This is a genomic window from Bacillus cereus group sp. MYBK15-3, from assembly GCF_051916765.1.
Lineage (GTDB): Bacteria > Bacillota > Bacilli > Bacillales > Bacillaceae_G > Bacillus_A > Bacillus_A cereus.
The window spans coordinates 173,015-230,685 of sequence record NZ_JBQAHG010000005.1 but is presented as its reverse complement, the minus strand read 5'-3'; the positions used below and the strand labels follow the sequence as shown (position 1 = coordinate 230,685).

The following is a 57,671-nucleotide window of genomic DNA, read 5'->3' as shown; positions in this document are numbered from 1 at the left end:
TAACTGCTTATAGTCATCATTTACAGGTTGGAATCCTGCTGCATCATGACGTTGGTCTGTAATAGGATAGACGGTATGATCACGCAAATAAATTTGTTCTGTTTCAATGCCCTCTATCATCATATGTGTTAAAGCTTCTGTATTTCCGTTTTGTCTTGAACTACCATGTATAACAAACATGTAATCATCCCTTTTCTTTTGCATGTTTTAGGAGTGAAATGTGTTTTTGCAAATTCGTTTGGATGTTGGAAAGCAATGAGATTTGCTTTGTTACTTCATTGAGTTTATCTTCGTAAAGCGTAAGGATACTGCTGCACGGATTGTCGTACAGGTGCGGTTCAATTTCAAGGCAGCGCAGCATCCTTGCCGTCTCTTCTAAATTTAAGCCAATTTGTAAGTACATTTGAATAAGCTCCACTTTTTCGATGGCACTTTCATCAAAATCACGGTAGCCATTTGCAAGGCGCTTAGAAGGGAGTAATCCCTTTTCTTCGTAATGTCTTAGTGATCTTTCACTAACGCCAGTTTCTTTTGATAATTCTCCAATTCGCAATGTATTTCACTCCTTTTACATGTATTGTAAACCTTCACACTAATGTGAAGGTCAACTCTGTTTTTTTGCAAAAAAATCTACATGATTTAAGAACACTTGAATGGCTTTAGATGGAATGAAATATTTACCGCGCACGATGGAGAACGGACGGATTAGTTGTTCATTGGGAACTTCGACGTGGAATAGTTCTTTTGCCAGTAGCTCTTTCCGTACAGTCCAATCGGAAAGGATAGCGATGCCAAGCCCGGCAGCGACGGCTTCCTTTACGCTTTGTATACTACTGAATGTAAAAAATCGTTTCATTTTTAAATGGTGTTGATGAATAAAGCGGTCACTATAAGCGCGTGTACCAGAACCACTTTCTCTTAATACCCATACTTGATCTTGGAGTGTACTTTCATTTATTTCATTTGTGCGGAGCAATGGATGATTTGGCGGGACGACGAGCTTCATTTCATCTTGCATAAATGTTTCAACATCTACGTCGGCGTATACGACTTGTCCTTCCACTAGGCCGATATCAATTTGATTAGAGCGAAGGCTTTGCAAAACGTCTTCTGTATTTGAGATGAAAGTATGAACTTCGACGTGTGGATTTTCATTCGCATAGTTAGCCAGTATTTTTGGAAGTAAGTATTCGCCAATTGTAAAACTAGCACCAATGCGAAGTGTTCCTGTTACAACGTTATGTAGTTCATTAATTTCTTGTTTAGCATCTTCGTAAAGAGAGAGCATTTGCTTTGCATGTATATATAATATGTTTCCAGCTTCAGTAACTTGGACGTGCTTCGGGGAGCGTTGAATAAGTGTAGTGCCAAATTCGTTTTCTAAGTTGCGTATATGCATACTTACTCCAGGCTGTGAAAGGTTTAATAATTCTGCTGCATGGGAGAAGTGTTTCTGTTCAACGACAGTAACAAAAATTTTTAAAATGTCTACGTTCATATAATGGGCTCCTTTCTTTTTCTATTATCTTATCATAAGTATTTCTAATGATAGAGATTTGGTATTGGTATTAAACTTATTATAGAAACTCTCTTATAATGTAAGTAGAAAGAACATGCATGTTCCAATACGATTATTGGAGTGGTTCAAAATGGAACAAACACTTGTTATACAAAAGAAGAAGCGTTTTGGATTTTCGCAAGGAATTGGGATTACATTATTAATCGCAATTGCCGCGAAATATTTAGCAGAGCTTCCATTTTTAAATATTATGGGACAATTAGTAATTGCTATTCTAATTGGGATGGTTTGGCGTGCGGCAATTGGAGTCCCTCAAGATGCGATTGCAGGGACGAACTTTGCGAGTAAGAAGTTGCTGCGCTTTGGAATCATCTTACTTGGAATGCGATTAAATCTTGTTGATATTGCGAAGGCAGGGCCGAAAGTATTGGTCATCGCAGCGGTTGTTATTACATTTACGATTTTCGTTGTATATGGACTAACGAAAGTATTTAAGGTAGAAAAGAAACTTGGGATTTTAACAGCATGTGGTACAGCAATTTGCGGGGCGGCAGCGGTCGTGGCAATTGCGCCGCAAGTGAAAGCAAAAGATGATGAAACGGCAGTTGGGGCTGCAATTATTGCTATTTTAGGTACGATATTTACGCTTATTTATACGTTATTATATCCAGTGCTTGGCCTATCTCCATATGGTTACGGTGTATTCTCAGGGGCCACGCTGCATGAAATTGCTCATGTTATCGCAGCCGCGGCGCCAGGAGGAAGTACGGCTATAGACATCGCAGTTATCGTGAAGCTAACGCGCGTTGCAATGCTCGTACCAGTAGCAATTTTAATTGGATTATGGTTTGGAAAGAGTGAAGGAAGCAAGGAAAAAAGATCGTGGCGCGACCTTCCAATTCCATGGTTCATTTTCGGATTTTTAGCGATGAGTGCCGTGCATTCGCTCGGGATTATTCCAGAAGTTGTTGCGGGATACATTGTTGTCATTGCTTATATGCTAATCGCAATGGCGATGGCAGGACTTGGTTTAAATGTAGAGTTTAAAACGTTCCGTAAGTTAGGAAGCAAAGCGTTCGTGGCGGGGCTGATTGGCTCGGTTTGCTTATCGGTTCTTGGATACGTTCTTGTATATGCGCTAGGATTTATGTAGTAGAGGAGAAAGCTGTTCCCGAAGGTATTTGGGGACAGCTTTTTCTTATGATTATAGTAGCGCTACGGATGTCGATATATTTGAAAAATCGCCGATATAAATGGAGTTGCGCTGATATATTTGGGAAATCGCCGATATAATTTAAGTTGCGCTGATATATTAAAAAAATCGCTGATATAAATTGAATTACTCTTGTACTTCGTTAGAGTAGATGTTTAATGAAAAATTTTTCTAAAATTTGTAAGGATATCTTTACTTATAACTGGAAAATATTTATAATTTAAGTAAAGATATCTTTACTTTTGAAGGTGGAGCCTATGGGTGTGAAAAATAAAATAAAAGAGTTAAGAAAGCAAAATCATATAACGCAAGTTGAAATGGCAAAGGCGATGCAAGTGACGCGGCAGACGATAGTGGCGATTGAAAACCATCATTACAATCCGAGTCTAGAGTTATCTTTAAAAATCGCCAAGTATTTTGGAGTGAAGGTGGAGGAAATCTTTACGTTGGAGCAAGGGGAGAGAAAATGAACGATAAGTTTGAGAGATTTCAATTAGAGTAAACGTTTAAATATATAAGGATTGGTTTTGATTTATTAATTAGTATCGCATCAACGAGCGTATTAGCAACAAAGAATAATAGATAGAAAAAGGGGAACTGGGATGGGATTACCGGTATTATGTGTCGCTACGGCTATTTTTGCTTTGTTTTGGGGAATGCAGAACTTCTCTCGTAATCCAGTACCGAGTATTTGTATTATGCTTGGCACTGTAGGTTTATCATATTATTTATTAGTGTCAGCTCATTATCATAAAACAGCAACGAGTGTTGTCGTTGGAGCACTTATTTTATTTTGTGGGCGCGCTGTACAAAAAGGATTACTTCCGTAAAAGCTGTTTATACGAAGAGTATAAACAGCTTTTTGTATTTTTTTAACAAAAGTATTGAAAGTGACGTTACGTCATCTTTTATAATGAAGGGGAAGAGGTGATGGTAGTGATTTCAATACGACGATTGACGAAAGAAACAGGGGTAACAGTACGTACATTACGTTATTATGATCAAATAGATTTATTAAAGCCGAGCGGGAAAACAGAAGGCGGTCATCGTTTATATAGTGAAGCTGACGTAATACGTCTCCAACAAATTTTATTTTTAAAGGAAATGGGATTTTCATTAAAAGAGTCTGCGAATATGTTAGTAAAAGGTGAGCTTAACTTAAAGGATTCGCTTGAAAAACAACTTCGATTTGTACAGGAAGAACAAAAGAAATTCAATCGAATGGAGCGCGTTTTACAAGCAGTTGTTTATTCGGTAGATGTGGAGGGAGAGCTCGATTGGAAAGTTATGTTTGAACTGATCCAGCTTTCGAAACAGTCTTCTCGTATACGTGAAATATTTCAAAATGATGTATTTTCAAAGGAAGAACAAAAATTGCTTCATAATTTGCCAAATATGAGTGAAGAAGATCCGAATGTTTTAGAGTGGGTAGATTTATTAAAGCAATTTCGCACTTTTATGAAAGATTGTAAAGAAACTGCAAATGATGAGGTACAACGGGCAACGAAGAGATTAATGCAGAAGTGTTTAGAAATGGCCAATGGTGATGAAGCATTTTTAGATAAGTTATGGGAAGTTAGAAAATCGAAGGAAGATTCACAGAAAATGAGCATGTATCCAATTGAAGAAGAACTTTTAGTATATATGGATGAGGCTTTTCGTATTTATGATGAAAGGGAGAAGGATAAATGAGTATACTTGCAGAATATCGTTGGTATTTTTTAATTGGGGCAGAAATTGTATTTTGGTTATCAGCTATCGGTTTCTTTTTACTTCGCTACGGATTCCGTTTGAAAAGAGCAAGCTTTATTATGGGGATTGTACTACTCATAAATGAAGTGTTTATTTTAACTTTAGGGGTAGTGGACTATTATCAAACAGGAAAGTTCTCTAACTTTCAGATTATTACTGTAATCATTTTATTGTATGCAGTTTTCTACGGGAAAAAGGATTTAAAGAAGCTTGATATATTTGTACAAAAATCAGTTGCGAAATGGCGTAATGAACCGGCGCCTATTATTGAAGAACAGGTAGAATTAACAGGTATGGCCTATGCAAAGCAGGAAATAAAAAATTGGGTATTACATCTTGTTTTATTCGTTGGTGTGCACATATTCTTTTTCTTCGCGTATGGATTTATTCCATTTGAACAATGGGGTAATTGGTTAGAATCGGGAATCGTTTTAAATAAAGCTGCAAGTCGCGTGAGTCAAGTGTGGGCGATTATATTTTTAGTTGATACAGCGATTTCATTTTCATATGTGATTTTTCCGAAGAAGGAGAAAGGAAAAGAAAAGCTACTTTCATAATTGAAAATAGCTTTTCTGGTATACAAATAATTTTTATAGGAGAGGATGACAATAGGAAAAAGAACCAGTTTTATAAGTCTATTTCTCTTTAGTTTAGTAGCATGTTCACCATCTAGCACTACAATTGATAAGAAGAATGATGTCATTTTAAAGGGAGCAGGAATTCTCAATCTAGATAAATTTGAAAAGTTCGTTTTGAATGTCGAGCAAAGGGAAGTTGATAAAATAAGAATTGTACAGTATACCCTTGAAGGGGATCTGATTTTTCAAACGTTAGAGTATAGTGGGAACGATATATTTTATGTGTCAGATAATAGAAAAGACAAATTTGCTGGGAAGGATAAAGGGTTATATAAAGATAGTTGTAAAAGTATTATTAAAGAGCAGCGCGAATCAGAAAGTACTTATCGGCTAATAGATTGTATGAATGAAGCTGGGCGCAATGGATATGACTTAGTATATGTACCTAAAAAATAGAACTAGTAGAGGAAGGAGGTATTTACTCCTTCCTTTTTTTATGTGTATATTGTCGAAAACTTTACCGAATATCTGTTCGTTTTTTTAGGTTTTTTATAGGTATTCGTGGTAAAATAATAATACAGATTTTTATGAGGAGGTCGGATTTTCTTGGAACGTCAATTTGAAATTGTCTCAGCGTATTCCCCGCAAGGTGATCAGCCGGTAGCTATAGAGAAGCTTGTAGAGGGAATTAATAGTGGAAAGAAAAAGCAAGTGTTGCTTGGAGCGACAGGAACGGGTAAGACATTTACGATTTCAAATGTCATTAAAGAAGTGCAAAAGCCAACACTTGTTATGGCTCATAATAAAACGTTAGCAGGGCAGTTGTATAGTGAGTTGAAAGACTTTTTCCCGAATAATGCAGTTGAATATTTTGTTAGTTACTACGATTATTATCAGCCCGAAGCATATGTGCCACAAACAGATACGTTTATTGAAAAAGATGCGCAGATTAATGATGAAATTGATAAATTGCGTCACTCGGCAACGTCTGCATTATTTGAACGGGACGATGTAATTATCGTTGCGAGTGTTTCGTGTATATATGGCTTAGGTTCTCCAGAAGAATACCGCGAGCTAGTTGTTTCGCTTCGAGTTGGTATGGAAAAAGACCGTAATCAATTGCTTCGTGAACTTGTTGATGTACAGTATGGACGTAATGATATTGATTTCAAGCGTGGTACATTCCGTGTACGCGGAGATGTAGTTGAAATCTTCCCGGCATCACTTGATGAGCATTGTATTCGAATTGAATTTTTCGGTGATGAAATCGATCGTATTCGTGAAGTAAATGCATTAACAGGTGAAGTATTAGCAGAACGTGATCATGTAGCAATCTTCCCAGCATCTCACTTCGTTACACGTGAAGAGAAAATGAAGGTAGCTATTGAAAATATCGAAAAAGAATTAGAAGAGCGTTTAAAGGAGTTAAACGATAACGGTAAGTTGTTAGAAGCGCAGCGTATAGAGCAACGTACACGTTATGATTTAGAAATGATGCGCGAGATGGGCTTTTGTTCAGGTATTGAAAACTACTCCCGTCATTTAACACTTCGTCCAGCGGGGGCAACGCCGTATACGTTATTAGACTATTTCCCGAAAGATTTCTTAATCGTTATGGATGAGTCGCACGTATCAGTACCGCAAGTAAGAGCGATGTATAACGGTGACCAAGCACGTAAACAAGTGCTTGTGGATCATGGATTCCGTCTGCCGTCAGCTCTAGATAATAGACCGCTTATGTTTGATGAGTTTGAAGAGAAAACAAATCAAGTTATTTATGTTTCAGCAACGCCAGGACCGTACGAGTTAGAGCAGTCACCAGAAGTAATAGAACAAATTATTCGTCCAACAGGACTTTTAGATCCGCCAATTGATATACGACCAATTGAAGGGCAAATTGACGATTTATTAGGAGAGATTCAAGATCGCATTGCAAAAAATGAACGTGTATTAATTACGACTTTAACGAAGAAAATGTCAGAGGATTTAACGGATTACTTAAAAGATGTAGGAATTAAAGTTAACTATCTTCACTCTGAAATTAAAACGTTAGAACGTATTGAAATTATCCGTGATCTTCGCCTCGGTAAATTTGATGTACTTGTCGGCATTAACTTATTACGAGAAGGATTAGATATTCCGGAAGTATCACTTGTAGCTATTTTAGATGCTGATAAGGAAGGGTTCTTGCGTTCAGAACGTTCATTAATTCAAACAATCGGTCGTGCCGCGCGTAATGAAAACGGCCGCGTTATTATGTATGCAGATCGTATAACGAAATCTATGGGAATTGCGATTGAAGAAACGAAGCGTCGTCGTAGTATACAAGAAGCTTACAATGAAGAACATGGTATTACGCCGAAAACGATTCAAAAAGGCGTTCGTGATGTTATCCGTGCAACGACAGCTGCTGAAGAGACAGAAACATACGAAGCAACTCCTTCTAAGAAAATGACGAAAAAAGAGCGCGAAAAGACAATTGCGAAGATAGAAGCAGAGATGAAAGAAGCAGCAAAAGCGTTAGACTTCGAGCGTGCAGCTGAACTAAGAGATTTACTATTAGAATTAAAAGCGGAAGGGTGAAAAAAGTGAGTAAGAGCAAGGATTTTATCGTTGTAAAAGGTGCTAGAGCACATAACTTAAAAAATATTGATGTAACCATTCCGAGAAATCAGCTTGTCGTTGTAACGGGATTGTCTGGTTCTGGGAAATCATCATTAGCATTTGATACGATTTATGCAGAAGGGCAGCGCAGATACGTAGAATCGTTATCTGCGTATGCGCGCCAGTTTTTAGGACAAATGGATAAGCCGGATGTGGACACGATTGAAGGATTGTCACCAGCGATTTCAATCGATCAAAAAACGACGAGTCGTAATCCGCGTTCAACTGTCGGAACGGTAACGGAGATTTATGATTATTTACGTTTATTATTTGCGCGAATTGGTACGCCAATTTGTCCAAATCATGGGATTGAAATTACATCACAAACAGTAGAGCAGATGGTAGATCGTGTTCTTGAATATCCTGAACGTACGAAATTACAAGTGTTAGCTCCTATCGTGTCGGGGCGTAAAGGTGCACATGTGAAAGTACTTGAAGATATTAAGAAGCAAGGATATGTTCGTGTACGTGTTGATGGTGAAATGCTTGATGTATCTGAAGATATTACGTTAGATAAAAATAAGAAGCATTCCATTGAAGTTGTAATTGACCGTATTGTTGTAAAAGAAGGAATCGCAAGCCGTCTTGCTGATTCACTTGAAAGTGCATTAAAGCTTGGCGGAGGCCGAGTGTTAATTGATGTAATGGGAGAAGAGGAACTTCTATTTAGTGAACATCATGCTTGTCCGCATTGTGGTTTTTCAATCGGAGAATTAGAGCCGCGTATGTTCTCATTCAACAGTCCGTTCGGAGCATGTCCTTCTTGTGATGGACTTGGTTCAAAGCTAGAGGTAGATTTAGAGCTTGTTATCCCGAACTGGGATTTATCATTAAATGAACATGCAATTGCACCTTGGGAACCGACAAGTTCACAATATTACCCGCAGCTTTTACAATCTGTATGTAATCATTACGGCGTTGATATGGATATGCCTGTGAAACATATACCAAAAGATTTATTTGATAAAGTGTTGTACGGAAGCGGGGAAGAGAAGGTTTATTTCCGCTATGTAAATGAATTTGGTCAAGTAAAGGAAAATGAGATTTTATTTGAAGGTGTTATTCCAAACATTGAACGTCGTTATCGTGAAACGAGTTCCGATTACATTCGTGAGCAAATGGAAAAGTATATGGCAGAACAAGCTTGTCCGAAGTGTAAAGGTGGACGCTTAAAGCCTGAGAGCTTAGCTGTATTTGTTGGCAATAAAACGATTGCTGACGTAACGAAGTATTCAGTTCAAGAAGTACAAGAATTCTTCTCGAATGTAGAGCTAACGGAGAAGCAACAAAAAATAGCTCATTTAATTTTAAGAGAAATTCAGGAGCGCGTTGGGTTCTTAGTGAACGTTGGTTTAGATTATTTAACGTTAAGTCGTGCCGCAGGAACTTTATCAGGTGGTGAGGCGCAGCGTATTCGTTTAGCGACGCAAATTGGTTCTCGTCTAACTGGCGTACTTTATATTCTTGATGAACCTTCAATTGGTTTACACCAGCGTGATAACGATCGTCTTATTCGTACATTGCAAGAAATGCGCGATTTAGGTAATACGTTAATTGTTGTTGAACATGATGAAGATACGATGATGGCTGCTGACTATTTACTTGATATAGGGCCTGGTGCAGGTATTCACGGTGGACAAGTCGTATCAGCAGGTACACCGGCTGAAGTGATGCAAGATGATAATTCATTAACAGGGAAGTATTTAAGCGGTAAAGAGTTTATTCCTGTTCCACTTGAAAGACGTAAAGGTGACGGAAGGAAAGTGGAAATTGTCGGCGCAAAAGAGAATAACTTAAAGAATGCGAAGATGTCATTCCCGCTTGGTACGTTTGTAGCGGTAACAGGGGTATCTGGTTCTGGTAAAAGTACGATGATTAATGAAGTACTATATAAATCGCTAGCTCAAAAGTTATATAAAGCGAAAGCGAAGCCAGGTACGCATAAAGAAATTAAAGGTCTTGAGCACTTAGATAAAGTAATCGATATTGACCAATCACCAATCGGTCGTACACCACGTTCTAATCCAGCGACGTATACAGGTGTATTCGATGATATTCGTGATGTGTTTGCACAAACGAATGAAGCGAAAGTGCGCGGATATCAAAAAGGACGTTTCAGCTTTAATGTAAAAGGTGGACGTTGTGAAGCGTGCCGTGGTGATGGAATTATTAAAATCGAAATGCACTTCTTACCAGACGTATACGTTCCGTGTGAAGTTTGTCATGGTAAACGTTACAACCGTGAAACGTTAGAAGTGAAATATAAAGATAAGAATATTTCTGAAGTGTTAGGGATGACAATTGAAGATGGAGTAGAGTTCTTCGCTAATATCCCAAAAATTAAGCGTAAACTTCAAACGCTTGTAGACGTTGGGCTTGGTTATATGAAATTAGGTCAACCAGCAACAACATTATCTGGTGGGGAAGCACAGCGTGTGAAATTAGCCTCTGAATTACACCGTCGTTCTACAGGACGTACGTTATACATTTTAGATGAACCAACGACTGGTTTGCATGCGCATGATATTGCACGTCTTCTAGAAGTGCTGCAACGTCTTGTTGAGAGCGGTGAGACGGTACTTGTAATTGAACATAATTTAGATGTAATTAAAACGGCTGATTATATCGTTGACCTTGGACCAGAGGGTGGAGATAAAGGTGGACAAATCGTTGCTTCCGGAACGCCAGAGCAAGTAGTGAAAGAAGAGCGTTCATATACAGGTAAATATTTAAAAGAGATTTTAAATCGTGATAAAGCAAGAATGAAAGAGAAAATAAAAGAAGTAGAATTATCGCAATAAGTTTATTGATGAAAACCGGGTGGAAATGACGCTCGGTTTTTATTGTATAGGGGGAGAAGATGAAGTTTTTAGAGGTGTTAAGGAAGAAAAATATGAAAGTAAGAGAGTTTCGAAGTTGGGGTGTATATTTTCGAAAGCGCTGGGAGGATCACTTTGCAAATCATTTAAGTGATGAAGAAAAAGAAGACATTTTTCTTTATGGAGATAAGTATGGATGTGGGTATCTTTGGTACATATTTAGTTATGAGAAAAAGAAGTGTTTAGAGGGTAAAGAAGCAAAGAACGCGTTTCATAATGAAGTGAAAAAGGATTGCTACATTTTCTACCAACACTGTGATGAGGTACTGTTAATAAAGGATGCGAGTTTGTTACATATGGATGATATATTGTGTGAGAGGGACGATATGTATAAGGGTGATATCTATATTGTAGATAAGGAGTTCACTTGGACTTTTGTAAAAACTCATGAACATAGATGGTGCGGCCCTTATTTTACTAAGAAATGTTAGTAGGTATACAAGCATGAAAGATAGAATAAGTTGATATAAGTGTTCGTATCATACTTGCGTTTCTTATCTATTAGCGTATGATGAAATATATATGTTTAAAAGGATGTGTAACGAAATGAGATGGATTGTATCACTTCTTGTAAATAGCGTTGTGTTAATCGCTGTATCGGGACTTTTAAAAGGGATTGCACCAGATGCATTTTACGTAGCAAATATACAAACTGCAATTATTGCGAGTATTATATTGGCGGTTTTAAATGTGTTCGTAAAGCCATTTTTAATTTTAATTACGCTACCAATTACTGTTGTAACTTTCGGCTTCTTCTTAATTGTTATTAATGCGATTACGTTAAAAATAGCAGATTCATTATTAGGAGATGCTTTTAATATATCAGGATTTGGTGTAGCGATTGTTGCGGCAATTTGTATTTCAATTTTTAATATGATAATTGAAAAGGCAATTGTTGAGCCTCTATATGAAAAAAAGAGAAAGTGACAAAAAGAAAAACATTTCATTATTCGTATGAAATGTTTTTTTCTATTTATTAGAAACCGTATTTCTTGTTTTCAGAAAAAAATGGTACAATATCCGATAGAATGGAATTTTACATCAAACGAGACTGAACCCGCAGCGGAGTGGAGGTTTATACATATGCCGAAAGTAAGGACAAAAGATTTAATTGAACAATTTCAATTGGAGTTAATCAGTGGTGAAGAAGGTATTCATCGTCCAATTGATACAAGTGATTTATCACGACCTGGAATTGAAATGGCAGGATTTTTTACATACTATCCAGCAGATCGTGTGCAGCTTCTTGGTAAAACGGAGCTTACTTTCTTTGACACGTTAACGTCAGAGCAAAAACAAGAGAGAATGAAAGCGCTTTGTACTGAGGAGACGCCATGTATTATTGTAACTCGTAATCAAGATGTACCAGATGAGTTATTACAAGCATCACGTGAATCAGGTATGCCTTTATTACGTTCTTCTCAAACGACAACGAGATTATCAAGTCGTTTAACAAACTATTTAGAAGGTAAGTTAGCACCAACAACAGCTGTTCATGGTGTGTTAGTAGATATTTACGGCGTTGGTGTTTTAATTACAGGTCAAAGTGGTGTTGGTAAAAGTGAGACAGCTCTTGAGCTTGTAAAGCGTGGTCACCGTCTTGTTGCGGATGATAGTGTAGAAATTCGTCAAGAAGATGAAGATATGTTAGTCGGAAGTTCACCAGATTTAATCGAGCATTTATTAGAAATTCGCGGTCTAGGTATTATTAACGTTATGACGTTATTCGGTGCAGGGGCAGTACGAAATTATAAGCGTATTACACTTGTTATTAATCTTGAAATTTGGGATCAAAAGAAAAATTACGATCGCTTAGGTCTTGATGAAGAGAAGATGAAAATTATTGATACAGAACTTACGAAGATTACACTTCCAGTTCGTCCTGGTCGAAACTTGGCTGTTATTATTGAAGTAGCAGCGATGAACTTCCGTTTGAAACGTATGGGAGTCAATGCAGCACAGCAGTTCTCTGAACGATTAATGAGTGCAATTGAGTTAGGAAATCAGGAGTAAACTTTGGAGAGGGAGGTCATATACATATGCTGTTAGCTTCTGTACCACAGCTTGACCGTGTAGCTATCCAACTTGGGCCGTTTCCTGTGTATTGGTACGGGATTATTATCGGTACAGGTGTGCTATTAGGTCTTTGGCTGGCAACTCGCGAGGGAGAAAGGCTAGGTATTCCAAAAGATACATTTGTTGACCTTGTATTAATTGCAGTACCGATCGCTATTCTTTTTGCGAGAATGTACTATGTTATTTTTGAATGGGAATATTACGCACAAAATCCGAGTCAAATTATTAATATTCGTCAAGGCGGTTTGGCGATTCATGGTGGTTTAATCGGAGCTGTTATTACCGGAATTCTTTTTGCGAAGCGACGCGGGGTTTCCTTCTGGAAGTTGGCTGATATTGCTGCACCAAGTATTTTACTAGGACAAGCAATTGGCCGATGGGGAAACTTTATGAACCAAGAGGCGCATGGTGATGAAGTAACGAGACAGTTTTTAGAAGGTCTTCATTTACCGGATTTCATTATTAATCAAATGTATATTGAGGGTGTGTACTATCATCCGACGTTTTTATATGAATCATTATGGAATTTTGCAGGCGTAATTTTACTACTTGCATTAAGAAAAGTGAATTTACGTCGCGGGGAGTTATTCTTCACATATTTAATTTGGTATTCAGTAGGACGCTTCTTCGTAGAAGGCTTACGTACAGATAGTTTAATGCTAGGACCACTTCGTATTGCACAAGTAATGTCAATTGGACTTGTTGTTATTTCTATTATTTTCATTATTGTGAGACGAAAAATGGGGCAAGCTGATAAAAGATATTTAGAAAATTAGAGACAAGTAGCATCTTATTATAAGATGCTGCTTCTTTCATATTCAGGAAGGCGAAAGGACTAAGGCGATGAGAATAAATACCGTGTTATTTGATTTAGATGGAACTTTAATTAATACAAATGAACTTATTATTTCTTCGTTTTTACATACTTTAAATACATATTATCCAAATCAATATAAGCGTGAAGATGTGTTGCCATTTATCGGTCCATCTTTGCATGATACTTTCAGCAAGATTGATGAAAGTAAGGTTGAAGAGATGATTACTAGCTATCGGAAATTTAACCATGATCATCATGATGAATTAGTAGAAGAATATGAAACTGTATATGAAACAGTTCGAGAGTTGAAGAAGCAAGGTTATAAAGTTGGTATTGTTACAACGAAAGCGAGACAAACCGTTGAGATGGGATTACAGTTGTCAAAGCTTGATGAATTTTTTGATGTTGTCGTGACAATTGATGATGTAGAGCATGTGAAACCACATCCGGAGCCACTTCAAAAAGCGCTTGAATTATTAGATGCAAAACCAGAAGAGGCATTGATGGTTGGGGATAATCATCATGATATTGTCGGTGGTCAAAATGCGGGGACGAAAACAGCTGCGGTTTCATGGACGTTGAAAGGTAGAGCGTATTTAGAGGCTTACAAGCCGGACTTTATGCTAGATAAAATGAGTGATTTGCTACCGATTTTGTCTAACATGAACCGTTCATAAAGGTCCAAGTAAGTTAGTAGAGGAGCGAGCTAAGTGCGACGGACAACGCGCTATCCTGTTTCAGGAGAAAATTCGTTATGGAATGTGTATAAAACAGTGTCTTTTTGGAAGGTAATGAAAAACTTTATTATTATCCAAATTGCGCGTTACACGCCATTTTTATCCGTAAAAAATTGGTTGTACCGCACTTTTTTACGGATGAAAGTAGGAAAGAAAACATCATTTGCGCTTATGGTAATGCCGGATATTATGTTCCCAGAAAAGATAACTGTGGGAGAGAATTCGATTATTGGCTATAACACAACGCTTTTAGCACATGAATATTTAATTCGTGAATATCGACTTGGCGAAATCGTCATTGGAAATGAAGTAATGATTGGAGCGAATGTAACAATATTACCAGGTGTGAACATTGGAGACGGTGCGACTGTCTCAGCTGGCACACTTGTTCATAGAGATGTACCGAGCGGTGCTTTCGTAGGTGGAAATCCAATGCGTATTATTTATACGAAAGAGCAAATGACCGCAAGAGAAGGTTCATGGTGAAAATGTAACATTTCTCCTCTTTTTTTATGAATAAAAAGGAAATAATTGAGTATAATATACTGTTTTGTTTTTTACGGAATCGTTTATACTTATAGATAGAAGAATGTGTGAACGAAGAAAACAAAAAACTGGAGGATATATGGGGAAAAATCAAAGGATATATAAGGAGAACGGACAAGTTATCTCTTTTAATCAATTAGCGGACTTCTTTTATAAAAAAGGGATGAGAGCTTACAAAGGACAAAAATTGCAAGATGCAATTAAATATTTTCGAAGAGCGGCACAAAGTGAGAAGGAGCCGTTTATTTTATGTCAATTAGCATCAGTATTATCTGAGGCTGGTGAATATCAAGAATCGAATCAAATCTTCTTAAAGTTAGTTAGATCTAATCCAGAACTTGAACAGTGCTATTATTTTATTGCAAATAATTATGCATATATGGGGTTATTTCAACAGGCGAAGAAATATGCAGATCGTTATTTAGAAGTTGCAAAAGAGAAGGAATTCGTAGAAGATACATTAGAACTTCTTGAGATTATGGAAGAAGAAGCAATGGGTGCGGAAGAGATTGAAGATGAAGATGATTTAATTGTTATGCAGGAAGAAGCGAATCGCTATATTCGTAATGGACAATTGGAAGAAGCAATTGCTACATTAGAAATTGTTACGAAAGATTATCCGGAATTTTGGTCAGGTCATAATAATTTAGCCATTGCACATTTTCAATCTGGTAATGTAGACAAAGCACTGAAGTTAACAGAAATGATTTTAGAGAAAAACCCTGGTAATATACATGCGCTTTGTAATACGCTTATTTTTCTATATTCAATTGGAGAGCATAAACAAGTAGAGGCATTAGCGGGACAGCTAGTTTCGGTATATCCGATTTCATTTGAACATCGTTTGAAACTGGGAACTACACTCGCAACAATTGGTTATTTCGAGCATGCATATAAGTGGTTCAAACTATTAAAGCGTCAAGGATATGAGGGAGACGTTAGTTTTTATTATTGGTTTGCATATTCTGCGTATATGGTGAAAGACCAGCAACTAGCTGAAAAAATGTGGCAATATGTCGTGGAATTACATCCTGATAAAAAGGGAAAAGAACCGTGGAATGCGCTGAATTTAGCAGATGAAGGGCAAAATGTGTTATTTGAAGAATTACGAAAATCATTTCAGCAAAGTGCGACGCTAGAAGAACAAATGCTAGCTTTATATTTAATGAATGAATTGTCAACGCCGGAGAAGGTTGGATTCTTCTTTGATATAACGCAAGCGAAGAACGGTGTTCCCATCGTATCGCAACTTGCAAAGTACTTCTTTTTACTTAATAGTCATAAGAGTATTCCAGCTGATTTACAGCAATTTGAGCAGTGCGCGAGAATTGCGGATGCATTATACAATTATACGAAAAAAGATGATGAATTAATCGAAGAGTGTTTACACTTTTGGTTTTGTACGTTCATACGTTTATATACATCTGGAGACATATTTACAAATGTGTACGGCTGGTCAGCTGCGATTGAATACATTGTACGCGGCGAACAAGGAAATAAAATGACACAGTCGGAGCTTGGAGATGTATATAATGTATCTGTAGCGACTGTCCGAAAGTATGTGCAAGCTGTTAAGCGTACGCACACATAAGATAAGCAAATCATTGGGAAAAAAATGATGCTAACAGTATAATGAGGGTAACTTAATTGTGTAGGAATGGATAGGAGTGAATAGTGTGTCAGAAGAAAAAATTTATGATGTCGTTATTATTGGTGCAGGACCAGCTGGTATGACAGCTGCAGTATATACATCTCGTGCAAATTTAAGCACATTAATGCTTGAGCGAGGTATTCCAGGTGGCCAAATGGCAAACACGGAAGATGTAGAAAACTACCCAGGTTATGAGTCTATTTTAGGACCAGATTTATCAAATAAAATGTTTGAGCATGCGAAGAAATTTGGTGCTGAATATGCATACGGTGATGTGAAAAAAGTCATCGATGGTAAAGAATACAAAACAATTATTGCTGGTAAAAAAGAATATAAAGCACGTGCAATTATCGTTGCAAGCGGTGCAGAGTATAAAAAAATTGGTGTACCGGGTGAAACAGAACTTGGCGGCCGCGGTGTATCATATTGTGCAGTATGTGACGGAGCATTCTTTAAAGGAAAAGAGCTTATCGTAATTGGTGGCGGAGATTCTGCTGTTGAAGAGGGTGTGTTCTTAACACGCTTCGCATCAAAAGTAACGATCGTTCACCGTCGTGACACGCTTCGTGCACAGAAAATTTTACAAGACCGTGCTTTCCAAAACGAAAAAGTAGATTTCATTTGGAATCACACTATAAAAGAAATCAACGAAGCAAGTGGTAAAGTAGGAAGTGTAACACTTGTGGACGTAAATAGTGGAGAAGAGAAAGAAGTCAAAACTGACGGCGTATTTGTATACATCGGTATGTTACCTTTATCAAAACCATTTGTTGAACTAGGTATTACAAATGAAAATGGTTACCTTGAAACGAACGAGCGTATGGAAACGAAAATCCCTGGTATTTTCGCAGCTGGTGATGTTCGTGAAAAAATGCTTCGTCAAATTGTAACTGCAACAGGTGACGGTAGTATTGCAGCGCAAAGTGCACAACATTACGTAGAAGAATTATTAGAGGAATTAAAAACTGTATCAGAAAAATAAGGGATAATATACCTTGTGAGAAGAAAGCTACCGACAGGAGCTTTCTTCTTTTTTTGTGTGAAAATGTCAAATTTTTGTCAAAAAATATAAGGATTATAAGCTTTCTTATTGATATACTGGACTTTACGGAAAAAATCACTATAAGAAATGAGGAATTTATTCAGTATGGAATGGCGTAATATATATCGTGGATTTTGTATGGGCGTTAGTGATTTAATTCCTGGTGTGAGCGGCGGTACAATCGCTGTTGTGTTAGGGATTTATGAACAATTGCTTGCGGCAATTAGTGGATTCTTTAGTCGTGAATGGAAAAAACATTTAGGATTTTTAATTCCCCTTGCAGCTGGTGTGGCAGCGGCATTTTTAACGTTAAGTCACGTTATTAAATATTTACTTGCAAATCATTATGAACCGACTCAATTTTTCTTCCTCGGTTTAATTATTAGTATATTACCGATGTTAATGAGGGAAGCTGATGCAAAGTCGTCGTTTAAAGGTAAGCACATCGTTTTATTAATAGTTGCAGCAATTCTTGTTGCGATTACAGCTTTCTTTAAACCAGATAAGGCAGCAGATCCAATTACGACTTTAACAATTTTAAATGCAATTGGTTTATTTTTCGCAGGATGGATGGCTAGTATGGCAATGCTGCTTCCTGGGATTAGTGGATCGTTTATTTTATTAATTATTGGTGTGTATCCAACAGCAATTAACGCTTTAACTACACTTAACTTACCTTTAATCGTGGTTATCGGTGCTGGTGTTATGGTTGGATTTGTTGTAAGTAGTAAAGGTATTAGTTTTTTATTAGATCGTTATAAAAGTATGACATTTGCGGCAATTATTGGACTTGTAATCGGTTCGATTGTAATTGTATTCCCTGGGATTCCGACTGGTGGATTTTCAATTATAAGTTCAATCATTACCTTTATTTTAGGATTTGCGATTGTTACTTATTTCGGTAAGAAATAAGTACTTTAATCCCCTTGGCGATAAAAAGCGTTAAGGGGATTTTTCATGCTATTCATTAAAAGTCTAAGCATTTACATTGCTTGTTATAGAAAGCTTTTTTAAAATTGCTGAGTAGCATATGCTTAGCGAAAGAGGACTGGCTCCTTCGTTGTAGCAAACTGTTTTTGATAGTATAATGAAAGAAGTATGCAGTGAGGAATTTTACTGCAAGTAGCTGAGGTGAAGAAACATGCAAAGAGTGACAAACTGTGTGTTAATTAGAGATAATGAAGTACTCTTACTCCAAAAACCTCGCCGGAATTGGTGGGTTGCACCAGGCGGGAAAATGGAGCGTGGTGAGACTGTAAGAGATTCCGTTGTTCGCGAATATCGCGAAGAAACAGGTATTTATTTGAAAAACCCAGCGTTAAAGGGGGTCTTCACCTTTGTCATCCAAGAAGGTGATAAAGTTGTTTCTGAATGGATGATGTTCTCCTTTTTAGCGACAGATTTTGCAGGAGAAAACAAACTAGAGAGCGAAGAAGGCATCATTGGTTGGCATACATTTGATAAAATTGATGATTTAGCAATGGCGCCAGGAGATTATCACATTATTGATTATTTAATTAAAGGAAATGGCATAATCTACGGTACATTTGTATATACCCCAGATTTTGAGTTGCTTTCATATCGATTAGATCCGAGTTAAACCGTCAAGGAGAGGATACGATGACAGAGAATAATGATATAAAAATGGTAATTATTACAGGGATGTCTGGAGCTGGAAAAACAGTAGCTTTACAAAGTTTTGAAGATTTAGGATATTTTTGTGTAGATAATTTACCACCGATGTTATTGCCAAAGTTTATTGAGCTTATGGCGGATTCAAAAGGGAAAATGAATAAAGTGGCACTTGGTATTGATTTACGTGGCCGCGAGTTTTTCGAACATTTATGGGGAGCACTTGATGATTTATCAGAACGTACATGGATTATTCCTCATATTTTATTTTTAGATGCGAAAGATAGTACGCTTGTAACTCGTTATAAAGAAACGAGACGTTCGCATCCACTTGCACCAACTGGTTTGCCGTTAAAGGGAATCGAAGCAGAGCGCAATTTATTAACAGATATGAAAGCACGAGCGAATATTGTGCTTGATACATCGGATTTAAAACCAAAAGAATTACGTGAAAAAATTGTTCACTTGTTCTCAACAGAAACTGAGCAAGCATTTCGTGTAAATGTTATGTCATTTGGATTTAAGTACGGTATTCCAATTGATGCAGATTTAGTATTTGATGTTCGTTTTTTACCAAATCCATATTACATTCCACACATGAAGCCATTAACAGGACTAGATGAAGAAGTTTCTTCGTATGTACTGAAATTTAATGAGACACATAAGTTTTTAGAGAAGTTGACGGATCTGATTACTTTCATGCTGCCTCATTATAAAAGAGAAGGCAAAAGTCAACTTGTAATTGCAATTGGATGTACAGGTGGACAGCATCGTTCTGTTACGCTTACAGAATACCTTGGGAAACATTTGAAACCAGAGTATAGTGTTCATGTATCTCATCGTGATGTGGAGAAGAGAAAGGGCCATTAAGGGATGAAAAAAGAGAGAAAACCTAAAATTGTCATCATGGGAGGCGGAACTGGACTCTCAGTTTTATTAAGAGGATTAAAGCAATATCCTGTTGATATTACAGCAGTTGTTACAATCGCTGATGATGGTGGCAGTTCGGGTCGATTACGTGATGAGCTAGAAATTCCACCTCCAGGTGACATCCGTAACGTACTTGTTGCGTTATCGGATGTAGAGCCACTGGTGGAAGCTTTATTTCAGCACCGTTTCACAACAGGAGACGGACTGAAAGGTCATGCGTTAGGAAATCTATTATTGGCAGGTATGACCTCGATTACAGGAGACTTTTTCCATGCAATTACAGAAACAAGTAAAGTATTAAATGTCAGAGGACGTGTATTACCAGCAGCGAATCAAAGTGCGGTACTTCATGCGGAACTTGAAGATGGGGAAATTGTAACAGGTGAATCAAAGATTCCTTATTACGGAAAGAAGATTAATCGTGTCTTTTTAACTCCAGAAGATGTAGAGCCATTGCATGAAACGTTGGCTGAGATTAAACGAGCTGATTTACTTGTTTTCGGTCCTGGCAGTTTGTATACGAGTATATTGCCCAATTTAGTTGTTAACAAAATTGGAGACGCTGTTCTTGCTGCAAAGGCGAAGAAGGTATATGTATGTAACGTTATGACACAAGCGGGTGAAACGATGGGATATACTGCTTTTGATCATGTGCAGGCGTTACACGATCATTTAGGGCAACCATTTATCAATACTGCAATTGTAAATAACCGTGAGATTCCTTGTGAATTACGTAAGTTATATGATGAAGAAATGTCTACACCAGTTGTAGTGGATGAAGAACGTTTTGTTGAAAATAATATTGATGTTATTCAAGAGGGATTAGCGAAGTATGATGATCATGTTGTAAGGCATGATACGTTAAAGTTAGCTTCGATTTTATATTCATTGTTATAAATATGCGTTGCCTCGTTTGAGGTAGCGCTCCTCATTCATATAGGACAAGAATTTTGTTCCGCAATAATCGTATAAGGAGGTGTTGACTGTGTCATTTGCATCAGAAACAAAGAAAGAGTTGACGAATCTTGAGATGAAGGAATGCTGTGAGAAAGCAGAATTATCAGCGCTACTTCGAATGAACGGGTCGCTTTCTTTTTCAAACCGTCGTCTATCTATCGATATTCAAACGGAAAATGCGGCAATTGCAAGAAGGATTTATACGCTTTTGAAAAAAGGATATGACGTGACGGTAGAATTACTTGTTCGTAAAAAAATGCGATTGAAGAAAAATAATGTATATATTGTGCGGCTTGTTGAGAAGTCTCGCGAAATATTAGCTGATCTTCATATCGTTCGAGATGACTTTTCATTTATTCGAAATATATCACAAGAACTGATTGAGAAGAAATGTTGTAAACGATCGTATTTACGCGGAGCATTTTTAGCAGGTGGTTCAGTAAATAACCCAGAAACATCATCTTATCATTTAGAAATCTTTTCGTTATATAAGGAACATAATGATGCTATATGTGAACTGATGAACGGATTTGATTTAAATAGTAAGACGCTGGAGAGAAGAAAAGGGTACATTACGTATTTGAAAGAAGCAGAAAAAATTACAGAGTTTTTAAATATTATAGGTGCTCATAATGCACTTTTAAGATTTGAAGATATTCGAATCGTACGTGATATGCGTAATTCTGTAAATCGTTTAGTGAACTGCGAAACAGCTAATTTAAATAAAACAATTGGTGCAGCACTAAGGCAGATTGAAAATATTCGTTACATTGATGAGACAGTTGGTCTTGATATATTGCCGGATAAACTACAAGAGATTGCACAATTACGAAGAGATTATCAAGATGTAACATTGAAAGAGTTAGGTGAGATGGTATCCGGGGGGAAGATTAGTAAGTCGGGTATTAATCATCGTTTGCGTAAAATCGATGAAATTGCAGAGAAATTACGCGCGGGGGAAACGGTAGCAAAAAAATAAGAGGTTAAAGGGGAAATGGAGCTGTGGTTCAAAAACGAGTTCAGGTTTCATTAAAAAACGGTTTACAAGCACGTCCGGCTGCGTTGTTTGTACAAGAGGCAAATCGCTTTCATGCAGATATCTTCATCGAGAAAGATGGAAAGACAGTAAATGCAAAGAGCATAATGGGGATTATGAGCTTAGCAATTGGAACTGGAAGCATGATAACAATTACAACAGAAGGTTCAGATGCAGAAGAGGCTTTAGAAGCATTAGCTGCATATGTACAATAAAAAGCTATCGCGTATATGCGATAGCTTTTTTGTTTTGTTGTCTGTGCGAATTAGCGGGGAGGGGTATTTAAGGAGAATGTGCTTGTCGAGGATTGTCGGTAAGTCGATAAGTGGTGTCGAAACGTCGATATATTAAAGTAATCGGAGTTACGGTCGATATATTTGAAAAATCGCTGATATATTTAGGTGAATACCAGGGTGGGTATCCAGACGGAGGTGCATGATAATAAAAAAGCGCCCTGTAATAGGGCGCTTTTTTATGTATCTAGCTCCAGCGGCTAGCTCTTCGTGTCTAAGAACCTTACGCATAAGAAGGCAAAAAGCGCCTTTTATGCGAAAGAACCTTAGCCAGTCAGAGCTGGACGAGCCGCTTCCGCTTTTAGTTATATCCAGCTCCATCGGCTAGAATCTCCGGTTGTTTCGCCCCTTCATTCGAGGCAAAAAGCGCCTTGGATGTAAAAGCTCCAACACCCTTTGATTCTAAACGAGCCGCTTTCGCTTTAAATTAATTAACGATTTGTAAAGATCTTATCGATTAAACCGTATTCTAAAGCTTTTTCTGCTGTCATGAAGTTGTCGCGGTCTGTGTCGCGTTGTAGTACTTCAAGGGGTTGACCAGTGCGGTCAGCAAGAATTTGGTTTAGTTTTTCACGTAAGAATAGGATACGTTTTGCAGCGATTTCGATTTCAGTCGCTTGACCTTGTGCTCCTCCAAGTGGTTGGTGAATCATTACTTCACTGTTTGGAAGTGCATAACGTTTTCCTTTTTCACCTGCTGCAAGTAAGAATGCACCCATAGATGCTGCCATACCGATACAGATTGTTGATACTTGTGGCTTAATAAACTGCATTGTATCATAGATTGCCATACCTGCTGTGATAGAACCACCAGGGCTGTTGATGTAGATGTGAATATCTTTTTCTGGATCTTGAGATTCCAAGAATAAAAGCTGGGAAACGATTGAGTTAGCTACGTTGTCATCAATTGCACTACCAAGCATAATGATGCGGTCTTTTAATAGTCGAGAGTAAATATCGTAAGCGCGTTCTCCACGATTTGTTTGTTCAATTACTGTAGGAATTAAATTCATCTGTTATTTCCTCCTTATAAAGCTTTCTTAGTCTTATAATACAATTATGGTCAATAAAGGTCAAACGAAACCACTTTAAATCAAAAAAATATGTAGTTGTACCATGAAATATTCGCTATGTTTTCGAAATTCCCTGCTTATGTATCTTCAACATCATAACCGAATTACATAAATTTAAACGTTATGAAAACTGGAGAAAAAAGAAAAGAACGCCTTTTAACTGAAGCGTTCTTTCGATAATTAGTCTTTTAAAAGATAGGTTACTTTATTTAAAATCTTTTCGATTTGTTTCGCGTTTTTACTATACATTTCGCTTGCTGATTTCGACTTTGTTTCTAGGGAAAATAGTTCAAGATCAGCATGGCATTTTTTTAAAGATGCTAATAATAAAGGTTTGTTTTGAGGAGAAGGCATTTGGAGTTTGTCATTGTAAATGTCGATAGTAAGTTGTCCGTATGAATCCACTTGACCGAGGAAGACATTTTCAATAACAACACCGAGTTTTTCTAATTCTGAATGTAGCCAAGCGCGGTTATGTCCGCTTGCTGAAAGAGGTTCATCTAGTACATTTCCATCCATAATAACAGTTTGTGGTTCTTTCTCGTTTGGTACTTTTAAACCGATATCTTTTGCTGTAAGTGGCTGGGAATCTTTCTTTAATAATACATTTAATTCTCCGCTCGGTTCTAAGACAGCAAATTCGACTTCAGCTACGCTGAACGCACTTTTTCCACGGAGAAGTTCCAGTAATTCGTCACTCGTATATTTTTCTTTCTTTAAGTTATCTTCGAGTATCTTTCCGTCTTTTATTAATACGGTAGATTTCCCTTCAAAGAAGTCCCGAGCTGTTTTGTTCTTTAAAGAGAGGATTCCTGTTAAAAAAGGTACCACAGCGAAAATGAGTATCGCAAAGACGCCGTGAAAAAATTTTGAATCGAGCCCTGTAGATACTTGGGCAGCGATGTCACCAATCGTCATTCCGGCTATGTATTCAAAAAAGGAAAGCTGAGAGATTTGTCTTTTGCCTAACCATTTCGTAATAGCGAATAAAATAATTAATATGAATACAGAGCGAAGAATGACAAGTGTCCATTCCGGCAGGTGAGACATAGTCGTTTCCTCCAGTCTACTTAAAACCCTTTATATTGAGGTTCTTCACGTTCTAATACTGAAATTCTATCCTTTAAATCAGCGATGACGCTGTCCATTTCTAACATACATTCATGAAATACGCGTTTTGATTCTTCGTCTTGTGAATTTAATGAAAGGGAGCTTAAACTTGCTTGAGCGCCCCTTACACTAGCAAGGCAAGTTTTTACGCTAGCGATAACAGTCATATAAACACCTCTTATCCTTTCGGTTTGAATAACAATGCTCCAATGAAGCCGAAAATAATAGCCGCTGATACACCGGCGCTCGTTACTTTAAACATGCCGGTAATAACGCCAACGATGCCATGTTTTGCAGCTTCTTCCATTGCGCCATGAACGAGGGCATTACCAAAGCTTGTAATAGGTACAGTTGCCCCGGCTCCAGCGAAATCAATTAATGGCTCATACAAATTAAATCCATCTAATATAGCTCCAGCAACAACGAGTGTTGCCATTGTATGAGCAGGTGTTAGTTTGCCGACATCAAACATAAGTTGGCCGATTACACATATAAGTCCGCCAATGACGAAAGCCCAGAAAAAAATCATTGCGTTGCACCTCCAAATTCAATCGAAACGGCGTGAGCGATACACGGAATCGTTTCTTCTTGTTGGAATGTAAGTGGAGATAGTAAAGCACCTGTCGCAACGACAAGTATTTTTTTGAACTCTCCTCTTTTCATTCGGTTTAATAAATGACCGTATACGACTGTTGCGGAACATCCAGGTCCGCTAGCACCAGCTATGACAGGTTGTCCTTCTCTATAAATGATAATTCCGCAATCTTGAAATTGTTCGCTCGTTACTTTCGTTCCGTGTTTATGTAGTAAGTCATAAGCAATTTCGCGTCCTACATGTCCGAGATCGCCTGTTACAATTAAATCGTAGTAAGAGGCATCAATTTGACGTTCACGTAAATGGGCTTCAATTGTATCAACTGCAGCTGGAGCCATTGCGCCTCCCATATTAAACGGATCCGTTAATCCCATATCAACCACTCGGCCGATTGTTGCAGAGGTTACTCTTGGACCGTGTCCAGTATCGCTTAAAATAGCGGCTCCTGCTCCGGTTACTGTCCACTGTGCAGTAGGCGGCTTTTGTCCACCGTATTCGGTAGGGTAGCGGAACTGTTTTTCTACAGCTGTATTATGGCTTGAAGCTCCAGTTAATAAATATTTTGCACCTTTTGCATTTACGATACTTGCCCCAAGTGCTAAACCTTCCATAGAAGTAGAGCAAGCCCCGAATAATCCGAGATAAGGAGTCCCAAGTGTGCGGCAAGCAAAGCTTGTTGGAGTAATTTGATTAATTAAATCTCCTGCGAGTACGAATTGAATATCATCTTTACGAAGCTCTGCTTTTTCAGTAGCGCGACTACAAGCTTCTTCGAATAAAATCTTATGTGCTTTTTCATAGGAATCTTGTCCGAGCCATAAATCTTCATGAAGGATATCGAAGTCTTCTGGGATGTTCCCCTTTGCTTCAAATGGTCCACCGACAACCCCTGTTGAGATAATGACTGGTTTGTTTTCAAATACCCACGTTCGGTGTCCTTGTAACATTTATAGCCCTCCCCATTGAACGAGAATAGTTTTAATAAGTGCGATGACGAAAGCGGAAAATACACCAAATAAAATAACAGAACCAGCTAGTTTAAACATATTGCCGCCAACGCCAAGGACAAATCCTTCCGTTCGATGCTCAATACATGCGGCAATAACAGAGTTACCAAATCCAGTAACAGGTACAGCTGTACCAGCACCGGCAAACTGTCCAAAACGATCGTATATACCAAATCCAGTTAGTAACATAGAGATGAAAATGAGAGTTGCGACTGTTGGATTGCCTGCTGAGCGTTCAGTGAAATCAAAATATGTGATGTAAAAAGTAGAAATGAGTTGTCCGATGAAGCAAATAAAACCACCGACGAAAAAGGCTTTTATACAATTTTTTAAGACAGGTCGTTTTGGTTCGCGTTCTTGTTCGAATTTTTTATACTCCTGTTGTACAGGGGTTAAGTTTTTATCTTTACTAGACATTGCAATCCTTCCTTTTCTTTTAAAAAGCGTTAAGTGTTAGACTCCATTTTTTTACCAATGAATTTTAATTGTTTATTAATTTCATCTTTAGATACTTCTTTTTCCTTAATTTTTCTTTCGAGTTTTTCGAGTAACATAAAGATTTTTTTATCTGTACTGACACGAACATCGAAAGTAGGGTGCTCATCACTTAGTTGCTTTTGAAGTTTGCTGCGCAACGGCTTTAATCCAAACCTTTCGTGATGCTCAGGTGTAACTGCTATGTAGAGATCTAAATTTGAATTCACTGCTGTGCTTTTTATAATTTCATCCATAGCGAGAGCTCTTTTCTTCGCTCCTTGTGATATAGATTGATTAAAGGATTCCGTACTCGTCTTTGTTAACTTTGGACCTTTTTCTTTCTCCGTTCGTTTTGCTTCTTCTTTCACTTTTTTATCTAAAGGACTATTATCACATCCGGTAAAAGAGCTAAATAGAAGTGCAAATAATGCGGTTATGAGGCCGAGTTTTCGCATAATTATCATTCCATTTCTATTGCAATATGTAATGTGATAGAAAAAGGATGACTGCATATCATCCTTTTTCTATTTCACAGCAAGATTGGTTCGTTATTGCTGTGAGTATTGTGGTTCTTCTTGTTGGACTTCTTCAACACGTGGGTTTAAAGAATCGATAATCGTTTGTGTTTGCTGCGCAGCTGTTTGGAAAAGTTGCTTAGCTTGTTGGTTATCCGTATCAAGAGCGAATCCCTCTAAGCTAGCTTGGGCACTTTTTAATCCAGAAACAGTCTGCTTTAATTTTGTAATTACAGTCATTGAATGAAGCCCCCTTTGGAATATCAATTCAAAGATTATAATTTGTGAGTTGGGGAGAATTTATGATTGGAAAATTTAGGGGTGGAATGGATTTTATATGCTCTTAGCTAAGATGCATAAGGTATTACGGGGATATTTTTATTGATTTAGATGGATTTTATTGCTATTATTATGAGAAGAAAATGAAGTGTTTTCTATAATCATGCGCCCATAGCTCAGTCGGATAGAGCGGTGGTTTCCGGTACCACGTCTGCCGGGGGTTCGAATCCCTCTGGGCGCGTCAAAAAGTCCTAACTTACGTTTTGTAGGTTAGGACTTTTTTATTTACCTCTTGTTATATCTAATAATAAGATTTACTATTAGTACTTGATAATAATTTTTAACTTTATTATTTTCTTTCAATATTATTCAAATTTCGGTTGTAAGTTGTAAATCTCATTAATACATATAAATTAATAATATTTTGGAATGGGTGTCTGCGTGAGGATTCTCCTTTTACCAAACTTATTGTACAATAGAAACAAGGGGGAGATTAGTTTGAAGGCAAGTCTTTTACAAGAACAAAGCTTACGTTTGGCAATGACACAAGAGTTAAGGCAAGCGATTACAATGCTCCAGTATAATGTACAAGAATTATCGGAGTTTTTGTATGAGCAATCGTTAGAGAATCCCCTTATTGAGTTAGGTGGTTTTGAGAGGGAGAAGAAAAAGAGCTCTAACAACAGTAAAAGTACCAGCAAACAAGTCGAGAATCAGATGGAGATCTACAGTGTGGATTCTACAACGATTCAGCAACATTTATTAAATCAAATACAGTATTATAAAATAGATGAAGAAGAGCGAAAAGTAGCTTCTTTCATTATTATGAACATGGATGGAAATGGATATTTACAAGAAACGAATGAAGAGTTAGCAGAGCTCCTTTCTGCACATATTCATGTAGTCGACCGTTCTGTAGAGCTTGTCCAATCACTGGAGCCAGCAGGGGTAGGGGCGCGTAATATTCAGGAATGTTTAACCTTACAATTGAAGCGCTTACAAAGACGTAATGGATTAGCAGAAGAGGTTGTAGAAGATCATTTCGCTTATTTTGTGAAGAAAGATTGGCGAAAGCTCGTTCAAGTGTTGAAGTGTAGTAATGAGGAATTGCAGATTGCGGTAAATTGTATAACGTCATTACAACCAAAACCAGGTCTTGCGTTTTCTTCAGATAAACCACTTTACATTGTACCTGATATGGCGGTGAAAAAAGATGGCGATCGCCTCGTTTTACAAATGAATGAGAGAAATATGCCGAGAATTGAAATTCATTCTGAATATAGTGCGCTTCTTAATAATAGTGAAAGTGAAGTAGCATCTTACGTATCAGAAAAGTATCAGCATGTGCAGTGGATTATGCGCAGTTTGAAGCAGAGAAAACAGACATTGCTGCAAGTAATGACTATTATTATGGAAAAACAACGTGATTTCTTCTGGAAAGGTCCAGAGTATTTAAGACCTCTCGCTTTAAAAGAGGTAGCGGAAGAGTTAAGTGTGCATGAATCGACAATTAGTCGTGCGACGCGAAATAAATATGTGCAAACACCACACGGTTTATTTGAGATGAAATCGTTCTTTAGCAATGCCGTTTCGACGACTGAAGATGAAGCAGTTTCTACAAAACGTGTAAAACAATTTATTCAAACGCTAATTGGGGCAGAGGATAAGAAAAAGCCACTTTCAGATCAAAAGATTTCAAAATTATTAGAAGAAGAGCATGAAATTGTTATTTCTCGAAGAACAGTGGCGAAGTATAGAGAACAAATGCATATCCCAGCTTCGTCATTACGAAAAACGATCGGATAGGTGAAGAAGATGAAAGTTGTACTGTATACTAAAAAAGATTGTGGCCTTTGCGTGAAGGCAAAACAAGTTTTACAGGAAGTACAATGTGAATATTCTTTTCAAATCGAGGAAATAGATATATATGAAGATAATGACCTTTTAGAAAAATATCACTTAATGATTCCGGTTGTAGAAATGGACGGAAAACAAGTAGAATATGGTAACATTCACAAAGGTGTCATAATAAACTATATAAAGAATGCAGTTAAGAGTTGAATAAGTTTCTATCTCCTGTTACAATAATACACGTAGCAGGGATTATTTTTTTAACCTATGTGGGACACAAAATGTCACTACGGGACGTAAAGTGACCACGAGGGAAAATGAACCGATGTAGTGAGGAGAAAAGATATGCGCTCATGGATTCAGAACACAAAAAAATTATTACCTGATCTGCTACCTGTTATGCAAACGAGAATGCAAATTCTTCAATACATTAGGCTCATGCAGCCGATTGGAAGAAGAAACTTATCAGCAAGTCTCGGTATGACAGAACGAGTATTGCGAAGTGAAGTTCAAGTTTTGAAAGAACAAAACTTAGTTCACGTCGCTTCTTCTGGAATGACTTTGACAGAAGAAGGAACAGCTTTAGTTCTTGCTTTGGAAGACTTTATGAAAGAAATTTCCGGGTTAAAGGTTTTAGAAAAGCAACTTAAGGAAACATTAGACTTGGATGAAGTTTTCGTTGTCCCTGGTGATAGTGATGAATCACCTTGGGTCAAACTGGAGATGGGCCGTGCTTGTGTGACTTGTATAAAAGACCGTCTGACAGCGAATAATATCGTTGCTGTGGCTGGAGGAACTACGCTAGCTGCTGCTGCGGACATGATGCAACTTGATTGCAAAGATTTACATATGCTGTTTGTCCCAGCACGTGGTGGAATTGGAGAAGGTGTTGAATTAGAAGCCAATACCATTTGTGCCAAGATGGCGCAAAATACGATGAGTAATTATCGCTTATTGTATGTTCCAGACCATGTTAGTAGCGAAGCATATGCGTCTATTGTGACAGAGCCTTCCGTGAAAGAAGTTCTTGAGTTGATTCGATCTTCCAATATCGTCATTCATGGAATAGGTGATGCGTTAACAATGGCACGTCGCAGAAGTACTTCAGAAGCAGATTGGTTAAAGATTCAGGCAAGCGAAGCAGTTGGCGAAGCTTTCGGTTACTACTTTAATGAAGAAGGAAATGTTGTTCATAAAGTAAGAACAGTTGGTATGCAACTAGAGGACTTACAAAATGTATCTCATGTTGTTGCAGTCGCTGGAGGTTCTTCAAAGGCAAAAGCAATACAGGCTGTAATTAAACAAGGGCACACTTCAATTCTAATTACAGATGAAGGTGCAGCAAAACAGTTAACAAAGGGTTTTACCCTTTAATATAATCCCCCAAGGAGGAAATTCAAATGACTAAAATTGGTATTAATGGATTTGGACGTATCGGACGTAACGTATTCCGCGCAGCTCTTAACAACTCTGAGGTAGAAGTAGTAGCAATCAACGACTTAACAGATGCTAAAACATTAGCTCACCTTTTAAAATATGACACAGTTCACGGAACTTTAAATGCAGAAGTATCTGCTAACGAAAACAGCATCGTTGTTAACGGTAAAGAAATTAAAGTTATCGCTGAGCGTGACCCAGCTCAATTACCATGGAGCGACTACGGAGTAGAAGTAGTAGTAGAATCTACTGGCCGTTTCACTAAAAAATCAGATGCTGAGAAACACTTAGGTGGATCAGTTAAGAAAGTTATCATCTCAGCTCCAGCTTCTGATGAAGATATCACTGTAGTTATGGGTGTTAACCACGAACAATACGATGCAGCTAACCACAACGTAGTATCTAACGCTTCTTGTACTACAAACTGTCTAGCTCCATTCGCTAAAGTATTAAACGAAAAATTCGGCGTAAAACGCGGAATGATGACAACAATTCACTCTTACACTAACGACCAACAAATCTTAGACTTACCACACAAAGATTTACGTCGTGCTCGTGCAGCAGCTGAAAACATGATCCCAACATCTACTGGTGCAGCTAAAGCTGTAGCATTAGTATTACCAGAACTTAAAGGTAAATTAAACGGTGGCGCTGTACGTGTTCCAACTGCTAACGTTTCTCTAGTTGACTTAGTTGTTGAACTTGACAAAGAAGTAACAGTTGAAGAAGTAAATGCAGCATTCAAAGCAGCAGCTGAAGGCGAATTAAAAGGTATCCTTGGATACAGCGAAGAGCCATTAGTATCTATCGACTATAACGGATGTACAGCTTCTTCTACAATCGATGCATTATCTACAATGGTAATGGAAGGTAACATGGTTAAAGTACTTTCTTGGTACGATAACGAAACTGGTTACTCTAACCGCGTAGTAGACCTAGCAGCTTACATGACTTCAAAAGGTCTTTAATTCTTAATTATATAAGTTATCAATGACAAAACGAGGGAGAGGGTTTGTTCCCTCTCTCTCTTCTTTCGTTTTAAAAGCAAATGTGTTAAGCTTTTGAGTGGGTTTTGTCAATCCTAACTAGTAGTCGGAGGGAAATCCAATGAACAAAAAATCAATTCGTGACGTAGATTTAAAAGGTAAGCGTGTATTTTGCCGCGTTGATTTCAACGTACCTATGAAAGAAGGCAAAATTACAGATGAAACTCGTATCCGTGCAGCTCTTCCTACAATTCAATATTTAGTAGAGCAAGGTGCGAAAGTTATTTTAGCAAGTCACTTAGGCCGTCCAAAAGGTCAAGTAGTAGAAGAAATGCGTTTAACTCCAGTAGCAGCACGTTTAGGCGAGCTTCTTGGTAAAGACGTTAAAAAAGCGGACGAAGCATTCGGACCAGTTGCACAAGAAATGGTTGCAGCAATGAACGAAGGCGACGTATTAGTTCTTGAAAACGTACGTTTCTATGCGGGCGAAGAAAAGAACGATGCAGAACTTGCGAAAGAATTTGCAGCACTTGCTGACATCTTCGTAAACGATGCATTCGGTGCAGCTCACCGTGCTCACGCTTCTACAGCAGGTATCGCAGACTACCTACCAGCAGTATCTGGTCTATTAATGGAAAAAGAGTTAGATGTACTTGGGAAAGCACTTTCTAACCCAGAACGTCCATTTACAGCTATCATCGGTGGTGCGAAAGTAAAAGATAAAATCGGTGTAATTCGTCATCTATTAGACAAAGTAGATAACTTAATCATCGGTGGTGGACTTGCTTACACATTCGTTAAAGCTTTAGGTCATGAAATTGGTCTATCTCTATGTGAAGACGACAAGATCGAACTAGCTAAAGAATTTATGCAACTTGCAAAAGAAAAAGGCGTAAACTTCTACATGCCAGTTGATGTTGTAATCACTGAGGAATTCTCTGAAACTGCAACAACTAAAATCGTTGGTATCGACTCTATCCCTTCTAACTGGGAAGGCGTGGACATCGGTCCTAAAACACGTGAAATTTATGCAGATGTAATTAAAAATTCTAAGCTTGTTGTATGGAATGGACCAATGGGTGTATTCGAAATGACTCCATTCGCAGAAGGTACAAAAGCAGTAGGACAAGCATTAGCAGATGCAGAAGATACATACTCTGTTATCGGCGGTGGTGACTCTGCAGCAGCTGTTGAAAAATTCGGTATGGCTGATAAAATGAGCCACATTTCTACTGGCGGCGGTGCGTCATTAGAATTCATGGAAGGTAAAGAGCTTCCAGGTGTAGTTTGTCTTAACGACAAATAAGTAGCAGCCAAAGAAAAAGGACGGTGCAAAGCATGCGTAAACCAATTATCGCAGGTAACTGGAAAATGAATAAAACTCTATCTGAAGCAGTTAGCTTCGTAGAGGAAGTTAAAGGTCAAATCCCAGCAGCTTCAGCTGTTGATGCAGTAGTTTGCTCTCCAGCTCTATTCTTAGAGCGCCTTGTAGCAGCAACTGAAGGAACTGACTTACAAGTAGGTGCACAAAACATGCACTTCGAAAAAAATGGTGCATTCACTGGCGAAATTAGCCCAGTAGCACTTAGCGACTTAAAAGTTGGCTATGTAGTACTTGGCCACTCTGAGCGTCGTGAAATGTTTGCTGAAACAGATGAGTCAGTAAACAAAAAGACTATCGCAGCATTTGAACATGGTTTAACACCAATCGTATGTTGTGGTGAGACTTTAGAAGAGCGCGAAAGCGGAAAAACATTTGATCTAGTAGCAGGTCAAGTGACAAAAGCACTTGCAGGTTTAACAGAAGAGCAAGTTAAAGCAACTGTTATCGCTTATGAGCCAATCTGGGCTATCGGTACAGGTAAATCTTCTTCTTCTGCAGATGCAAACGAAGTATGTGCGCACATCCGTAAAGTTGTTGCAGAAGCTGTTTCTCCAGAAGCTGCAGAAGCTGTTCGTATCCAATACGGCGGTAGCGTAAAACCAGAAAACATTAAAGAGTATATGGCACAATCTGACATCGACGGCGCTTTAGTTGGCGGTGCTAGCTTAGAGCCTGCTTCGTTCTTAGGTCTTCTGGGGGCGGTAAAATGAGAAAGCCAACAGCTTTAATCATTCTTGACGGTTTCGGACTTCGTGAAGAAACTTACGGGAATGCTGTAGCACAAGCTAAGAAACCTAATTTTGATGGCTACTGGAACAAATTCCCTCACACAACGCTTACAGCTTGTGGTGAGGCGGTAGGTCTTCCAGAAGGTCAAATGGGTAACTCTGAGGTTGGTCACTTAAATATCGGTGCTGGCCGCGTAGTATATCAAAGCTTAACACGCGTTAACGTTGCAATTCGTGAAGGTGAGTTCGATAAGAACGAAACTTTCCAAAATGCAATTAAAAGTGTAAAAGAAAAAGGTACTGCACTTCATTTATTCGGTTTACTTTCTGACGGTGGTGTGCACAGTCACATGAACCATATGTTTGCTCTTCTTCGCCTAGCAGCAAAAGAAGGCGTGGAGAAAGTTTATATCCATGCCTTCTTAGACGGCCGCGATGTTGGACCACAAACAGCAAAAGGTTATATCGATGCAACGAATGAAGTAATTAAAGAAACAGGAGTAGGACAATTCGCGACTATCTCTGGTCGTTATTACTCTATGGACCGTGACAAGCGTTGGGATCGCGTAGAAAAATGTTACAGTGCTATGGTGAATGGTGAAGGCCCTACTTATAAATCAGCAGAAGAGTGTGTAGAAGACTCTTATGCGAACGGTATCTATGATGAATTCGTATTGCCGTCTGTAATTGTTAACGAAGATAACACGCCAGTTGCAACAATCAATGATGATGATGCAGTTATCTTCTATAACTTCCGTCCAGACCGTGCAATTCAAATTGCTCGTGTATTTACAAACGAAGACTTCCGTGAGTTCGATCGTGGTGAAAAAGTACCTCACATTCCAGAATTCGTATGTATGACACACTTCAGTGAAACTGTAGATGGTTACGTGGCATTCAAGCCAATGAACCTTGATAACACTTTAGGTGAAGTTGTTGCGCAAGCGGGATTAAAGCAACTTCGCATCGCGGAAACTGAAAAGTATCCGCACGTTACATTCTTCTTTAGCGGTGGTCGTGAGGCTGAATTCCCAGGAGAAGAGCGTATCTTAATTAACTCACCGAAGGTTGCAACGTATGACTTGAAACCTGAAATGAGCATTTACGAAGTAACGGACGCTTTAGTAAATGAAATCGAAAATGATAAACATGATGTTATCATTCTTAACTTTGCGAACTGTGATATGGTTGGCCATTCTGGGATGATGGAACCAACAATTAAAGCAGTAGAAGCAACTGACGAATGTTTAGGAAAAGTTGTAGAAGCGATTCTTGCAAAAGATGGTGTAGCACTTATTACTGCTGACCATGGTAATGCTGATCAGGAGTTAACTGCTGATGGCGGTCCTATGACAGCTCATACAACTAACCCGGTTCCTTTCATCGTTACAAAAAATGATGTAGAGCTTCGTGAAGGTGGTATTTTAGGAGATATCGCTCCAACAATGCTTACACTTTTAAATGTGGAACAACCGAAAGAAATGACAGGTAAAACAATTATTAAATAATTTGCTTATATAAAAAGGAGAGAATTTATTATGTCAACAATTATTGATGTTTATGCTCGCGAAGTCCTTGACTCTCGTGGTAACCCAACTGTAGAAGTAGAAGTTTACACAGAAAGCGGCGCTTTCGGACGCGCTATCGTACCAAGTGGTGCATCTACTGGTGAGCACGAAGCAGTAGAATTACGTGACGGTGACAAATCTCGTTACCTTGGTAAAGGTGTTGTTAACGCAGTAAACAACGTTAACGAAATTATCGCTCCAGAAATCGCTGGTTTCGATGTAACTGACCAAGCTGGTATCGACCGTGCTATGATCGAATTAGATGGCACTCCAAACAAAGGTAAACTAGGCGCTAACGCTATCCTTGGTGTATCTATGGCAGTAGCTCACGCAGCAGCTGACTTCGTAGGTCTTCCATTATACCGTTACCTTGGTGGATTCAATGCAAAACAATTACCAACTCCAATGATGAACATCATCAACGGTGGTTCTCACGCTGATAACAACGTTGACTTCCAAGAGTTCATGATCTTACCAGTTGGTGCTCCAACATTCAAAGAATCAATCCGTATGGGTGCTGAAGTATTCCATGCACTTAAAGCTGTATTACATGACAAAGGTCTTAACACTGCAGTAGGTGACGAAGGTGGATTCGCTCCAAACCTTGGTTCTAACCGTGAAGCTTTAGAAGTAATCATCGAAGCTATCGAAAAAGCTGGTTACAAAGCTGGCGAGAACGTATTCTTAGGAATGGACGTTGCTTCTTCTGAGTTCTACAACAAAGAAACTGGTAAATATGACCTTGCAGGCGAAGGCCGTACTGGCTTAACTTCTGCAGAAATGGTTGATTTCTATGAAGAGCTTTGCAAAGACTTCCCAATCATCTCTATCGAAGATGGTTTAGACGAAAACGACTGGGATGGTCACAAATTATTAACTGAGCGTATCGGTGATAAAGTACAATTAGTTGGTGACGATTTATTCGTAACTAACACTCAAAAACTTGCTGAAGGTATCGAAAAAGGTATCTCTAACTCAATCTTAATTAAAGTTAACCAAATCGGTACTTTAACTGAGACTTTCGAAGCTATCGAAATGGCTAAACGTGCTGGTTACACAGCAGTTGTATCTCACCGTTCTGGTGAAACTGAAGATGCTACAATCGCTGACATCGCAGTTGCAACTAACGCTGGCCAAATCAAAACTGGTTCTATGAGCCGTACTGACCGTATTGCTAAGTACAACCAATTATTACGCATCGAAGACGAACTAGGCGAAATCGCTGTTTACGATGGTATCAAATCTTTCTATAACATCAAACGATAATTGTAGAAAATAAACGACAGACCGTGAGAAATCACGGTCTGTTTTTTTATGCTAAAATTGTTCACCCGTCATAAGTGACATGAAATGTTTGAAGAAGCGGTTATAGTCAAAATCAATTGCGATTTGATGAACCGGCCAATCAATAAATGGCTTCTGGTTCACTAAAGAGCGAAATTCCCCTATGGTTGCTCCTTGTGCAGAGGATTCTGTCATGACAACAATAGGTGATTTATGATACGTGAACATAGAGTTATCAAATAAAGCGAGTATTGGCATTGTGTCATGGAAAGGGCTGCCTTTTAAATGTGGTAGGGCGTCTTTATAATATCCGTAGTAATAATGATCGAATAAAGGTTTGAGAAGTGGGGCTTTTCCTTTTGCTTCAATATACTCTGCCATTTCTGGTGTAATGACGGAATATTGGGTAACGTTTAATGGGTATATGTACATGTTAGCTGTAGATTGAAGGACTATATTAGCAGCAGTAGGATCGCCATAAAAGTTTGCTTCGGAAATAGGGGTAACATTACCAGGATGTAAAAAGGCACCGCCCATTACGTAGTAAGATTTAACTTGCTTCATTAACTGTTTACATACGATGAATAAAATTGCTAGGGAGGTAAGTCTTCCTAAACTTACAATGATTAATTCATCTTTATACTGTTCAATAAGAGGAATGACTTCAAAAAAATTCTCCATTTCTCCGTTAGTCACATTCACCTTTGGAATAATTGGACCGAGCCCCTGTTTCCCATGTACATCCGTAAAAAACGCAGGTGGGGCACCTGTAAGGGGACGTTCTGAACCACCGAATATCTTGATATTTCTATTCTTTGTTTCGTTATTAAAAAAATGAGCATTTTCTACGGCCATTTTTTTTGGAACATTGCCGTAATCGGCAACGATACCGACGATTTCTATTTCATCGATAAAGAATGCTAAGAGGAGAGCCATCGTATCATCAATCCCAGGATCACAAAAAATGAGAACTTTTTTGGGCATATGTTCACCACCTATCTTGTTTATCCGGTACAAATCCGCTTGGTGAGGGATAATAATTAATGGGGATGAGGAAAACCTCAATGATTAAAGTTTCACTTTATATATATGTAAGTTTAAGGATAAAAAGATTATTTTATTGAAATAATAGTCTTTTAAATTCAGAAAATAAAAACTTTTTATATTAGGTCAAGGTTTTTGACGTAATTTTCGTTTAGAAATGCAGTCATATCAAGGTTGTAAGCGTATAACATAGGCTGTTTTTGCTGTCAAGTTGATAAATTGCAGCTTTTTACAATTTATACTATGATAAAGATATTAACAGAAGATCGTATAAACATGAGGGATGATGAACATGAAATTTACAAAGATTCTTGTCCAAATTGCTGCTCTTTACGTGTTTTATATGGTTGGAACTTGGGTGCAAGAAATGTTAAATATTCCGATTCCAGGAAGTTTGATTGGAATGTTCCTCTTACTTGTTTTACTTAGCCTAAAAGTTCTTCCAGTGAAATGGTTCGATTTAGGAGCAGAAACACTCGTTGCTATTATGCCGTTTTTATTAATTCCGCCAACGCTTGGCCTAATGAATTACGGTGCTTTTTTTATGAGTAAAGGAATTTCTCTTTTCATTACAGTTGTAGCGAGTACATTTTTAATTATTATTGTCGCAGGACATACAGGACAATATCTTGCGAATAGGAAGGAAAGAGAGTCGCGATGAGCCAAATATTAATCGGAATCGGTTGGGTTCTTTTTACGGTGCTATTATATCAATTATCTAAAAAAATCTATAAATTATTTCCAACACCATTCACCATTCCAATGCTTGTAGCAACTGGATTAATGGCTTTCCTATTTATCGTGCTTGATATACCATATCAACATTATATGGAAAGTGGTGGTGGCTGGATTGCAAAGCTACTTGGACCCGGTGTTGTAGCATTTGCAATTCCTCTTTATAAACAACGTCATGTTCTGCAAAAATATGTTGTACCGATTGCTGGCGGGGTATTAGTAGGTACAACAGTTGCAATCGCTAGTGATTTTGCGATTGCTTCACTTATGGGAACGGATAAAAGCTTAATCTTATCGTCATTACCAAAATCGGTGACAATGCCAGTTGCGATGAGTGTTTCTGAACAAGTCGGTGGTGTACCTTCCTTAACAGCAGCTTTCGTTGTTATCGCAGGTATTACTGGAACGATTACAGGACCCCTTTTATTAAAATGGAGCCGTGTTACAAACTCAGTTGGTAAAGGTATCGGATTTGGATGTGCTTCTCATATTATGGGCGTGATGAGAGCGATGAAAAATAACGAGCATGAAGGTGTTATTGGATCGGTAACAATGACATTAACAGCAATTTTGACATGTTTACTTGGACCGTTATTTGCGATGATGTTTATGTAATAGAAGAAAAGCGAGAGCGCCTCTATAGCTCTCGCTTTTCTATAGAATTTATGCTACAGTTACAATAACTGAATCTTTGTAGGAGGTACGCCAAGTGCATACGTTATTATCAGTTTTACTTATTATTGTATCGATTTTAATGATTGTTATGGTACTTATGCAATCTAGTAATAGCTCAGGCCTTTCAGGTGCAATTTCAGGCGGTGCGGAGCAATTATTTGGTAAGCAAAAGGCACGTGGAATTGAAGCGGTATTAAACCGTATTACAATTGTTTTAGCTGTATTGTTCTTTGTATTAACAATTGGTGTTACGTACTTCAATTTATAGAATTGAAAGAAGAAGCGTTAGTGAATGGTACTAATGGTTCTTCTTTTTTTGTTTTGCTATTTGAAAGATGTTTCTAATTAGATTATAGAAATACAAATATGGTACACTAGATATAGAAAGAATACGACTAGATTACAGAAGAGAAAGAGGAGAAATACATGATGAAATTAGCATCTCCGAAACCATTTACATTTGAGGGTGGAGACCGCGCTGTTTTATTACTACATGGATTCACAGGGAACTCAGCTGATGTACGTATGTTAGGGCGTTTCTTAGAAAAGAAAGGCTATACTTGTCATGCGCCAATTTATAAAGGGCACGGTGTACCACCAGAAGAGCTTGTTCATACAGGGCCTGAAGATTGGTGGCAAGATGTAACGGAGGCATATCAGCTTTTAAAAGATAAAGGTTTTGAGAAAATTGCTGTTGTTGGATTGTCACTTGGCGGCGTATTTTCTTTAAAATTAGGTTATACAGTACCGGTTTTAGGTGTAGTACCAATGTGTGCACCGATGTATATTAAGAGCGAAGAAACGATGTACCAAGGTATATTGGCATATGCCCGCGAATATAAAAAACGTGAGCAAAAATCACCTGAACAAATTGAACAAGAAATGTTGGAATTCCAAAAGACACCGATGAATACATTAAAAGCATTACAACAATTAATTGCTGACGTACGTAACAATGTGGATATGATTTATGCGCCAACATTTGTTGTACAAGCACGTCATGACGAAATGATTAATACAGATAGTGCTAACATTATTTATAACGGTGTAGAATCTACGTTAAAAGACATTAAATGGTATGAAGACTCTACGCATGTCATTACACTTGATAAACAACGTGACGAGCTACATGAGGATGTATATAACTTCTTGGAGCAACTAGATTGGTAAGATCTAGTTGCCTCTTTTTTTCATAAGGAATTTTTTGTGAAAACTGTAAAAATCATAAGGGGAGTATTGAAGTTTCACTTTATACATCCCCTATCTTTCGGATACACTAAATAATATAAGGTTTTAAAGGAGGTATTTTTGCTTGGAAGAAATCATACAAGAACATATTGATAAGTTGTTATTATTTATGAGAGAAGAAGCGTATAAACCGCTAACGATACAAGAGTTAGAAGAGGCATTTGGAATTGAAGGTTCTGAGGGCTTTAAAGATTTCGTAAAGGCACTTGTAACGATGGAAGAAAAGGGACTTGTTATTCGTACTCGTAGCAACCGTTACGGTCTTCCTGAAAAGATGAATTTAGTAAGAGGTAAGTTAATTGGACATGCACGTGGTTTTGCATTCGTTGTACCAGAAGAGAAGAAAACAGGAGACGATGATCTTTTCATCCCGCCTACAGAATTAAACGGTGCACTTCATGGCGATACAGTATTAGCACGCCTTAGTTCTCAATCGAGCGGTTCGCGTCAAGAAGGTTCAATTGTACGCATTTTAGAGCGTGGAACGAAAGAACTAGTTGGTACATATACAGAATCGAAAAACTTTGGATTCGTTATACCTGACAATAAGCGCTGGACGAGTGATATCTTTATCTTGAAAAGCGCATCGATGGGTGCTGTAGAAGGTCATAAAGTAGTTGTGAAAATTACGAGCTATCCAGAGAATCGTTTAAGTGCAGAAGGTGAAGTTATTCAAATTCTAGGTCATAAAAATGATCCAGGAGTAGATATTTTATCTGTCATTCATAAACATCATTTACCTTTAGCATTCCCTGAGGAAGTGATGGAGCATGCAAACAGTGTACCAGAAACGATTTCAGAAGAAGATTTAAAAGATCGCCGCGACCTGCGCGATCAAATGATCGTAACGATTGATGGTGCAGATGCGAAAGACTTAGATGATGCTGTTACAGTAACGAAGCTTGAGAACGGTAACTACAAGCTAGGCGTTCACATTGCGGATGTAAGTCATTACGTTCAAGAAGGCTCTCCAATTGATGTTGAAGCAGCGGAAAGAGCGACGAGTGTATATCTTGTTGACCGTGTAATCCCGATGATTCCGCATCGTCTATCTAACGGTATTTGTTCATTAAATCCGAAAGTAGACCGTCTGACGTTATCTTGTGAAATGGAAATCAACAATTTAGGTGATGTTGTTAAACACGAGATTTTCCAAAGTGTGATTAAAACGACAGAGCGTATGACGTATGCTGACGTAAGAAGCATTTTAGAAGATGAGGACGAAGAGTTAATTAAGCGTTATGAGCCGCTCGTACCGATGTTTAAAGAGATGGGGCAATTGGCACAAATTTTACGTGAAAAACGTATGCGCCGTGGTGCAATTGACTTTGACTTTAAAGAAGCGAAAGTATTAGTGGATGAAGAAGGAAAACCGACTGATGTTGTTATGCGTGATCGTTCTGTTTCAGAGAAGTTAATTGAAGAATTTATGCTTGTTGCGAATGAAACAGTAGCAGAGCACTTCCACTGGATGAACGTACCGTTTATGTACCGTGTCCATGAAGATCCGAAAGAAGATAAGCTTGAGCGTTTCTTCGAGTTTGTAACGAACTTCGGATATGCGGTAAAAGGACGTGCGAATGAAGTGCACCCTCGTGCGCTGCAACAAATTCTTGAAATGGTTCAAGGACAGCCAGAAGAAGTAGTTATTTCAACAGTTATGCTTCGTTCTATGAAGCAAGCTCGTTACGATGCGGATAGTTTAGGACATTTCGGTTTATCAACTGAGTTCTACACACATTTCACATCACCAATTCGTCGTTACCCAGATACAATCGTTCATAGATTAATTCGTGAATACATTATTAATGGTAAAGTCGACAACGAAACGCAAGCAAAATGGCGTGAAAAATTACCTGAGATTGCAGAGCACTCTTCTAATATGGAACGCCGTGCTGTTGAAGCAGAGCGTGAAACAGATGAGATGAAAAAAGCAGAGTATATGGTTGATAAGATCGGTGAAGAGTATGACGGTATGATTAGCTCTGTAACAAACTTCGGTTTATTCGTAGAGCTTCCAAATACAATTGAAGGTCTTGTACACGTTAGCTACTTAACGGATGATTACTACCGTTATGACGAGCAACATTTCGCTATGATCGGAGAACGTACAGGAAACGTATTCCGCATCGGTGACGAAATTACAATTCGCGTTATTAACGTAAACAAAGACGAGCGTGCAATCGACTTTGAAATCGTTGGCATGAAAGGCACACCTCGCCGTAAGTTCAAAGATCGTCCAGTCGTTATCGAGCAGCCAAGAACAGGCAGAAAGAAACGCGGTGGACGTAGCGAGCGCAGTAATGAGCGCGGCGGTGAACGTGGCACAGGTAGAAAATTTGACCGTGGTGGTAAAGGAAAAGGAAGAGGATCTGCATCCGCATCCGCTTCTGCTAGCCAGCCAGGAAAAAAAGATGGTAACGGTAAGAAGAAAAAAGCATTCTTCGAAAACGTACCAGGATTCAAGAAGAAAAAGAAAAAGCGTAAGTAAGAAAAGAGTGGCTTCGCTTTGATGAAAAGCGGGGCCTTTTCTTTTTTCTTCGTGGCTTAAGAGCGAGCCACTTTCGCTTTTTGTTGGAATCCAGCTACAGTGGCTAGAATGTTCGGCGGCTTCGCTTCTTCCCCAGAGGCAAAGAGCGCCTCAAGGTCAGAAGCTCCATCCACCTCACATTCTGAGCGAGCCACTTTCGCTTTTAATTGGAATCCAGCTACAGTGGCTAGAATCTGTTGGCCATTTCACTCCCTCGGCCGAAGAAAAAAGCGCTTCTCTGTCGGGAGTTCCAATGTCCAAAGATTCTGAGTGAGCCACTTTCGCTTTTTATTAACATTTGTTACAATAGTAAAAATAGAGGAGGGACGTTATATGCCAAAGGGTACAGGTAAGGTTATTGCACAGAATAAAAAAGCATTTCATGATTATTTCATCGAAGAAACATACGAAGCAGGGCTTGTCCTTCAAGGAACGGAAATTAAGTCGATTCGCGCTGGACGCGTAAACTTGAAAGATGCGTTTGCACGTGTACATAATGGTGAAGTATGGGTTCATAATATGCACATTAATACGTACGAACAAGGGAATCGTTTCAACCATGATCCACTTCGTACGAGAAAATTACTTCTGCATAAAAAAGAAATTGATAAACTAGCGGGCGCTGCGAAAGAAACAGGTTACGCATTAGTTCCACTTAGAATTTATTTAAAAAATGGATTTGCAAAGATGGCACTTGGTTTAGCAAAAGGTAAGAAGCAATACGATAAACGTCACGATTTAAAAGAGAAAGAAGCTAAACGTGAAATTGCACGCGCGTTCCGTGATCGCCAAAAGATGTAATACAGATATTTACATTTGTAAAATGGAGCGCGTATGTTATAATAACTTATGTAAGGTTGTTGCACATTGAAAAACAGCTCTTAGTAGCTATCACGATATTTTCTTCGTATGCTCCATTTTTATCATGGGGACGTTACGGATTCGACAGGGATAGTTCGAGCTTAGGTTGCGAGTCGAGGGGATCGGCCTCGTTAAAACGTCAAAGCCTATAATTGGCAAACAAAACAATCTTTCTTTAGCTGCTTAATTGCACTAAAGGTTCCTCCCTCCATCGTCCATGTGGTAGGGTAAGGGACTCAAACTAAGTGGACTACGCCGGAGTTCGCCGTCTGAGGACAAAGGAAGAGAATAACCAGACTAGCAACTTGGAAGCCTGTCGATAGGCCGAAGAGTTCGCGAAATGCTAATATATCGACTACACTCGTAGAAGCTTAAGTGCCGATATTTTTGGACGTGGGTTCGACTCCCACCGTCTCCACCAATACATATTTGGTGGTTTTTTATTTTGTATAATATGAACCATAATTTTGCCAGGTTGGTGAGGTTATGGTTCTTTTTGTTTGTGGTTTTATAGAATGCTGAAGTCGATGGGACGGTATCCCTGAAAGAGAGAATAAAAAATGGTTATTGATGATAAGCGGGTAGATACTATAGCAGATTGTAAACGCTCAATTGTTAAGTAGTTATTATTTTTTTACTTTATTCGAATCTTCATATGTTTTGTGTTTTTATCCATACCTATTGTAAGATTATATAGAGTTCTCCTAATAAACTGTTTTAATGGATTATTTAGGGGTTTTAAATTTATAAATCTTAAATTATTTTTTCGGGATAATTTTTTATCTAAATAATTTATATTGAAGTAGAGGTGAACCATCGGTGAAGCAGGTGTTGGTGATTAAAAATGAACGGTCTTCAGCAAAGAAAATCGTAAGCGGTTTAACGCAAGAGGGCCATTTCATTTTAAAACTTCACAATGAAAACCAAGGTTTAAATATAGCATATGAGCAAGATTGGGATATTATCATATTGGATTGGGATTCATTAAGTATATCGGGACCAGAAATTTGTAGACAAATACGACTTGTTAAAACGACACCAATCATTATTGTGACCAACAATATTTCTAGCGAGGATTGCATAGCAGGGTTACAAGCAGGAGCAGATGATTATATTAGAAAACCATTTGTGAAGGAAGAATTAGTAGCGAGAGTTCAAGCTATTTTAAGAAGAAGTGACTATAACCAGCAAAATGAGACAAACTTTTTTCAGTTTAAAGATCTCTTTGTTGATGCATCTAGCAATATTGTGAAAAAAGGTGGCAAAAATCTCTCGCTTACGAAGCGCGAGTACGATTTACTTGTATTTTTAATTAAGAATAAAAATACGATATTAAGCCGTGAAATGCTTTTGAATCAAGTTTGGGGATATGACGTAGTAGTAAATCCGAATGTAGTAGACTTATATATTGGGTATGTAAGAAAAAAGCTAAAGTGCGAGAAGAAAGATAGATATATTCAAACGATACATGGCAGAGGCTATTCAATGGTTGAATGATAAAAATAAGATAATAAAGTAGTTTCTGTGAAATATTAGCTATTACTGCGCGTATTTTGTAAGGGAAGGTCTCTGTCCCGTATTTGTTGAGAAAGTATTTAATGAAGGTTAATCAACAGTCCTGACCGCACATATTACTTTTTATGCTTGATTTTATGAATTCATACGATTCACAAGATTTTCACAGAATTAATGACTATACTAATTAACAGGATGTTCAAATGAAAATGATTATCAATAGCGATTCAATTGAATAAAAGTTACCTTCTAATTCAATCTATGGATGTCATCATTTTCGAAATAAATCACACTATAAGGAGTATACATATGAAAAAATCTATGCTTTTAAAATTAGTGAGTATTCTAGCAATTTTCACTTTAATGTTAGTGGCTTGCTCAGATTCAAGTAAAGAAACTTCGAAGGCTAATAATAAAGATAATGGTAGTGATAAGCCAAAAACGGTTGAAATCACTGATGCTCATGGAACTGTTAAAGTACCTGTAAACCCAAAGAATGTAGTTGCTTTGGATAACAGAACTTTTGAAACTTTATCTGATTGGGGAATTAAATTAGCGGCTGCTCCAAAGGATATCATGCCTGCTGATTCAGCATATAAAAAGGATGAAAAAGTTCAAAATATTGGGAATCACCGTGAACCAAATCTAGAAATTATTGCAGCGGCAAACCCTGATCTTGTAATCGTTGGTCAAAGATTTGCTGATCATTATGAAGAAATCAAAAAATTAGTGCCAAATGCAGCTGTTATTGATCTTAATTTTGATGTTTCTGAGAAGGCTACTAAGCCTGGAGAAAACTTAGTAAAAGGACTTAAAGATTCTACAACTACTTTAGGTAAAATCTTTGCTAAAGATAAAGAAGCTAAACAATTAATAGCTGATTTCGATAAATCTATTGAAAAAGCAAAATCTGCTTATAACGGAAAAGATAAAGTTATGAGTGTTATCGTTACTGGTGGAAATATCGGCTTTGCTGCGCCGCACTCTGGTCGCGTTTGGGGACCTATGTATGACATTTTCAGTTGGACTCCAGCATTAGAAGTTTCGAATTCTACTGCAGGTCATAAAGGTGATGACGTTTCTGTTGAAGCTATTGCACAAACAAATCCTGATTGGCTTTTCGTATTAGATCGTGATGCTGCAACATCTGATGCAGCTAAGTCAACTCCAGCTAAGGATGTTATTTCTAAATCACCAGCTCTTCAAAACACAACTGCTGTTTCTAAAAAACAAGTTGTTTATGCACCAGAAGATACTTACACAAATGAATCAATTCAAACTTATATAGAGTTATTTGGAAATATGGCAAAAACTTTAGCTAAGTAGTGTAAAGGGGTACGAAGCAGTGTCAAAAAATATGATTTCTAGGGTTGAGAATATTTCTCAACCCCAGTTTTATAATCAAAATAAAATATGGACAAAACCTTTTATAATAGCAGTTATAGTTGTTATAATTTTAGGGATTATATCACTGTTTACTGGAGTTTATGATATACGTGGACAAGAGGACGGAATGGAGATGTTTTTCATCACTCGTGTTCCGAGAACGGTTGCATTAATGCTTACTGGAGCTGCGATGGCAATGGCAGGGCTCGTCATGCAACTTATTACACAGAATCGTTTTGTTGAACCTACTACAACGGGGACTATTGAATGGTCAGGCTTAGGCCTGCTTTTTGTGTATTTATTATTTCCTGCCCCGACTTTAGTTCAAAGAATGACTGGTGCAATCATTTTTTCTTTTATAGGAACTATGATTTTCTTTCTATTTTTAAGAAGAGTTAAGCTTCGTTCGTCTTTAATTGTTCCGATTATTGGATTGATGCTTGGAGCAGTAATTTCTGCAGTGTCTACTTTTTTAGGACTCCTTTTTCAAAAGACGCAAAGTATTGAAACTTGGTTTGTAGGTTCATTTGCTAACATTCAGGTGGGAAGATATGAATATTTATGGCTGATTGTTATCATTACTTTTCTTATTTTTATGTATGCTAATAGATTGACTTTAGCTGGACTAGGAGAAGATGTCGCAACAAGTCTTGGAGTTAATTACAATAGAATTGTTCTTTTTGGGACTGCTCTTATCTCTGTTGCAGTTGGAATTGTTGCAGCTGTTATTGGACACTTACCTTTCTTAGGATTAATTGTGCCAAATATCGTTTCAATGTTTAGAGGTGATGATCTTAGGAGTAATTTACCTTGGGTTTGTGTGATCGGAATGGGATCAATAACTGCCTGTGACATCATTTCTCGAACAATTATACAGCCTTTTGAATTACCTGTTTCTTTAATACTTGCAACAGTGGGAGCAGTCGTGTTTATTACTATTTTATTGAGAAAAAGAAAACCAAGGAGGCTACGATGATCACATTAGAATATAGAAAAAAAGAAAATGTCGAGATCGATTCTAGCCTTCATAATGAAAGTAGATCAGCTAGCGCTTTTCGGTCTAAGAAGGAAGCAAGACGTTATTGGATTTTACTGATAACATTGATTGCTTTAGGTCTTCTTTCTTCATATGGACTTTTAGTTTATAACAATCCAGTTCCGATAGATTCACCTTCTTTTATCCCAGTCGTTAAGAGAAGGATAGTAGCTATTGTTGCAATGATTATTGCTGCGGTTTGCCATAGCTTGTCGACAGTTGCTTTCCAATCTATTACGAATAATAAAATTATTACTCCTTCACTTTTAGGTTTCGAATCACTTTATTCAGCAATTCAAACGAGTACAGTATTCTTCTTTGGTGCTAGTGCGTTAATAAATTTTAATGGAATTGGATCATTTTTATTCCAAGTTGTTGTTATGGTCTTCATGAGTTTAATACTTTATGGATGGTTACTTTCCGGTAAATACGGGAATTTACAACTTATGCTTTTAGTTGGAATTATTATTGGTACCGGGCTAAATTCTGTGTCAACTTTCATGAGAAAACTACTTGCGCCTTCAGAATTTGATATTTTACAAGCAAGATTATTTGGTTCTGTTAATCATGCAGATCCTGCATATTTTCCTATTGTAATTCCTATGATCATAATTGTAGCGGTATTAATTTTTGCTCATTCTAAGAATTTGAATGTTTTGTCACTAGGAAAAGATGTTGCTACTTCTTTTGGAGTTAAATATCAACCTAGTGTAATTTATACGCTTGTATTAGTAGCTATTTTGATGTCTATTTCAACAGCTCTAATTGGGCCACTTACTTTCTACGGCTTTTTAGTAGCAACTTTGAGTTATCAGGCAGCGGCAACTTATGATCATAGATATATTTTTCCGATGGCTTTTGCTATAGGATTTTTAATAATGACGAGCGCATACTTTTTAATGTATCATGTATTCCATGCTCAAGGTGTAGTTTCAGTTATTATTGAATTATTTGGTGGAATTATATTCTTAACTATAGTTTTAAGGAAGAGGGCTTTATGATAAAAATTGATAATGTTAAAAAGTTCTATACTGATAAGGTAAAAATAGGACCTTTGGATATTGAAATACCAAAAGCAGGCTTTACTTCTTTAATTGGACCAAATGGCGCTGGAAAGTCCACGACACTTTTGATGATTGGCAGACTTTTAGATATGGATGAAGGCCAAATTCAGGTAGCAAATATGGATGTTTCTGAATCCAAATCAAAAGACTTAGCAAAAGTTTTGACTATATTGCGACAAGAAAATCATTTTGTAACTAGGCTTACAGTTAGACAATTAGTTGGATTTGGGCGCTTTCCTTATTCAAAGGGAAGATTGACTAAAGAAGATGAGGTTATCATTTCTAAATATATCGATTTCTTAGATTTAACTAGTTTAGAGAATAGATATTTAGATGAGCTTTCTGGTGGTCAAAGACAAAGGGCATATGTAGCGATGGTATTGTGCCAAGAGACGGAATATGTACTTTTGGACGAACCTCTGAACAACCTTGATGTTGCTCGTTCTGTTCAAATGATGGAGCATTTAAGACGTGCAGCTAATGAATTTGGAAGAACAATTTTGACTGTCATGCATGACATAAATTTTGCAGCTAAATACTCGGATAAAATTTGTGCTATGAAAGATGGACAAATTGCTGCTTTTGGAACAGTAGAAGAGGTTATGGACTCAACACTTTTGACAGATATTTTTGAAACAAAAATAGAAATTATTAATGGTCCTTATGGGCCAATCGCAGTTTATTAGTTATAAAATGTAAAAAAATACCGTAGCTTGCGTAGATTATGCAAGCTACTCTAGTTGAAGTTGCTGTCTGTATTTTATAGGCAGCAGGTTTTTTATGTGACTACTCATAAAATGCAAAAGAATGCTTCACCTTTTCAAGTATGTACTAAACGAAAAAAATATCCCTGTATAACTTTTTAAAAGAATTCAGCTTGTTTTTTGATATGTAATATTGCATATCAGAGTGTATTGATAAAAGTGTAAGGGGTCACTATAATGAGGGCATAAAGATAAATCACATTTTCGTAGCAATAAAAAGGAGGAAATAATATGGAAATCGCAATGGCAGTTTTAAAATTTGTAGGTGGCGTAATCCCGTTAATTCAAGAACTTTTAAAAGCATTTATGTAAGTTTATTAGTTAGCTATCATTTATCAATCATTATCATATTTTACTAAAAAAAGAACGGGGTGATTTTTCTGAATATTAAGAAAAACACTAAAAGAAGAAAGTTCCTTGCATGTTTATTAGTTAGTCTATGCACTATTAATTATTCATCTATTTCCTTCGCAGAAACACAAGCAAGTAATGCAACTGATGTAACCAAAAATGCTAGTGGCATTAATACTGGTATAGCAAATCTTAAATATAATAATCAAGAGGTTTTAGCTGTAAATGGTGATAAAGTAGAAAGTTTTGTTCCGAAAGAAAGTATCAATTCAAATGGTAAATTCGTAGTAGTGGAACGTGAGAAAAAATCACTTACAACGTCACCGGTCGATATTTCAATTATTGATTCTGTAGTGAATCGCACGTATCCAGGAGCTGTACAACTTGCGAATAAAGCTTTTGCAGACAATCAACCGAGTTTATTAGTGGCTAAGAGAAAGCCTTTGAATATTAGTATAGACTTACCGGGCATGAGAAAAGAAAATACAATCACTGTCCAAAATCCGACATATGGTAATGTAGCTGGAGCAGTAGACGATTTAGTATCTACTTGGAATGAAAAGTATTCTACAACACATACGTTACCTGCAAGAATGCAGTATACGGAATCTATGGTTTATAGTAAATCACAAATCGCAAGTGCTCTTAATGTTAACGCTAAATATCTTGATAATAGTCTAAACATTGATTTTAATGCGGTTGCAAATGGAGAGAAAAAAGTGATGGTTGCCGCATATAAGCAAATATTTTATACGGTAAGTGCTGAACTACCTAACAATCCATCCGACCTTTTTGATAATAGCGTTACTTTTGACGAGTTAACTCGAAAAGGCGTAAGTAATTCGGCTCCACCTGTTATGGTTTCAAATGTAGCTTATGGTAGAACGATTTATGTAAAATTAGAAACAACATCTAAGAGCAAAGATGTACAAGCTGCTTTTAAAGCCTTACTTAAGAATAACAGCGTTGAAACAAGTGGACAGTATAAAGATATTTTTGAAGAAAGTACCTTTACTGCTGTAGTATTAGGCGGAGATGCGAAAGAGCATAACAAGGTTGTTACTAAAGATTTCAATGAAATCCGAAATATCATTAAAGATAATGCTGAATTAAGTCTTAAAAATCCAGCATACCCAATTTCATATACAAGCACTTTCTTAAAAGATAATGCAACTGCTGCTGTTCATAACAATACAGATTATATTGAGACGACAACTACAGAATATTCAAGTGCTAAAATGACACTTGATCATTACGGTGCTTACGTTGCTCAATTTGATGTATCTTGGGATGAATTCACATTTGACCAAAAGGGTAACGAAGTATTAACACATAAAACATGGGATGGTAGCGGAAAAGACAAAACGGCTCATTACTCTACAGTTATCCCTCTTCCACCGAACTCAAAAAATATAAAAATTGTAGCAAGAGAATGTACAGGTCTTGCATGGGAATGGTGGAGAACAATTATTAATGAACAAAATGTTCCATTAACAAATGAAATAAAAGTTTCAATTGGAGGAACAACATTATACCCAACAGCTAGTATTAGTCATTAAGTATAAAACAAGCGCCCTATAAGTAGGGCGCTTTTTACTTGGTCACAAATTTTATTTTGTATCGGTATGTTTTTAAGTTTTGTAAATCATCAACTATAAGGTGGGAATATTGTGCAGACGAAAAGCTACATGTTTTTCGTCTTTTCGTTCTCTTGCTTAATAAGAAAGATCCTGTAACTCAGTACAGGATCTTTAATCAAACGTTTTTAAAAGCTAAATTGTGGTTTCATATCACCTTTATAAGGTTCATGTTCAACAAATATAGTTATATCCTTACCAGCTTGGTCTTTACCAGTTCTTTTATACGTAAATTTATTTTTATTTAGTTCAGTAAGTTCAAGAGCAGCACCGTATTTATTATTTCCAATTGAAACATGGGCTCTTATTTTATTTTCGTGTACAACATCGAAGTAGCCATAATCACCGCGGCTTTGACCTGTTTCGCTATTGAAGAACTCATATTTATTAGATTTGTCATCAAATTTTGCTAGACTTATAAAATTCGAATTAAACTGTGTTACATCGTTACCAGTTTCGTCTAATACCTTTGTTCCGTGCCAAAGGGTACCGCCTAAAATTTTATCTCCATCAACGTTTTTAACAATATCTCCTGTAGTCGTGTTCAGCTGCTTGTCCGGATCAGTGAAAGAAAGTTCTTTTTCTTTATATGGAACATGTTCAACGAAAACTTCTACATCTTTACCGTTAGCGTCTTTCCCCATTCGTTTATAAGTAAATACATTTTTATTTAGTTTTGTCATGTCAACGACAGCTTGATACTTCATTGATTCTGAAATTAATATTCTTTTTTTTCCATCATTTGTGATAAAGAAAGTTCCTTTATCGCCACGACTTGCACCTGTTTTAGCATCAAAAAATTCATATCTGCCTGACTTCGCATCATATTTTGCAAGACCGATGAAGTTTGCATTCTCTTTTGTTAAGTCATTCTTATCTTTGTCATACACTCGTGTACCTTGCCAATTTGTCTCGCTAAGAATATTAGCCATTTTTTGCCCTTTAGTTAATTTATTTTCCTTTTTTGTTTCTTTAGCAACTTGTTCTTGCTTTTGTTTCCCATGATTTTCTTCAGCTTTAGTACCAGCACACCCTGTTAATGCTAATGTGAATCCGAGCAGTATGGATGATAGTGTTTTTGTTTTTTTGTTCATGTTTTATCGTCTCCTTATTTTATGATTTCAAGTAGTACGGTTAGCGATTATAGTAGCAGTGCGTCATATATAAACTTAATTGCTACGTTTCTTATGTTAATCCCCGACTATAAACTGCCTCTAAATAAAACATTAAAAAAAGATAAACTAATTCCTAAATTTTTTTCATACTTATAAAAAGGTTTTTTACATGGGGGGAATGTAAATTTCTTATTTTGAAACTGGCGTAATCACATTGGGGTATACACATTATGCTTACATTGCGATTTTAGATGTGATGTTATACTGTGTATAAGATTTTATGTGTGTATGTTGTGTCGGTTTTTGTCGGTAAGTCGATATATTTCGAAAATCGCTGATATATTTGGAGTTGCGCCGATATATTTCGAAAATCGCCGATATATTTGGAGTTGCGCTGATATATTTGAAAAATCGCTGATATATTTTGGAGGGGGATAAAAATGATTGTGAAAGAGCGGAAAATGCCCGTATATTTGCTGCAATTAGAAGCTTTACTTAGAAGATTGCCTGCTCATCATCCAAAAAGGAATGTGGTGGTTGAAAGTCTAGCGAAATTTATGGCTGGCTATAAAGGAGAGCAGGCGATTGAGTATCCACTTAGTTTTTTACCCGAAACAGAATACAGTATTTTACATGATATTAGGTTATTTGATCAAAAACATTATTTCCAAATTGATACCCTCATAGTTTCATCTTATTTTCTTCTTTTTCTTGAAATAAAAAATATTATTGGTACATTAATTTTTGATACAAAGTTCAATCAACTTATTCGAATAGTAGATGGTAATACGGAAGAAGGATTCCCAGATCCGCTTTTACAACTGAAACGGCAAGAGATGCAACTGAGAAAATGGCTGAATCTACATGATTTACATAATATTCCGATTGAAGCCCTCGTTGTAATTAGTTCCCCTCGTACAATTATTAAAACTTCAGATGAAATACTGTCTAGTAAAATTATCCACAGTGCAAATTTACCTAATAGAATAAAACAGATTAAAAATCAATATAAAGAAAAAGTGATTGATAATATAAATGGACTTATAGGCCAGATTATGAATGAGCACATTCCGCAACGTCAAAATGTTCTTGCGCAATATAAAATTAAAAAAGAGGAATTGCTAAAGGGTGTACAGTGTGAGGAATGTTTTACAATGGCAATGTTAAAAGAAAGACAGGGATGGCGTTGTTCAAATTGCAATAGTATGTCTAAACATGCTCATTTACGTGCTGTACAAGATTACACACTTCTGTTTAGTGTGATAACTACTAATAGCGAATTGAGGGAATTTCTTAATATGGAATCTAGTTCTGCGGTTAAAAGACTCCTCCAAACAATGAACATCACCTTCACTGGCAATAACAAAGGACGAATATATGATTTAACTTCTTTCCAATCGTAATTTTGCTATAATAAATAAGTACTTATACGAAGGGGAGTCTAAAGAGAGTATGAAGTCATTTAATATCGATCATGTTATAGCTAGTGTTTTGCAATGGATATTAAATATAGCCTTAATTATATTATCCATTGTGTTATCAATTTTCTTAGTGAATGAGACAATTACGTTCGTGCAGTATATTTTTTCGGCAAAAGAGTATACGTCTTATAAATTGGTTGAAAGTATCATCGTCTATTTCTTATACTTCGAGTTCATTGCATTAATTATTAAGTATTTTAAATCGAACTATCATTTCCCGTTACGCTATTTTATTTATATCGGAATTACGGCCTTAATTCGATTAATTATTGTGTCTCATGAGGAACCGATGGAGACGTTATTATACGCAGGAGCAATTCTTGTTTTAGTTATTGCTTTATACATATCAAATATGAGAGATTTGAGAAAAGAGTAGTAGTGCAGACATAAGTCAGCACTACTTTTTTACATCTTGACCTTCAAGTTGCTTGAAAGTTTACAATGAAATTAGGGCGTTTGAAATCGAAAAAAATTGAGAAATTAAGTGAAGAGGTTTCTTTTACTTGGAGGTTATAGGAATGAATCAGGAATTGAAGTTACGTCCATTAGAACGAGAAGATTTAAAGTTTGTACACGAACTGAATAATAATGCGCATATTATGTCGTATTGGTTTGAAGAGCCGTATGAGGCATTTGTGGAGCTGCAAGACTTATATGATAAACATATACATGATCAAAGCGAACGCCGATTTATCGTTGAGAAAGACAATGAAATGGTTGGATTAGTTGAGTTAGTAGAAATCGATTATATTCACCGTAGAACAGAATTCCAAATCATTATTGATCCGAATTATCAAGGATATGGTTATGCAGTGGATGCGACGCGTTTAGCGATGGATTACGCTTTTTCCGTACTAAATATGCATAAGATTTATTTAGTTGTGGATAAGGAAAATGAAAAGGCGGTACATGTTTATAAAAAAGTTGGGTTTATGGTAGAAGGTGAGCTTATCGATGAGTTTTTCGTTGATGGTAACTATCATAATGCGATAAGAATGTGTATGTTTCAGAAGCAATATTTTGAAAACAAGTAGTTGAAAGATTCGGAAGTAATGTTGACGCTTCGTAAAACCGTATGCTAAAATCCTTTTTAAGTATTAAGGAAGGTGCATAATATGCTTTATATAAAATTTGTAAAACTCATTAGAAAACTTTGCTCCGCACAAATGTATACGGTGAAGCGTTGTACGGAGCTTAATCAAGGGGCATAAATCCCCTATATTCATCGGCTGAATAACTTTTCTAAAAAAGTATAGTTTATCTATGCTTATTTCGTTATGGTTTTTCAGCTGGTGTATAAAATAGATTAAGGGGCCATAGACAATGCTTTGTCTATGGCCCTTTGTGTATATTATTCCGATGAGTCTTTACTATAAATTGGAGTAGTATAGGAAAAACCACGAAGCAGAGGGCTAGTGTCGAATGACGCTATCTCTCTGCTTTTTTTAATTTCAGGAAAAGAGGAATAAAAATGAGTTTACTTAAAGTTGAAAGTTTATCACATAGTTTTATAGATAAAGTATTATATGAAAATGCTTCTTTTGATTTGCATAAAGGGGAGCATATGGGAATTGTTGGACAGAATGGTGCAGGAAAAAGCACATTAATGAAAATATTGGTGGGGGAAATTATTCCTGATAAGGGAGACATAAAGTGGCAACCTAATATTCAAATTGGACATCTTGATCAATACGCAGAAATTGATGAGGGTTACACCATTTCACAATATTTAAAGAGAGCCTTTTATGATTTGTATGAAATGGAAAAGAGAATGAACAAGTTATATGAAGAAAGTGCGATGACTGGAGATGAAAATCAACTATTGAAAGCGGCAGAAATTCAAGGACTGCTCGAGGCTCGTGATTTTTATTCAGTAGATAGTATTACGAATAAGGTGGCAGCCGGTTTAGGTATTGATGTGATTGGGATAAATCGTGTGATTGGTGAATTAAGCGGAGGGCAGCGTGCAAAGGTAATTTTAGCGAAGCTCTTATTAGAAGAGCCTAATATTTTATTGCTAGATGAACCGACGAATTTTCTCGATAAGGAGCATGTGGAGTGGCTTGCTAATTATTTAATGAATTTTGAAGGAGCGTTTATTGTCGTATCACATGATTTTGATTTTCTGGAAAAGGTAACTTCTTGCATATGTGATGTAGAGTTCGGAACAGTTAAGAAGTATTACGGCAAATACTCAGATTTTGTAAGACAAAAGGAGCATTTGCGAAAAGATTATATTCGCCAATATTATGCACAGCAAAAGAAAATTGAAAAAACGGAAGAGTATATTCGTAGAAATATTGCTGGGGTGAATTCAAAAATAGCGCAAGGTCGTAGAAAACAATTACAGAGTATGGAAAGAATTGCGCCACCAAGTTTTACTCATAAACCGTCTATTCATTTTCAGGAACTTCCCATTTCAGTTCAGACAGTTCTTGAAGTAAATAATCTTGAAGTTGGTTACGACTTCGCTCTCTTACCAAAGTTGAATTTTTCAGTAATGGGTGGGCAAAAACTTGTCATTACAGGTTTCAATGGAGTAGGGAAATCTACTTTATTAAAAACAATCGTTGGAAATATTGCTAGTATTTCTGGAGAGTTTCACTTTTCAGAGCAAATAAAGATTGGATATTATGAGCAAGATTTAAATTGGAGCAATGATTCTTTAACGCCGCTTCAAATTATTTCAGAACAGTTTTCTAAACTGAATATGAAGGAAATACGCCATCATTTAGCTGCGTGTGGAGTGAAGGATACGCACGTTTCGCAAGAAATTCGTACGTTAAGTGGTGGTGAACAATCGAAGGTGAAACTGTGTGGATTATTACTATCACCTTGTAACTTCTTAATTTTAGATGAGCCGACAAATCATTTGGATGCAGAAGCGAAGGAAGCTTTGCAAAAGGCGTTCATTAAGTTTAAGGGCAGCATTATACTCGTATCTCACGAAGCAAGTTTTTATCTTGATTGGGCAGATAGCATCTTTCATATAGAGACGGGATTAGTTAAGGGGGTGTGAAACATATGAGTGAAAACAATTGGAAAACGAAAATTATATTATTTTTGACCGCTCAAACTATTTCGTTGTTCGGTTCCTCTCTCGTGCAATACGCGATTATATGGTATATCACCCTTACAACATCATCAGGAGTGATGTTGACTATTTCAACTGTTTGCGGTTTTCTACCACAAATTGCGATATCTTTGTTTGCAGGTGTTTGGATTGATCGTTATGACCGTAAAAAGATGATTATATTATCGGATGGAATTATAGCGATTGCGACGTTAGTCTTAGCAATTTTATTTTTAACAGGATATAAAAGTATTTGGTTACTTTTTATTGTGTTACTCATTCGTTCAGCTGGAACAGGAGTACAAACGCCAGCTGTGAATGCATTAATTCCGCAAATCGTTCCGAAAGAGTATCTTATGAAAGTAAATGGAATAAATAGCAGTATTACATCTTTAATTATGTTTCTTTCTCCAGCAGCAAGTGCTGCGATTCTTTCTATTGCCAGCATTGAAACAACATTTTTTATTGATGTTATTACAGCTATGATTGGAATTAGTATTATGTTTGTCATTCATGTGGAAGGACATGTGAATGTAGAAA

61 protein-coding genes, 1 tRNA gene and 1 other RNA gene (2 of these 63 running past the window's edge) are annotated in these 57,671 nt (G+C 37.2%); 49 read left to right on the top strand and 14 right to left on the bottom strand.

What is annotated here, in order from left to right:
- The 3 genes in view from ACTFR8_RS21180 to ACTFR8_RS21170 are tightly spaced (at most 51 nt apart) and all read right to left on the bottom strand, a layout consistent with a single transcriptional unit that may run on beyond the window.
- Positions 1–180, bottom strand: the 5' portion of a protein-coding gene (locus tag ACTFR8_RS21180; RefSeq protein ID WP_000497627.1) for a flavodoxin family protein. Its footprint begins 366 nt before the window's first position; the window shows 180 of its 546 coding nt (coding positions 1–180); its start codon is at positions 178–180; its stop codon lies beyond the left edge, outside the window.
- Between the two features lie 4 nt (positions 181–184).
- A complete protein-coding gene (locus ACTFR8_RS21175) occupies positions 185–553 on the bottom strand; it encodes a MerR family transcriptional regulator (RefSeq protein ID WP_001219198.1) in 369 nt (122 codons plus the stop codon).
- Between the two features lie 51 nt (positions 554–604).
- A complete protein-coding gene (locus ACTFR8_RS21170; RefSeq protein ID WP_252209731.1) occupies positions 605–1,498 on the bottom strand; it encodes a LysR family transcriptional regulator in 894 nt (297 codons plus the stop codon).
- Positions 1,499–1,649: 151 nt separating this feature from the next.
- On the opposite strand from ACTFR8_RS21170, the gene ACTFR8_RS21165 reads away from it, so the two are divergent.
- The 22 genes from ACTFR8_RS21165 to ACTFR8_RS21060 all read left to right on the top strand — a co-directional run bounded on the left by ACTFR8_RS21165 (position 1,650) and on the right by ACTFR8_RS21060 (position 22,244).
- A complete protein-coding gene (locus tag ACTFR8_RS21165; RefSeq protein WP_000438437.1) occupies positions 1,650–2,672 on the top strand; it encodes a YeiH family protein in 1,023 nt (340 codons plus the stop codon).
- Positions 2,673–2,989: 317 nt separating this feature from the next.
- On the top strand, positions 2,990–3,202 hold the full coding sequence (locus tag ACTFR8_RS21160; RefSeq protein WP_000538365.1) for a helix-turn-helix transcriptional regulator: 213 nt from the start codon (positions 2,990–2,992) through the stop codon (positions 3,200–3,202).
- A 132-nt stretch (positions 3,203–3,334) separates the two neighbouring features.
- Positions 3,335–3,562 carry a hypothetical protein gene (locus ACTFR8_RS21155; RefSeq protein WP_000524125.1) on the top strand — a complete coding sequence of 76 codons (228 nt, stop codon included), beginning with the start codon at positions 3,335–3,337 and terminating at the stop codon, positions 3,560–3,562.
- Between the two features lie 100 nt (positions 3,563–3,662).
- Positions 3,663–4,424, top strand: coding sequence for a MerR family transcriptional regulator (locus ACTFR8_RS21150; protein WP_000260375.1), 762 nt, complete (start codon positions 3,663–3,665; stop codon positions 4,422–4,424).
- The gene (locus ACTFR8_RS21145) at positions 4,421–5,041 is read left to right on the top strand and encodes a hypothetical protein (RefSeq protein WP_000025223.1); all 621 of its coding nucleotides are present in this window, start codon (positions 4,421–4,423) and stop codon (positions 5,039–5,041) included. The genes ACTFR8_RS21150 and ACTFR8_RS21145 overlap by 4 nt, the downstream gene beginning before the upstream one ends.
- Positions 5,042–5,086: 45 nt before the next feature.
- Complete coding sequence (locus tag ACTFR8_RS21140) at positions 5,087–5,518, top strand: DUF4362 domain-containing protein (protein WP_144609804.1); 432 nt, start codon at positions 5,087–5,089, stop codon at positions 5,516–5,518.
- 150 nt (positions 5,519–5,668) lie between these two features.
- Complete coding sequence (uvrB, locus tag ACTFR8_RS21135; protein WP_098940219.1) at positions 5,669–7,645, top strand: excinuclease ABC subunit B; 1,977 nt, start codon at positions 5,669–5,671, stop codon at positions 7,643–7,645.
- Between the two features lie 5 nt (positions 7,646–7,650).
- On the top strand, positions 7,651–10,527 hold the full coding sequence (gene uvrA / locus ACTFR8_RS21130; protein WP_000045581.1) for an excinuclease ABC subunit UvrA: 2,877 nt from the start codon (positions 7,651–7,653) through the stop codon (positions 10,525–10,527).
- A gap of 59 nt (positions 10,528–10,586) precedes the next feature.
- Positions 10,587–11,036 (top strand): DUF4275 family protein, encoded by a 450-nt coding sequence (locus ACTFR8_RS21125; RefSeq protein ID WP_100616812.1) that lies wholly within the window; start codon positions 10,587–10,589, stop codon positions 11,034–11,036.
- A 115-nt stretch (positions 11,037–11,151) separates the two neighbouring features.
- Positions 11,152–11,532 (top strand): phage holin family protein, encoded by a 381-nt coding sequence (locus ACTFR8_RS21120; protein ID WP_001267308.1) that lies wholly within the window; start codon positions 11,152–11,154, stop codon positions 11,530–11,532.
- Positions 11,533–11,688: 156 nt separating this feature from the next.
- Positions 11,689–12,618: an HPr(Ser) kinase/phosphatase gene (hprK, locus tag ACTFR8_RS21115; RefSeq protein ID WP_001127250.1), complete on the top strand. Its 930-nt coding sequence runs from the start codon at positions 11,689–11,691 to the stop codon at positions 12,616–12,618.
- A 26-nt stretch (positions 12,619–12,644) separates the two neighbouring features.
- A complete protein-coding gene (lgt, locus tag ACTFR8_RS21110; protein ID WP_000922848.1) occupies positions 12,645–13,457 on the top strand; it encodes a prolipoprotein diacylglyceryl transferase in 813 nt (270 codons plus the stop codon).
- Positions 13,458–13,524: 67 nt separating this feature from the next.
- Positions 13,525–14,175: a pyrophosphatase PpaX gene (gene ppaX, locus ACTFR8_RS21105; RefSeq protein WP_002097946.1), complete on the top strand. Its 651-nt coding sequence runs from the start codon at positions 13,525–13,527 to the stop codon at positions 14,173–14,175.
- Between the two features lie 33 nt (positions 14,176–14,208).
- Complete coding sequence (locus ACTFR8_RS21100) at positions 14,209–14,721, top strand: acyltransferase (RefSeq protein ID WP_001255073.1); 513 nt, start codon at positions 14,209–14,211, stop codon at positions 14,719–14,721.
- Positions 14,722–14,860: 139 nt separating this feature from the next.
- A complete protein-coding gene (locus tag ACTFR8_RS21095; protein WP_000517720.1) occupies positions 14,861–16,372 on the top strand; it encodes a tetratricopeptide repeat protein in 1,512 nt (503 codons plus the stop codon).
- Positions 16,373–16,457: 85 nt separating this feature from the next.
- A complete protein-coding gene (gene trxB, locus ACTFR8_RS21090; RefSeq protein WP_001288079.1) occupies positions 16,458–17,414 on the top strand; it encodes a thioredoxin-disulfide reductase in 957 nt (318 codons plus the stop codon).
- A 165-nt stretch (positions 17,415–17,579) separates the two neighbouring features.
- A complete protein-coding gene (locus ACTFR8_RS21085; protein ID WP_000455196.1) occupies positions 17,580–18,386 on the top strand; it encodes a DUF368 domain-containing protein in 807 nt (268 codons plus the stop codon).
- A 229-nt stretch (positions 18,387–18,615) separates the two neighbouring features.
- A complete protein-coding gene (locus tag ACTFR8_RS21080; RefSeq protein WP_001190080.1) occupies positions 18,616–19,074 on the top strand; it encodes an NUDIX hydrolase in 459 nt (152 codons plus the stop codon).
- A 20-nt stretch (positions 19,075–19,094) separates the two neighbouring features.
- On the top strand, positions 19,095–19,976 hold the full coding sequence (gene rapZ, locus ACTFR8_RS21075; protein WP_000138459.1) for an RNase adapter RapZ: 882 nt from the start codon (positions 19,095–19,097) through the stop codon (positions 19,974–19,976).
- Positions 19,977–19,979: 3 nt separating this feature from the next.
- On the top strand, positions 19,980–20,933 hold the full coding sequence (locus ACTFR8_RS21070) for a gluconeogenesis factor YvcK family protein (RefSeq protein WP_000712186.1): 954 nt from the start codon (positions 19,980–19,982) through the stop codon (positions 20,931–20,933).
- A gap of 88 nt (positions 20,934–21,021) precedes the next feature.
- Positions 21,022–21,972, top strand: coding sequence for a DNA-binding protein WhiA (whiA, locus tag ACTFR8_RS21065; RefSeq protein WP_000006560.1), 951 nt, complete (start codon positions 21,022–21,024; stop codon positions 21,970–21,972).
- A 23-nt stretch (positions 21,973–21,995) separates the two neighbouring features.
- Complete coding sequence (locus tag ACTFR8_RS21060) at positions 21,996–22,244, top strand: HPr family phosphocarrier protein (protein WP_000250307.1); 249 nt, start codon at positions 21,996–21,998, stop codon at positions 22,242–22,244.
- Between the two features lie 509 nt (positions 22,245–22,753).
- Here ACTFR8_RS21060 and clpP read toward each other — a convergent pair.
- The 8 genes from clpP to ACTFR8_RS21020 form a co-directional block, all read right to left on the bottom strand.
- On the bottom strand, positions 22,754–23,335 hold the full coding sequence (gene clpP, locus ACTFR8_RS21055) for an ATP-dependent Clp endopeptidase proteolytic subunit ClpP (protein WP_001049162.1): 582 nt from the start codon (positions 23,333–23,335) through the stop codon (positions 22,754–22,756).
- Between the two features lie 240 nt (positions 23,336–23,575).
- Complete coding sequence (locus ACTFR8_RS21050) at positions 23,576–24,445, bottom strand: DUF421 domain-containing protein (protein WP_000018924.1); 870 nt, start codon at positions 24,443–24,445, stop codon at positions 23,576–23,578.
- A gap of 20 nt (positions 24,446–24,465) precedes the next feature.
- Complete coding sequence (locus ACTFR8_RS21045) at positions 24,466–24,672, bottom strand: DUF1657 domain-containing protein (protein WP_000215909.1); 207 nt, start codon at positions 24,670–24,672, stop codon at positions 24,466–24,468.
- An 11-nt stretch (positions 24,673–24,683) separates the two neighbouring features.
- A complete protein-coding gene (gene spoVAE, locus ACTFR8_RS21040) occupies positions 24,684–25,034 on the bottom strand; it encodes a stage V sporulation protein AE (RefSeq protein ID WP_000575919.1) in 351 nt (116 codons plus the stop codon).
- Positions 25,031–26,047: a stage V sporulation protein AD gene (spoVAD, locus tag ACTFR8_RS21035; RefSeq protein ID WP_000938972.1), complete on the bottom strand. Its 1,017-nt coding sequence runs from the start codon at positions 26,045–26,047 to the stop codon at positions 25,031–25,033. Before spoVAD ends, spoVAE begins: the two co-directional genes overlap by 4 nt.
- The gene (gene spoVAC, locus ACTFR8_RS21030; RefSeq protein WP_000095399.1) at positions 26,048–26,524 is read right to left on the bottom strand and encodes a stage V sporulation protein AC; all 477 of its coding nucleotides are present in this window, start codon (positions 26,522–26,524) and stop codon (positions 26,048–26,050) included. It lies immediately after the preceding gene.
- Between the two features lie 29 nt (positions 26,525–26,553).
- Positions 26,554–27,039: a YhcN/YlaJ family sporulation lipoprotein gene (locus ACTFR8_RS21025; RefSeq protein WP_001228546.1), complete on the bottom strand. Its 486-nt coding sequence runs from the start codon at positions 27,037–27,039 to the stop codon at positions 26,554–26,556.
- Between the two features lie 93 nt (positions 27,040–27,132).
- Positions 27,133–27,339: a DUF1657 domain-containing protein gene (locus tag ACTFR8_RS21020; protein WP_000216166.1), complete on the bottom strand. Its 207-nt coding sequence runs from the start codon at positions 27,337–27,339 to the stop codon at positions 27,133–27,135.
- Positions 27,340–27,543: 204 nt separating this feature from the next.
- On the opposite strand from ACTFR8_RS21020, the gene ACTFR8_RS21015 reads away from it, so the two are divergent.
- The 9 genes from ACTFR8_RS21015 to eno all read left to right on the top strand — a co-directional run bounded on the left by ACTFR8_RS21015 (position 27,544) and on the right by eno (position 36,598).
- Positions 27,544–27,619 (top strand) — tRNA-Arg (locus tag ACTFR8_RS21015).
- A gap of 257 nt (positions 27,620–27,876) precedes the next feature.
- Positions 27,877–29,184, top strand: a complete 1,308-nt coding sequence (rpoN, locus tag ACTFR8_RS21010; RefSeq protein ID WP_000647952.1) for an RNA polymerase factor sigma-54 — start codon at positions 27,877–27,879, stop codon at positions 29,182–29,184.
- Positions 29,185–29,193: 9 nt separating this feature from the next.
- A complete protein-coding gene (locus ACTFR8_RS21005; RefSeq protein WP_000869730.1) occupies positions 29,194–29,439 on the top strand; it encodes a glutaredoxin family protein in 246 nt (81 codons plus the stop codon).
- A 135-nt stretch (positions 29,440–29,574) separates the two neighbouring features.
- A complete protein-coding gene (gene cggR, locus ACTFR8_RS21000; protein WP_001258185.1) occupies positions 29,575–30,603 on the top strand; it encodes a gapA transcriptional regulator CggR in 1,029 nt (342 codons plus the stop codon).
- 26 nt (positions 30,604–30,629) lie between these two features.
- Positions 30,630–31,634, top strand: coding sequence for a type I glyceraldehyde-3-phosphate dehydrogenase (gap, locus tag ACTFR8_RS20995; RefSeq protein ID WP_000161236.1), 1,005 nt, complete (start codon positions 30,630–30,632; stop codon positions 31,632–31,634).
- A gap of 139 nt (positions 31,635–31,773) precedes the next feature.
- On the top strand, positions 31,774–32,958 hold the full coding sequence (locus tag ACTFR8_RS20990; RefSeq protein ID WP_001036350.1) for a phosphoglycerate kinase: 1,185 nt from the start codon (positions 31,774–31,776) through the stop codon (positions 32,956–32,958).
- 32 nt (positions 32,959–32,990) lie between these two features.
- Positions 32,991–33,746 carry a triose-phosphate isomerase gene (gene tpiA / locus ACTFR8_RS20985; RefSeq protein ID WP_001231038.1) on the top strand — a complete coding sequence of 252 codons (756 nt, stop codon included), beginning with the start codon at positions 32,991–32,993 and terminating at the stop codon, positions 33,744–33,746.
- On the top strand, positions 33,743–35,272 hold the full coding sequence (gpmI, locus tag ACTFR8_RS20980) for a 2,3-bisphosphoglycerate-independent phosphoglycerate mutase (protein ID WP_001231158.1): 1,530 nt from the start codon (positions 33,743–33,745) through the stop codon (positions 35,270–35,272). Before tpiA ends, gpmI begins: the two co-directional genes overlap by 4 nt.
- Positions 35,273–35,302: 30 nt before the next feature.
- Positions 35,303–36,598, top strand: coding sequence for a phosphopyruvate hydratase (eno, locus tag ACTFR8_RS20975; RefSeq protein WP_000103951.1), 1,296 nt, complete (start codon positions 35,303–35,305; stop codon positions 36,596–36,598).
- Positions 36,599–36,649: 51 nt separating this feature from the next.
- Here the strand turns inward: eno and ACTFR8_RS20970 are convergent, their stop codons facing one another.
- Positions 36,650–37,600: a nucleoside hydrolase gene (locus tag ACTFR8_RS20970; RefSeq protein ID WP_001125054.1), complete on the bottom strand. Its 951-nt coding sequence runs from the start codon at positions 37,598–37,600 to the stop codon at positions 36,650–36,652.
- 352 nt (positions 37,601–37,952) lie between these two features.
- Between ACTFR8_RS20970 and ACTFR8_RS20965 the strand changes: the two genes are divergently transcribed.
- The 5 genes from ACTFR8_RS20965 (at position 37,953) to rnr (ending at position 42,809) form a co-directional block, all read left to right on the top strand.
- A complete protein-coding gene (locus ACTFR8_RS20965; RefSeq protein WP_000673222.1) occupies positions 37,953–38,321 on the top strand; it encodes a CidA/LrgA family holin-like protein in 369 nt (122 codons plus the stop codon).
- On the top strand, positions 38,318–39,010 hold the full coding sequence (locus tag ACTFR8_RS20960) for an LrgB family protein (protein WP_000078304.1): 693 nt from the start codon (positions 38,318–38,320) through the stop codon (positions 39,008–39,010). The genes ACTFR8_RS20965 and ACTFR8_RS20960 overlap by 4 nt, the downstream gene beginning before the upstream one ends.
- Before the next feature lie 94 nt (positions 39,011–39,104).
- Complete coding sequence (secG, locus tag ACTFR8_RS20955) at positions 39,105–39,338, top strand: preprotein translocase subunit SecG (protein WP_000557264.1); 234 nt, start codon at positions 39,105–39,107, stop codon at positions 39,336–39,338.
- A 161-nt stretch (positions 39,339–39,499) separates the two neighbouring features.
- On the top strand, positions 39,500–40,240 hold the full coding sequence (gene estA / locus ACTFR8_RS20950; RefSeq protein WP_000761976.1) for a carboxylesterase: 741 nt from the start codon (positions 39,500–39,502) through the stop codon (positions 40,238–40,240).
- A gap of 142 nt (positions 40,241–40,382) precedes the next feature.
- Complete coding sequence (rnr, locus tag ACTFR8_RS20945; RefSeq protein WP_252209730.1) at positions 40,383–42,809, top strand: ribonuclease R; 2,427 nt, start codon at positions 40,383–40,385, stop codon at positions 42,807–42,809.
- Positions 42,810–42,865: 56 nt separating this feature from the next.
- On the opposite strand, the gene ACTFR8_RS20940 is transcribed toward rnr, so the two are convergent.
- On the bottom strand, positions 42,866–43,003 hold the full coding sequence (locus tag ACTFR8_RS20940) for a hypothetical protein (protein WP_076774635.1): 138 nt from the start codon (positions 43,001–43,003) through the stop codon (positions 42,866–42,868).
- A 178-nt stretch (positions 43,004–43,181) separates the two neighbouring features.
- Between ACTFR8_RS20940 and smpB the strand changes: the two genes are divergently transcribed.
- The 8 genes from smpB to alo all read left to right on the top strand — a co-directional run bounded on the left by smpB (position 43,182) and on the right by alo (position 51,384).
- Positions 43,182–43,649 (top strand): SsrA-binding protein, encoded by a 468-nt coding sequence (gene smpB / locus ACTFR8_RS20935; RefSeq protein WP_001123919.1) that lies wholly within the window; start codon positions 43,182–43,184, stop codon positions 43,647–43,649.
- A 126-nt stretch (positions 43,650–43,775) separates the two neighbouring features.
- Positions 43,776–44,130, top strand: a transfer-messenger RNA (tmRNA) gene (gene ssrA / locus ACTFR8_RS20930).
- A 398-nt stretch (positions 44,131–44,528) separates the two neighbouring features.
- Entirely contained in the window at positions 44,529–45,206 is a 678-nt protein-coding gene (locus ACTFR8_RS20925) for a response regulator transcription factor (RefSeq protein ID WP_000815809.1), read from the top strand.
- A 327-nt stretch (positions 45,207–45,533) separates the two neighbouring features.
- Positions 45,534–46,550 carry a siderophore ABC transporter substrate-binding protein gene (locus ACTFR8_RS20920; RefSeq protein ID WP_000749434.1) on the top strand — a complete coding sequence of 339 codons (1,017 nt, stop codon included), beginning with the start codon at positions 45,534–45,536 and terminating at the stop codon, positions 46,548–46,550.
- 19 nt (positions 46,551–46,569) lie between these two features.
- On the top strand, positions 46,570–47,586 hold the full coding sequence (locus tag ACTFR8_RS20915) for an ABC transporter permease (RefSeq protein WP_000042073.1): 1,017 nt from the start codon (positions 46,570–46,572) through the stop codon (positions 47,584–47,586).
- A complete protein-coding gene (locus tag ACTFR8_RS20910) occupies positions 47,583–48,647 on the top strand; it encodes an iron chelate uptake ABC transporter family permease subunit (protein ID WP_000631244.1) in 1,065 nt (354 codons plus the stop codon). The genes ACTFR8_RS20915 and ACTFR8_RS20910 overlap by 4 nt, the downstream gene beginning before the upstream one ends.
- On the top strand, positions 48,644–49,396 hold the full coding sequence (locus tag ACTFR8_RS20905; RefSeq protein ID WP_000590071.1) for an iron ABC transporter ATP-binding protein: 753 nt from the start codon (positions 48,644–48,646) through the stop codon (positions 49,394–49,396). Before ACTFR8_RS20910 ends, ACTFR8_RS20905 begins: the two co-directional genes overlap by 4 nt.
- A gap of 449 nt (positions 49,397–49,845) precedes the next feature.
- Entirely contained in the window at positions 49,846–51,384 is a 1,539-nt protein-coding gene (gene alo, locus ACTFR8_RS20900; RefSeq protein ID WP_000576732.1) for an anthrolysin O/cereolysin O family cholesterol-dependent cytolysin Alo, read from the top strand.
- Between the two features lie 206 nt (positions 51,385–51,590).
- On the opposite strand, the gene ACTFR8_RS20895 is transcribed toward alo, so the two are convergent.
- Complete coding sequence (locus tag ACTFR8_RS20895) at positions 51,591–52,556, bottom strand: DUF4822 domain-containing protein (RefSeq protein ID WP_001036739.1); 966 nt, start codon at positions 52,554–52,556, stop codon at positions 51,591–51,593.
- 461 nt (positions 52,557–53,017) lie between these two features.
- Here ACTFR8_RS20895 and ACTFR8_RS20890 point away from each other — a divergent pair, with 461 nt between their 5' ends.
- From ACTFR8_RS20890 to ACTFR8_RS20870, 5 genes are all read left to right on the top strand, one after another.
- Positions 53,018–53,980 carry a nuclease-related domain-containing protein gene (locus tag ACTFR8_RS20890; RefSeq protein WP_000635744.1) on the top strand — a complete coding sequence of 321 codons (963 nt, stop codon included), beginning with the start codon at positions 53,018–53,020 and terminating at the stop codon, positions 53,978–53,980.
- Between the two features lie 49 nt (positions 53,981–54,029).
- Entirely contained in the window at positions 54,030–54,434 is a 405-nt protein-coding gene (gene psiE, locus ACTFR8_RS20885) for a phosphate-starvation-inducible protein PsiE (RefSeq protein ID WP_000834708.1), read from the top strand.
- Positions 54,435–54,576: 142 nt separating this feature from the next.
- The gene (gene speG / locus ACTFR8_RS20880; RefSeq protein WP_001071092.1) at positions 54,577–55,092 is read left to right on the top strand and encodes a spermidine N1-acetyltransferase; all 516 of its coding nucleotides are present in this window, start codon (positions 54,577–54,579) and stop codon (positions 55,090–55,092) included.
- Between the two features lie 437 nt (positions 55,093–55,529).
- Complete coding sequence (locus ACTFR8_RS20875) at positions 55,530–57,077, top strand: ABC-F family ATP-binding cassette domain-containing protein (RefSeq protein WP_252209729.1); 1,548 nt, start codon at positions 55,530–55,532, stop codon at positions 57,075–57,077.
- A 5-nt stretch (positions 57,078–57,082) separates the two neighbouring features.
- On the top strand, positions 57,083–57,671 hold the start of the coding sequence (locus ACTFR8_RS20870) for an MFS transporter (protein WP_114556360.1). Its footprint extends 605 nt past the window's final position; 589 of the gene's 1,194 nt are visible here — the first part of the coding sequence; its start codon is at positions 57,083–57,085; its stop codon lies off the right edge, out of view.

What these genes read in the sequence shown, in the direction of transcription:
- ACTFR8_RS21170 (WP_252209731.1), bottom strand. Translation starts at nt 1,498, where the DNA reads ATGAACGTAGACATTTTAAAAATTTTTGTTACTGTCGTTGAACAGAAA.
- ACTFR8_RS21165 (WP_000438437.1), top strand. Translation starts at nt 1,650, where the DNA reads ATGGAACAAACACTTGTTATACAAAAGAAGAAGCGTTTTGGATTTTCG.
- ACTFR8_RS21160 (WP_000538365.1), top strand. Translation starts at nt 2,990, where the DNA reads ATGGGTGTGAAAAATAAAATAAAAGAGTTAAGAAAGCAAAATCATATA.
- ACTFR8_RS21155 (WP_000524125.1), top strand. Translation starts at nt 3,335, where the DNA reads ATGGGATTACCGGTATTATGTGTCGCTACGGCTATTTTTGCTTTGTTT.
- ACTFR8_RS21150 (WP_000260375.1), top strand. Translation starts at nt 3,663, where the DNA reads ATGGTAGTGATTTCAATACGACGATTGACGAAAGAAACAGGGGTAACA.
- ACTFR8_RS21145 (WP_000025223.1), top strand. Translation starts at nt 4,421, where the DNA reads ATGAGTATACTTGCAGAATATCGTTGGTATTTTTTAATTGGGGCAGAA.
- ACTFR8_RS21140 (WP_144609804.1), top strand. Translation starts at nt 5,087, where the DNA reads ATGACAATAGGAAAAAGAACCAGTTTTATAAGTCTATTTCTCTTTAGT.
- ACTFR8_RS21125 (WP_100616812.1), top strand. Translation starts at nt 10,587, where the DNA reads ATGAAGTTTTTAGAGGTGTTAAGGAAGAAAAATATGAAAGTAAGAGAG.
- ACTFR8_RS21120 (WP_001267308.1), top strand. Translation starts at nt 11,152, where the DNA reads ATGAGATGGATTGTATCACTTCTTGTAAATAGCGTTGTGTTAATCGCT.
- hprK (WP_001127250.1), top strand. Translation starts at nt 11,689, where the DNA reads ATGCCGAAAGTAAGGACAAAAGATTTAATTGAACAATTTCAATTGGAG.
- lgt (WP_000922848.1), top strand. Translation starts at nt 12,645, where the DNA reads ATGCTGTTAGCTTCTGTACCACAGCTTGACCGTGTAGCTATCCAACTT.
- ppaX (WP_002097946.1), top strand. Translation starts at nt 13,525, where the DNA reads ATGAGAATAAATACCGTGTTATTTGATTTAGATGGAACTTTAATTAAT.
- ACTFR8_RS21095 (WP_000517720.1), top strand. Translation starts at nt 14,861, where the DNA reads ATGGGGAAAAATCAAAGGATATATAAGGAGAACGGACAAGTTATCTCT.
- ACTFR8_RS21085 (WP_000455196.1), top strand. Translation starts at nt 17,580, where the DNA reads ATGGAATGGCGTAATATATATCGTGGATTTTGTATGGGCGTTAGTGAT.
- ACTFR8_RS21080 (WP_001190080.1), top strand. Translation starts at nt 18,616, where the DNA reads ATGCAAAGAGTGACAAACTGTGTGTTAATTAGAGATAATGAAGTACTC.
- rapZ (WP_000138459.1), top strand. Translation starts at nt 19,095, where the DNA reads ATGACAGAGAATAATGATATAAAAATGGTAATTATTACAGGGATGTCT.
- ACTFR8_RS21070 (WP_000712186.1), top strand. Translation starts at nt 19,980, where the DNA reads ATGAAAAAAGAGAGAAAACCTAAAATTGTCATCATGGGAGGCGGAACT.
- clpP (WP_001049162.1), bottom strand. Translation starts at nt 23,335, where the DNA reads ATGAATTTAATTCCTACAGTAATTGAACAAACAAATCGTGGAGAACGC.
- ACTFR8_RS21050 (WP_000018924.1), bottom strand. Translation starts at nt 24,445, where the DNA reads ATGTCTCACCTGCCGGAATGGACACTTGTCATTCTTCGCTCTGTATTC.
- ACTFR8_RS21045 (WP_000215909.1), bottom strand. Translation starts at nt 24,672, where the DNA reads ATGACTGTTATCGCTAGCGTAAAAACTTGCCTTGCTAGTGTAAGGGGC.
- spoVAE (WP_000575919.1), bottom strand. Translation starts at nt 25,034, where the DNA reads ATGATTTTTTTCTGGGCTTTCGTCATTGGCGGACTTATATGTGTAATC.
- spoVAD (WP_000938972.1), bottom strand. Translation starts at nt 26,047, where the DNA reads ATGTTACAAGGACACCGAACGTGGGTATTTGAAAACAAACCAGTCATT.
- spoVAC (WP_000095399.1), bottom strand. Translation starts at nt 26,524, where the DNA reads ATGTCTAGTAAAGATAAAAACTTAACCCCTGTACAACAGGAGTATAAA.
- ACTFR8_RS21025 (WP_001228546.1), bottom strand. Translation starts at nt 27,039, where the DNA reads ATGCGAAAACTCGGCCTCATAACCGCATTATTTGCACTTCTATTTAGC.
- ACTFR8_RS21020 (WP_000216166.1), bottom strand. Translation starts at nt 27,339, where the DNA reads ATGACTGTAATTACAAAATTAAAGCAGACTGTTTCTGGATTAAAAAGT.
- ACTFR8_RS21005 (WP_000869730.1), top strand. Translation starts at nt 29,194, where the DNA reads ATGAAAGTTGTACTGTATACTAAAAAAGATTGTGGCCTTTGCGTGAAG.
- cggR (WP_001258185.1), top strand. Translation starts at nt 29,575, where the DNA reads ATGCGCTCATGGATTCAGAACACAAAAAAATTATTACCTGATCTGCTA.
- gap (WP_000161236.1), top strand. Translation starts at nt 30,630, where the DNA reads ATGACTAAAATTGGTATTAATGGATTTGGACGTATCGGACGTAACGTA.
- ACTFR8_RS20990 (WP_001036350.1), top strand. Translation starts at nt 31,774, where the DNA reads ATGAACAAAAAATCAATTCGTGACGTAGATTTAAAAGGTAAGCGTGTA.
- tpiA (WP_001231038.1), top strand. Translation starts at nt 32,991, where the DNA reads ATGCGTAAACCAATTATCGCAGGTAACTGGAAAATGAATAAAACTCTA.
- gpmI (WP_001231158.1), top strand. Translation starts at nt 33,743, where the DNA reads ATGAGAAAGCCAACAGCTTTAATCATTCTTGACGGTTTCGGACTTCGT.
- eno (WP_000103951.1), top strand. Translation starts at nt 35,303, where the DNA reads ATGTCAACAATTATTGATGTTTATGCTCGCGAAGTCCTTGACTCTCGT.
- ACTFR8_RS20970 (WP_001125054.1), bottom strand. Translation starts at nt 37,600, where the DNA reads ATGCCCAAAAAAGTTCTCATTTTTTGTGATCCTGGGATTGATGATACG.
- ACTFR8_RS20965 (WP_000673222.1), top strand. Translation starts at nt 37,953, where the DNA reads ATGAAATTTACAAAGATTCTTGTCCAAATTGCTGCTCTTTACGTGTTT.
- ACTFR8_RS20960 (WP_000078304.1), top strand. Translation starts at nt 38,318, where the DNA reads ATGAGCCAAATATTAATCGGAATCGGTTGGGTTCTTTTTACGGTGCTA.
- estA (WP_000761976.1), top strand. Translation starts at nt 39,500, where the DNA reads ATGAAATTAGCATCTCCGAAACCATTTACATTTGAGGGTGGAGACCGC.
- smpB (WP_001123919.1), top strand. Translation starts at nt 43,182, where the DNA reads ATGCCAAAGGGTACAGGTAAGGTTATTGCACAGAATAAAAAAGCATTT.
- ACTFR8_RS20920 (WP_000749434.1), top strand. Translation starts at nt 45,534, where the DNA reads ATGAAAAAATCTATGCTTTTAAAATTAGTGAGTATTCTAGCAATTTTC.
- ACTFR8_RS20910 (WP_000631244.1), top strand. Translation starts at nt 47,583, where the DNA reads ATGATCACATTAGAATATAGAAAAAAAGAAAATGTCGAGATCGATTCT.
- ACTFR8_RS20905 (WP_000590071.1), top strand. Translation starts at nt 48,644, where the DNA reads ATGATAAAAATTGATAATGTTAAAAAGTTCTATACTGATAAGGTAAAA.
- ACTFR8_RS20895 (WP_001036739.1), bottom strand. Translation starts at nt 52,556, where the DNA reads ATGAACAAAAAAACAAAAACACTATCATCCATACTGCTCGGATTCACA.
- ACTFR8_RS20890 (WP_000635744.1), top strand. Translation starts at nt 53,018, where the DNA reads ATGATTGTGAAAGAGCGGAAAATGCCCGTATATTTGCTGCAATTAGAA.
- psiE (WP_000834708.1), top strand. Translation starts at nt 54,030, where the DNA reads ATGAAGTCATTTAATATCGATCATGTTATAGCTAGTGTTTTGCAATGG.
- speG (WP_001071092.1), top strand. Translation starts at nt 54,577, where the DNA reads ATGAATCAGGAATTGAAGTTACGTCCATTAGAACGAGAAGATTTAAAG.
- ACTFR8_RS20875 (WP_252209729.1), top strand. Translation starts at nt 55,530, where the DNA reads ATGAGTTTACTTAAAGTTGAAAGTTTATCACATAGTTTTATAGATAAA.